A 51,074-nucleotide genomic window follows, 5' to 3' on the forward strand; every position below is an offset into this window, starting at 1 on the left:
CTGCCACGGCCGCGACGGTGACCGCCAGGACGGCGAGTTCGCCGACCAGTCGGCGCCGTCCGCCGACCGCCCGCCGCCGCGACCACAGCAGGGCCGCGCGGACCGGGAAGGCCAGCAGTGCGATCAGGGTGGCGACCAGGGCCGCCAGCACCGCGCGTTCCCACTGGGCGGTGGGCAGCAGCACCAGGGCGAGGGCCGTGCCGAGCACCGCGGCGGGCAGGACGGTGACGGCGCCTTCGCCGAGCAGCCGTCCCAGCACCCCGGTGCGGGAGCCGCCGCGGGCCTGGAGCAGCCGGATCTCGGCGGCGCGCCGGTCGGTGGTGAGCGCGGCGGCCAGGAACAGCACCACGGCGGCGACACCGGCGACGCCGGCCGGGCCGATCGTGCTGAGCGGCAGCGAGGCCTGGTAGCGGTCGTCCGCCCGGGCCAGCAGGTCGGGCAGGCTCGAGACGGTGTGGAGGTCGGCGCGCCTGGTCAGTTCGGCCAGGGCGGTGGCGTCGCGCCCGGTCAGGAAGGAGCTGATGACGCCGCGGGTGTGGTCGAGCCGGTCGGCGTGCAGCGAGGCGGGGTCGACGGGCAGCCGCCAGAAGTTCTCGGCGTTCGAACCCCAGTGGGCCAACGCGGGCAGGCTGCCGCCGTCGACGAATCCGCTGGTCATCCAGTGCTCGTGCTCGGGGTCGGTCCGCAGGCAGGCGCGGGCCGGGCAGCCGAGGTCGTCCCAGAACGGGTCCAGGGGGTCGTTGACCTGGTAGAGGCCGACCACCACGGTGGTCCGCTTGGCGCCCGAGCCCTCGACGCCGTTGTCGATGGTGTCACCGAGCTTGATGTGGATGGTCTCGGCGGCCTTCTTGCTGATCACGATCGGCAGCGGACCGCCGACCGTGCCGGGGGTCGGCCAGGTGCCGTCGGTGAGGGTGGCCCGGGCGGCCAGGTCGTGCAGGTAGAGCAGACCGAGGGCCGGGTCGGTGTGCTTCTCCGCGAACCGGTCGTACTCCGGATTGCCCATGCCGCGCTCGACCAGGGCGCGGGCGCCGTGGGCCTGGCCCGGCTGGGTCAGCGTCAGCTGCCGGCCGACCGTCTCGGCGACCTGCCGCTGCACCCGGTCGAGTTCGACGGCGTTGTCGCCCTCCAGGGTCCTGGAGGTGGTCTGCAGACTGGCCGCGTTGAGGCCCGCCTGGTTGACGAAGTCCCGGAGCGCCGTGTCCGCGCCCCGGTCCGTGATGCGGGGGAAGGCCGCCGCCAGGAAGACGGTGATGAAGGCGAGGGCCGCCATCAGCAGCGCGGCCGGCGGGTTCGCCCGCAGTCTGGTGCGGACCCAGCGCGCGGGGCGATGGGCGGTCTCGGGGGTGGGCACGCGGGTGCCGGCCGGGGTGGTCACATCTCCTCCACGTGGCGCAGCCGGCTGGCCACGTCTCGACGGCGGCGTCCGATGAGGAAGGCCGACAGCAGCGGGGCGACCGCGATCGCGGCCGCGAACAGCAGCGCCTGGCCGACGGGCAGCTCGATCAGGGCCTCGGGCATCGGTCGGCGGGCGGCGGGCGTCAGCACGGCGAACGGGACGATCAGGTGGACGAGCAGGGCGCCGAGGGCGAGCCCGACCACCCCGCCGAGTCCGACCAGCAGGGCCTGTTCGGCCGCGACGGTGCGGGTGACCTGCTTGCGCGGCGCGCCCAGGGCGAGCAGCAGCGCGGAGTCCCGGGCGCGCTCGTGGGCGGAGCCGGCCACGGCGGCGACGAAGCCGATCGCGGCGAGCACGGCGGTGACCAGCGCGATGGCCAGCAGCGCGTTCTGCGGCGCGGCGCCCACCGGGTCGCTGAGCATTCCTTCGGAGACCTCGTCGTAGAGCTGGACGTCCTGGGAGCCGGGGGCGGCCCGCAGGGCGGCGGCGGCCTGGGCCGGGACGCGGTCGCCCGGCCCGGAGGCGGGCAGCCACCACTCGGCGTGGCTGGGCAGGCCCCGGCCCTCGGCGGCCAGCAGCCGCGCGGTGGTGGCCAGGTCGATGACCAGTGCGTTGGGGCCGGTCGCCGGCACGGCCTGGACCACTCCGGTGATCTTGACCTGGAGGATCGTCGCGGCGAACGGCACCCGGAGGACGTCGCCGACGCGGGCGCCGACGAGCTGCAGGTAGTCCTGGGTGGCGACGCCGTTCAGGACGCTCGGAGTGTCCGTTCCCGCGATGTGGAGCAGGGCCCGCAGGGAGGCGCCGGTGTTGTTCCCGGTGCGGTAGTCGACGGTGAACAGCCGCCCGGCGTCGGCCGGTTCGGGCCGTACGGCGGCGGGCGGCGCGGCGCCGGCCTTGAGCGCCGGGCCGTCCAGCACCTCGCTCTGCCAGGAGAGGCCGGCCGGCACCGGGACGTCGGTCGCGGGCCCGTCGGCGCTGTCCGAGACGGCCAGCCGGTGGACGGTCACCTCGCCGCCGGCACGGTCACTGAAGGAGACGCTCGCGCCGACCAGGCTCAGCGGTGCGGCGACGGAGCCCATCGGGGCGTCCACCAGCGTGCTCAGCGGGGCCGAGACACGCTGCTCGCCGCCGGTCGGCAGACCGGTGAACAGGACCTTGTGGACGTAGCCGAAGCGGTCCCGCAGCAGGAGGGTCAGCTCCGGCGCAACGGGGGCCACCGGAGGCAGGCCGGCGATCAGCGGCGTGGTGTTGAACTCCTGCCGGACGGCCAGGTCGGCGTCGATCCGCAGGGGGCGGCCGGGCAGCGGCACACCGGCCTTCACGCCGGTCGGCGCCGGCTGGGCGAGCCCGCCGAACACCTTTGCCCGGTCGGCCCCGCCGAGCAGGTCCTCGCGGAACGGGACGCGGTCGGCGAAGGCGGCGGAGTCCACCGCGAGCACCTGCCCGGTGCCGTTCGGCAGCGCCTGGTCCTCGCGGTCCACCGCGATCAGCCGGTCGCCGCCGGGCAGGGCGCCGTAGCGGCCGCCCTGGCCCATCAGCGCGCTGTGCGAGGCGGAGATCCGCAGGCCGCCGGCCGTGTCGAAGGCGGCCTGGTCGTACTGGGAGGCGGTCCAGGTGGCGTGCTGGCCGAACGCGAGCACCCCGGTGGCGACGGCCATGACCAGCAGCAGCACCGGCCCGGTGGCCCGGGCGGGCTGACGGGCCAGCTGCCAGCCGACCATGGCCGGGCCGAGGCCGCTGCCCCGGGCGGCGACCCGGGCGCCCAGCCGGGCGACCAGCGGCAGCAGCCGCAGCACCACCAGGGTTCCCGCACACAGGGCCAGGGTGGGGGTGGCGACCAGCAGCAGGTCGACGCCGAGGTGGCCGGAGGAGTCGGTGGACAGTCCGCCGCCGTACTGGTCGAGTTGCTGGTAGGCGAGCACGGCCAGGGCGAGCACCGCGAGGTCCCCGCCGTTGCGGGCGATGCCGGAGACCACCGCCTGGCGGCGGCCGGCCCGGCGGCGCAGCGCGGAGCCGGCGCCGCGCAGCAGGCTGGGCACGGTGGCCAGCACGATGCAGCCGAGGGCGCAGAACACGGCCACCGGCCAGAGCGTCCACCGCAGTTGGGTGTCCAGGGCGACCTGGTGGGACCGGCCGAGGCCGGCCAGGACGCGGACCAGGAACGGTGTGAGCAGCGGCGCGAACACCGCGGCCGGGAGGGCGAGCAGCACCGACTCCAGGGCGGTGAAGCCGCCGAGCCGGGCACCGGAGGCGCCGCGGGCGGCGAGCAGCTCGTTCTCCCGCTCCTGGCGGGTCGAGATCAGCCGGACCACCAGCAGCAGGGCCGCCGTGGCGAGCACCGCGAGTTGCAGGGCCCCGATCAGCAGGGTGGACCGGGCGACCAGCAGACTGGCCGACAACTCGCCGACGATGCCGGGGAGTTCGGTGTTGGCGGTGAGACTGGAGGTCTTCCGCAGGTCGTCGGCCAGGCCCTGGGTCCGGTCGCCGATGGCCTCGGCCGTGCTCTGGTCGACGCCCGCGAAGTCGGCGTCGAGCAGCCAGCCGCGGCTGCTCTGCGGCAGACCGCCCGCGGTGAAGGCGCTCTGGTCGACCATCATCGGGCCGTAGGTGGTGAACCCGCCGATCTGGATCTCGTGGCCGCCGACCGGGTCGATGTGCCAGTACGCGGCGAACGGGTCGACGGCCCGGTAGGCGCCGGTGACCCGGACGGTCAGCGGAGTGCCGTCGAGCCGGTCGGCGAGTCGGACGTCCGCGGGCAGCGCCTCGGCGGTGAGGCCGAGCCGGGCCAGCATGGTCTGCGGCACGGCGACCTGTGGTGCGGCGGAGCGGACCGGCCCGGCAACGGCGCCCGGCCAGGCGCCGGCGACCAGGCTCACCCGGGCGCGGTCGAGGTCGGCGAGCACCGTCAAGTCCGCCTTGGCGGAGCTGGACTGACCACTCGCCGGGGCGCCACCCGCCGACGCTCCGGCCGCCGGAGCCCCAGCCGCCGGAGCGTCGCCTCCCGGCAGACCGTAGGAGCGGCTGCGGAGCAGGCTGTCGGTGCGGACGGGCAGATCACCGAAGAGCTTCTGCCGGTAGGAGGCGAGCGCCTCGTCGTCCTTCTGCCGCTGGTCGAGGCCGTGTTCGGCGGTGACCACCACGGTGGTCCGGGCGTGACCCGGCCCCTGGAGCGCCTGCCGCAGGCCGGCCTGGCCGACGCTGCTGTTGAAAGTCACCAGGGCGGTCAGCACCGCCGTGGTGATCAGTACCGTCAGCAGGACGGCAGCAGCCAGCGGCAGTCGCCCGCGCAGCCTGCGCACGACGAAGCCGAGCATCAAGTTCCTCCCCCGGTTGCATCCCCGGTCGCATCCCGGCCCCCCGTCGATCCGATCCGGGCACATCTCGGCCACGGACGAACACCCCACGGGCGCACCGGCGCAGTGATCACCGGCATTCGGTCGCCGGATAGCGGACGATGCTGTCAGATTCGATCCGGGAACGGAAGGGACTTGCGCGAATCAAGTAAGCAATGAGCAAATTCCTTGTATTGGCCACCACCCCACCGGGGACAAGCCATTGAAATGCCATGCACACTTCACAACTCGGGCTTCCGTGCACCCCTTTTGACCAGGGAACTCCTCAACTCACGAATTCTCCGCCCGAAACGCTGAACCGAAGAAGCCACCACATCCGTTGGCCCGGACAACCGGGCCGTCACCGCCCGCAGGGGGACGCCGCATGACACGACACCAGGCCGCCGACACCACCCCGACGACGACCGGCCCGACGGCCACCGGCCCGATGGTGGAGGTGACCGACCTCCGGCGCAGCTTCGGCACCGGCGAGCGGACCGTGCACGCCCTGCGCGGCATCGACTTCTCCGTCGAACGCGGTGAACTCGCCGCGCTCAAGGGCCGTTCCGGCTCCGGCAAGACCACCCTGCTCAACCTGGTCGGCGGCCTGGACGCGCCGACCGGCGGACGCATCTCGCTGGACGGCATCGACCTCGGCGGGCTGGACGAGGACGGCCGGCTCGCCCTGCGCCGGGAGCGGATCGGCTTCGTCTTCCAGTCCTTCGGGCTGATCCCGATGCTCACCGCCGCCGAGAACGTCGGCGTGCCGATGCGGCTGCGCAAGGTCCCGCCGGCCGAGCGTGAGGAGCGCGCCCACACGCTGCTCGCCCTGGTCGGCCTCGCCGACCACGCCGGCCAGCGGCCCGGCGAACTCTCCGGCGGCCAGCAGCAGCGCGTCGCGATCGCCCGCGCACTGGCCAACGAACCCGGCCTGATCATCGCCGACGAGCCCACCGGCCAGCTGGACTCCGAGACCGGCCGCTCGATCATGGAGCTGCTGCGCGCGGTGGTCCGCAGCGAGGGCGTCACCGTCCTGGTCGCCACCCACGACCCGACGCTGATGGGGCTCGCCGACCGGGTGATCGAGCTCCACGACGGCCGGATCGTCGAGGAGGCGGAGCAGGCGGCCTGACGGCTGGCGCCCGCCCGCTCGCGGCGCCCCGGCCCACGGCGTCCCCGGCCCACGGCGGGCCGGGGCGCCGCTTCGTCGGCTCCCGCGTCCGGCTCCCGCGTCCGGCTCCTGCGTTCGGCCGGGTGAATTCACCGGCGAATCGCGGTGACTGACAGGACGCCATCTCCGCTGCCTCGCGACGGGAAAGCCGCCTGTCCGCCCCGGGGCCTGGAGCGGTCTTCCACCGACGACCCAGGACGGCTCCGGCGATTTCCCTCACCGGGAGTGCGGAAGACGTTCGACGACGATCTTCCACCGGAATTCCCCGCGCACTCCCGGCAGTTCTCCGGGACAACACGACCGTGGTGGCCGACGGAATCCGTCGGCCACCACGGTCCCGGCCTCAACGGCCGGTCGTTCCGGAGGAGACCCCTCAGACCGCCGGGAAGATCTCGGCGTCCGGCTTGAGCAGCTGGCCCGGCTTCGGCGCGGTGCCGTCCACCAGGTAGCGGGTCACCAGCGAGTTCAGCGCCGCGCTGCGGCCGACGGCGCAGTGCTCGATGGAGTCGACACTGACCAGCACCGCGTTGCCCAGCTCCTGCTGCATCCGCTGGGCGAACTTGTACTGGGTGGCCGGGTCGTAGAGGTTGCCGATCACCATCACGGTGTTGGAGGTCTTCTTGTTCCAGGGGCCGCTGAACCGCTCGGCGTCCCGGGCCGGCGCCGGCCAGCTCGCGCACGCCGGGGCGTCGAAGGCCTGGTAGCGGCCGAAGGTCGGCGACTCCTTCTCCCACGCCTTGGCGGCGTTGGGGAACACCCGGTCGTTCGACGGGTACGGCTTGTCCTGGCAGTTGACGCCCATGTACGAGTCGTCGGCGGTGTACTCGGAGTCGGCCGGGGCCTCGCGCAGCGCGCGCGGGACGTTCACCGTGAGCTGCTTGGCCTCGTCGTCGGAGACGTTCGCCTTGGGCGCCAGCAGGGCGGCCACGGCCGGCTTCCGCATCACCTGGTAGGTGGCCTGCAGCGACTTCGCCAGCGGAGCCAGCTTGGCCTGCGAGTACAGGGCGCTCGCCACCTCGCTGGTGAAGCTGCTCAGCGTCACCTGGGAGCCGTTCGACAGGGTGATCGGGCTGGTCCGCAGGTGGTCGCGGAGCTCGTCGAACTTGGCGCGGGTGTCGCCGTCGCCGAAGGCGCAGCGCGGGGCGCCGGCGGTCTGGCAGCGCTTCAGGAACTCGTCCAGGGCCAGCTCGAAGCCGCCCGCCCGCTGGCGGTCGTACTCCAGGCCGTTGTGCAGCCGCAGGTCGGGGTCGACGTTGCCGTCGACGATCACCGCACGCACCTTGTTCGGGTACATCGCGGCGTACGTCGAACCGATCAGGGTGCCGTAGGAGAACCCGGCGAAGGTGAGCTGGGAGTCACCGACGGCGCGGCGCATCCGGTCCAGGTCGCGCACCACGTTGATGGTCGACATGTGCTCGATCAGCGGGCCCGCGTTCTTGCTGCAGGCGTCCGTGTAGTCCTGGTCGGCGTCCAGGGTGTCGGCGATCTCCGCCTTGGTGACCGGCACGCCCACCATGCGGTTGTTGACCGCGTCGGCGTCCTCCTGGGTCTTGAAGCACTTCAGCGGGTTGCTCCGGGCCACCCCACGGGGGTCGAAGCCGACCAGGTCGAACTTGGACTGCACCTCGGCACCGAAACGGGTGGTGGTCGCCCACAGGTAGCCGCTGCCGCCGGGGCCGCCCGGGTTGAGGAACAGCGAGCCGATCCGCTTCGACGGGTCGCTCGCCCGCCGCCGCATCATGGCGATGCCGACCTTCTCACCCGACGGGTTGTCGTAGTCGAGCGGCACGGGGTAGACGGCGCAGTCGTAGATGCCCGGGTCCGGCTTGCTCGGATCCGGATTGCAGGGCTTCCAGTCGACGGGGTCGACCTTCGCCTCGGCGGCCGCCGCACCCGGGGCCTGGTCGAACGGCGCGGCCGACGCGGCCACGGCGGTTCCGGTGACAAGGGCGAGCGCGCAGGTGACTGCTCCGGCCAACGTGGATATGCGGGACAAGGAACCTCCTCCGTACTGAAAGGGCGGCCCCAGCCTGTCAGTCGGAGATCTCCGTGTGAAGACCTCATGGCGACGGAATTCTCTTCCTGAGTTCCGTCATTCTCGACCGGAACATTCTGTGAATGAACAGACTTGACGGTTGATTGACCTGAGATGGGCTCAACTATGCCGACCGCCGGACCTGGTCGAAGGCCCGGTCGGCAAGCCCCGGTCGACAGGCCGGGTCGACAGGCCGGGTCGACAGGCCCGGGTCGGCAGGCAGGGTCGACAGGCCCGGGTCGGCAGGCAGGGTCGACGGCGCCGGCTACGCCGCCGAGTCGGGGCTCTCCAGGGGCGCCGAGGCGGTCCGACCGCGCGTCGCGCCGCGCAGGGCCGCCGCCACCAGACCCTGGAGCTCATCGGCCCCGGTCTCACCCCCGCCCACCAGACGGTCGAAGACGAGTCCGTCGACGCAGGCCAGCAAGGTGGCGGTCCGCCCGTCCGGATCGGCGACCCCCCGGTCGGCGAGGAACGCCCGGACGACGGCCCGGCCCGCGTTCTCGCGCGGCACGAGGATCTCCCGCAACTCGGGATCCCGCACGCTCTCCACCGCGCAGGCATACCGTGCCAGCGAGCGCCGGCGGCCCTCGCCGGTCAGCCGATGCCGCATCAACTCCTGGATTCCCCACACCAGTTCATCCGCCGAGCGAATCTCCACCCGCTCCCCGATTCCCTGCAGCTCCGCCTGGTCCAGCTCCACCAGCCGACGCACCAGCGCGGTCAACAGCGCCTGCCTGGTCCGCAGGTACGCCGAGGTGGTGCCGACCGGCAGACCGGCCGCCGCGTCCACCGCCCGATGTGTCAGCCCCCGCACCCCGGCATCCGCCAGCACGCCGATCGCCGCATCCGCGAGCACCGTCCGCCGATCCGGCTTGCCCGCCCCACCCGTGCCACCCTGCTCCTGGTCTCGCCGCATCCCCCCTTTCTACCGGCCTGCGCCCCCACCCACCCAAAGACCGCCCCGCCCGCCGCACCCGCACCCGCCCTCCGGCCTCGCCGCATCCTCCCTGTCGCCGGGCCGCGACCCCGACCGCCCGGAACGTCGGCGGGGCGAAGCCCGACCGGGCCGGGAGCCCGGTCGCCGCGTCCACGGTCCGGCGGGCCCGGCCGCGCCTCCGGCTTCGGCATGCTCCCCCGTTCCACCGAGCTGCGGCCCCGCCCGTCCGGGCCGGCAGGCCCGTAGTACGCTCCTTCTACAGATGTAGAAGGCAGCACGGCGACAGCGGAAGGACCGGGCATGGGCAGCAACAGCGCGGTGGTGGTCGGGGGCGGCATCGGCGGGTTGGCGGCCGCGATCGGGCTCCGGTTGGCGGGGTGGGAGGTGACGGTGGTCGAGCGGGCGGCCGTGCTGGACGACGCCGGGGCCGGGATCTCGCTGGCCGCCAACGGGATGCGGGCGCTCGCGACGCTCGGGGTGGCCGAGCCGATCGAGGCGGCCTCGCGGCGGCAGTACAGCGGCGGGACCCGCACCCCGGACGGCCGTCGGCTGGCGCTGATGGACGGCGAGGCGCTGGAGCGCGAACTGGGGGCGCCGATCGTCGGAATCCCCCGGGCCGACCTGCACCGCATCCTGCGGGAGGCGCTGCCCGCCGAGTCCCTGGTGATCGGCGCGGAGGTGACCGACCTCGACACCACCGACCCCGCCAGGGTCCGGGTGCGCCACGGCGACACCACCCTGGAGGCCGATCTGGTGGTGGCGGCCGACGGCATCCACAGCCGGATCCGGCGCCGCCTCCTCCCCGCCCACCCCGGCCCGGCGTACAGCGGTTCGACGGTGCTGCGAGCGATCACCGGGCGCCCGGTCGAGGGACTGACCTCCGATTTCGAGCTGACGTGGGGCCACGGCGCCGAGTTCGGCCACATCGCCTTCCCGGACGGCCGGGCCGAGTGGCACGCGGTGCTCAACGCCCCGGCCGGGGTGCGCTACCGGGATCCACTGGCCGAGGTCCGCCGCCGCTTCGCGCGCTGGCACGACCCGATCCCGGCGCTGCTCGCGGCGACCGACCCGGCGGCGGTGCTGCACCATGACGTCAACGAGCTGGCCGCGCCGCTGCCCTCGTACGTCTCGGGCCGGATCGCCCTGCTCGGCGACGCGGCGCACGCCATGACGCCCCACCTGGGCCAGGGCGCCTGCCAGGCCCTGGAGGACGCGGTGACCCTCGCGGCGGCGGTCGCCGGGAGCCCGACGGTGGAGGGTGCGCTCGCCCGGTACGACGCCGTCCGCCGGCCGCGCAGTCAGACGGTGGCCCGCGACGCCCACCGGGCGGGCCGACTGGGGCAGCAGCTCGCCAACCCGCTCGCGGTCGCCCTGCGCAACGCGGCGATCCGGCTCACCCCGCCGGGCGCGATGATGCGGACCGTCCTGAAGCACGCCGACTGGACGCCGCCCCGGATCAGCCCCCGCGCCGCCTGAGGTGTCCGCCGCTGCGGCAGGATCCGACGGCCCGACTTGACCGGCCATCTGATAAGGCGCCATATTACATCCATGACGCAGCGCCCCGAGGCCGATCCAGCCGCCCCCAGCCTCGATCAGGCCCGCCGCCAGATCGCCCGCTACGGCCTCACGGCCGACCCGCAGGCGATCCTGGTCGCAGCCCGGTTGATGACGGCGGGCGCCCGGCTCGGCCAGGCCGGGGAGGTGCACTTCGGCCGCTTCGGCCTCTCCACCGGCCGCTACCGCCTGCTGGCCGACCTGGAGGACCACGGCGGCGAGAAGTCGCCCTCCCGGCTCGCGACCACCCTCGGGGTCTCCCGGGCGACGGTGACCGGCCTGGTCGACGGCCTGGAGCGGGAGGGCCTGGTGGCCCGCCGGCCGTCCACCGAGGACGGCCGGGGCAACGTGGTGATCCTCACCGCGCGCGGCGCCGACAAGCTGCGCGAACTCGCTCCCGAGCACTTCGCCCGGATGCAGTCGCTGGTGCGCGGGCTCTCCGTCGAGGAACGCGCGACCTTCCTGGACCTGCTGGCCCGGGTGGTCGCGGGCCTCGACGCCCTCACCGCAGACTAGACCCCCCGAAGTACCGAGCCCGACGGCGGGCCGCCGAGCGGTCCGCCGTGCTTTCCACCTCAATAGTTAGCCACCTAAGCACTAATGCTTAGGTACCTCACCAGATCCATCGAGGAGCAGCCCATGAGCAAGAAGGCCCCCGGCGCACCGCCCCCGCCCTTCGTCCTGTGGCGGGAGGCCCTGACCGCCTACGCGATGCCCGCCGTCAGCGCCGCCCTCGGCGGGGTCGTCACCCGGCAGCCGCAGCTGATCGTCGCCGCGCTCACCACCATCGGCGGCACCTCCGCCGTGGTTGCCGCCGCGCTCGGCGCCCTACTCCGCCGCCGCCCGCCCCGCTCCAGGCCGCCCCGGACGCCCAAAGGCCTCGCGGCCGCCGCCTGCGGAGTGTTCGCCGCCGCACTCGGCCTCGCCGTCGGCCTGGCCGCCGCGCACTGGCTCCCCCAGCTCCCGGCGCTGGCCGACAGCCCGTGGCCGGGCCGGCTGCCGGTCGACCTGCCGCTCTCCTCGGCGATCGCCGCCACCATCACCACCTGGCGCTGGCGCGGCAGCAGGCCGGCCATTGAACCGCAGCACCGACTCCCGGCCACGACCCGACCCGAAAGGCAGACGTCATGATCGTCATCATGGGCGCCGGTGGCGCCACCGGCAGCGCCACCCTGCGCAGCCTCGCCGCCCTCGGCGCACCGACCCGCGCCCTCAGCCGCAACCCCGCCCGGTTGTCCGCCGTACTGGACGACCACACCCTCGCGCGCACGACGACCCTCGCGGCCGACGCCGCCGACCCGGAGTCCCTGCACCGGGCGTTCCGGGGCTCCCACCAGCTGTTCCTCACCATGGCCAACGGCCCGCACCAGGTGCGGCACGAGCTGAACGCGATCGAGGCGGCCGTCGCCTGCGGCGTGGAGCACATCGTCAAGGTGTCCGCGCCCGCCGCCGAGCCGGACTCCCCGGTCGCCGTCTCGCGCGGCCACCACCTGATCGAGGAGCGCCTGCGCGCCCTGGGCGTCACCACCACCGTGCTGCGCCCCTACGCCTTCATGCAGAAGCTGCTGCTCCAGGCGCCGGGCATCGCCGGCCCCGGCCTGGTGCACGGCGCGCTGGGGCAGGCCCGGTGCAACTACGTGGACGTCCGGGACATCGGCGACGCCGCGGCGGACATCCTCACCCGCCCGGAGCTGGCCGGCGGCGGCTACCCGCTCACCGGCGGGCGGGCGTACAGCCACCCGGAGCTCACCGCGCTGCTGACCGAGCTGCTCGGCCGTCCGGTGCGCTACGTCGACCTGCCGCCGGCCGAGCTGCACGCCCACCTGGTCCACCGGGCCGGGATGCCGCACTGGCTGGCCACCCACGTGGTGGAGATCCAGCAGCTCGCGGTGGTCCGCAAGGAGGTGCCGGACGACACCTTCACCCGGCTGACCGGGCGCCCCCCACGTACCCTGGAAGCCTTCCTCGGCGAACAGCTGCACCGCTTCCGCTGAGCGGCCCGTCGGCGTGGCGGGCCGGCGCGAGGCCGAAACGCCGAGCCCGCCACCCGAAGGGAGCAGCGTCCGCTGTGGCATGGATCACTGTCCGGAACTCCATCTGACGATCCGTCAACTCGACTGACGGTCCGTCACATCGGGGATACGCAACATCAGTTGTCACCTGATGCAGCGTCAGATTCGGCCACTGCGGCCCCAGTTGGGCCGAGTTCCCGCTCCTGCCGGGCTCCGATCCCGGGGCTACCATCGATCGGGTTGTCCGCTCCGGCCCCGGAGTGGGGGCGCCCGGTCAGGCGGTGCTCCCACCGCCCCAGGGGCCGGGCGTCGGTAGGAGCGGGGCGAGGACGAGGAGCGCACGGCCGACATGACCACTGAACCGATCCACGCGGAGCAGGACACCGAGCCGTCGTCGGCGGAGCCGACGTTCGCCCTGTTCCCCGGCCGCCCCGCCGCCGCCCCGCGCACCCTGGTCGACGTGCTGGACGCCACCGTGCGCGCCCACCCCGACGAGCCGGCCCTGGACGACGGGCGCACCGTGCTCAGCTACCGCGCCCTGGCCGTCGAGGTCGAGCAGGTGCGCCGCCGGCTGACCGCCGCCGGGATCGGCCCCGGCGACCGGGTCGGCGTCCGGGTGCCGTCCGGCACCAACGACCTGTACGTCTCGATCCTCGCCGTGCTCGCCGCCGGCGCCGCCTACGTCCCGGTGGACGCCGAGGACCCGGACGAGCGCGCCCAGCTGGTCTTCGGCGAGGCCGCCGTGGCCGCCGTGCTCGGCGCCGGGCGCGCCCTGAGCACCACCGCCGAGCGGGCGCCCGCCCCGGAGCGCCGCCCCGGCCCGGCCGACGACGCCTGGATCATCTTCACCTCCGGCTCGACCGGCAAGCCCAAGGGCGTCGCCGTCACCCACCGCAACGCCGCCGCCTTCGTCGACGCCGAGGCCGCGCTCTTCCTCCAGGAGGAGCCGATCGGCCCCGGGGACCGGGTGATGGCCGGGCTGTCGGTCGCCTTCGACGCCTCCTGCGAGGAGATGTGGCTGGCCTGGCGGCACGGCGCCTGCCTGGTGCCCGTCCCCCGTTCCCAGGTGCGCAGCGGCGCCGACCTCGGCCCCTGGCTGGCCGAGCAGGAGATCACCGTGGTCTCCACCGTCCCGACCCTGGCCGCGCTGTGGCCGGCCGAGGCGCTCAACGAGGTCCGGCTGCTGATCTTCGGCGGCGAGGCCTGCCCGCCCGAGCTGGTGCAGCGCCTGGTCACCGAGGGCCGCGAGCTGTGGAACACCTACGGCCCGACCGAGGCCACCGTGGTCGCCTGCGCCGCCCTGCTCACCGGCGAGGGCCCGGTCCGGATCGGCCTGCCGCTGGACGGCTGGGACCTCGCCGTGGTGGACGAGGCCGGGCAGCCGGTCGCCCCCGGCGGCACCGGCCAGCTGGTGATCGGCGGGGTCGGCCTGGCCCGCTACCTCGATCCGGAGAAGGACGCCGAGAAGTACGCCCCGCTGCCCTCGCTGGGCTGGGAGCGCGCCTACCGAAGCGGCGACCTGGTCCAGGCCGACCCGGCCGGCCTGCTGTTCCTCGGCCGCACCGACGAGCAGATCAAGCTCGGCGGGCGCCGGATCGAACTCGGCGAGGTGGACGCCGCCCTCCAGGCCCTGCCCGCCGTGGCCGGCGCGGCCGCGGCCGTACGGACCGCGCGCGGCGGCAACCAGCTGCTGGTCGGCTACCTGGTCGTCCAGGACGGCTTCGACCGCGAACAGGCCGTCGAACGGCTGCGCGCCGAGCTGCCCGCCGCCCTGGTGCCGCTGCTCGCCCCGGTCGACACCCTGCCCACCCGCACCTCCGGCAAGGTCGACCGGGGCGCCCTGCCCTGGCCGCTGCCCGAGCTGGAGGCCGCCGGGCCGAGCGAGCAGCTGTACGGCACCGAGGCGTGGCTGGCCGAGCAGTGGGCCGAGATCCTCGGCGTGCAGGTCGGCGGCACGCGCGACGACTTCTTCGCGATCGGCGGCGGCAGCCTGGCCGCCGCCCGGCTGACCACCCTGCTGCGCACCCGCTACCCGAGCGCCGCCGTGCTGGACATCTACCAGCACCCGACGCTGCGCAAGCTCGCCCGCCACCTGGAGCGCACCGCCGGCCAGGGCGGCGAGGCCCGTACCGTCACCCCGGTGCCGACCCGGGCCCAGCTGCTCCAGCTGCTGCTGCTGATCCCGCTGTTCACCGTGGTCGGCCTGCGCTGGACGGTCGCCCTGCTGGCCGCCGGGAACCTGCTCTCCCACCTCGGCCACTACCCGTGGGCGCCCACCGCCTCCTGGTGGGCGGTCGGCGCGGGCGCGCTCGTGCTGTTCAGCGCGCCGGGCCGGCTCGCGATCGGGGCCGGCGGCGCCCGGCTGCTGCTGCGCGGCCTGCGCCCCGGCAGCTACCCGCGCGGCGGCTCCATGCACCTGCGGCTGTGGGCGGCCGAGCGGCTCACCGAGCTGAGCGGCGCGACCGGGCTGTCCGGCGCCTGGCTGGTCCCCTACGCCCGGGCGCTGGGCGCCAAGGTCGCACCGGAGGTGGACCTCCACTCGCTGCCGCCGGTCACCGGGCTGCTCAAGCTGGGCCGGGGCTGCGCTGTCGAGGCCGAGGTCGACCTGTCCGGCTACTGGCTGGACGGCGACCGGCTGGAGGTCGGCCAGGTCAAGGTCGGCGCCGGCGCGGTGGTCGGCACCCGCTCGACGCTGCTGCCCGGCGCCCGGGTCGGCAAGAACGCCCAGGTGCTGCCCGGCTCCAGCGTCACCGGCCAGGTGCCGACCGGTCAGCGCTGGGGCGGCGCTCCCGCCGTCAAGCTGGGCCGGGCCGAGTGGTCCTGGCCCAAGGCGGTCCCGGTCCGCCGGCCCCTCTGGGCCGCGGTGTACGGCGCCGGTGACGCCCTGCTCGGCCTGCTCCCGGTGCTGCCCGCCGCGGCCGCCCTCGCCGTGCTCTCCCGCTTCGTCGACCAGGGCGCGGACCTCGGCCCGGCCCTGGGCGGCGCGCTGCTCGGCCTGCTGCCCGCGACCCTGGCGTACGGCGCGCTGTACGCGGCGCAGCTGGTGGTGCTGGTCCGGCTGCTCAGCCTCGGGCTGGTGCCCGGGGTGCACCCGCTGCACGGCCGGGTCAGCTGGCAGGCGTGGACGGTCAGCCAGCTGATGGACCGGGCCCGCGAGGTGCTGTTCCCGCTGTACGCCGGGCTGGTCACCCCGCTGTGGCTGCGGGCGCTGGGGATGCGGGTCGGCCGGGGCGCCGAGGTGTCCACGGTGCTGGCACTGCCCAGCCTGACCACCGTCGGTGACGGCGCGTTCCTGGCCGACGACACCCTGATCGCGCCGTACGAGCTCGGCGGCGGCTGGATGCGCCTGGGCGAGGCGAAGATCGGCGAGCGGGCCTTCCTCGGCAACTCGGGGATGACCGCGCCGGGCCGTTCGGTGCCCAAGCGGGGCCTGGTCGGTGTGCTCTCGGCGACGCCGAAGAAGGCGAAGAAGGGCACCTCGTACCTGGGCATGCCGCCGATGCGGCTGCCGCGCGCGGCGGACCAGGCGGACCAGAGCCTGACGTACGAGCCGCCGGCCCGGCTGCGGTGGGCGCGCGGACTGGTCGAGCTGGCCCGGCTGCTGCCCGTACTGGCCTCGGGGGCACTGGGCCTGCTGACGGTGGCGGCGCTGTGCCGGCTGGCGGACGGCGCCCCGCTGCTGGCGGCGCTGCTCTCCGGTCTGGTCCTGCTGGCGGCGGGCGGCCTGGCCTGCCTGGTCGCGGTGGCCGCGAAGTGGCTGCTGGTCGGCCGGTTCCGGGCGGTGGAGCACCCGCTGTGGAGCGGCTTCGTGTGGCGCAACGAACTCGCCGACACCTTCGTCGAGGTGCTGGCGGTGCCGTGGCTGGTCGGCGCGGTGCCGGGCACCCCGGTGCTCAACCTGTGGCTGCGGGCGCTCGGTGCCAAGGTCGGGCACGGCGTGTGGTGCGAGAGCTACTGGCTGCCCGAGGCGGACCTGGTCACCCTCGGTGACGGAGTCAGCGTGAACCGGGGCTGCGTGGTGCAGACCCACCTCTTCCACGACCGGATCATGCGGATGGATACTGTGGTCCTCCGCGAGGGTGCCACCCTGGGCCCGGGCGGGATCGTGCTGCCCGGCAGCACGGTGGGCGCGCGCAGCACGCTGGGCCCGGCCTCGCTGGTGATGCGCGCCGAGTCCGTCCCCGCCGACACCCGGTGGCTGGGCAATCCCATCGAGGCGTGGCAGCCCACGTCGTGACCACCCCGCCCCCGTCCGGTACGGCCACCCGTCCCGGCCCGCAGGAAGCGCCCGCCCCCGTGAAGCCCAAGCACGCCCAGCCCGCAGCCCCCGGCCCGGACCCGTACTTCCCGAACAGCGGCGACCACCGCTACCGGGTGCACCGCTACGAACTCGCCCTGGACTACCGGCCCGGGCCCAACCGGCTGGCCGCCTCGGCCCGGCTGAGCGCGGTCGCGGACGCGGCCCTGGCCGAGTTCGCGCTCGACCTGGCCGAGTTCCGGATCGGGCGGGTGCTGGTCGACGGCAAGGCCGCCCGCTACACCCACCGCGGCGGCAAGCTGCGGATCCGCCCGGCGAAGGCCCTCCCGCCGGGCGCGGCCTTCACCGTCGAGGTGCACTACACCGGCAACCCCCGGCCGGTGCGCAGCCCGTGGGGCGGCCTGGGCTGGGAGGAGCTGACCGAGGGCGCGCTGGTGGCCAGCCAGCCGGTCGGCGCGCCGTCCTGGTTCCCGTGCAACGACCGGCCCGCGGACAAGGCGACCTACCAGGTGGCGGTCACCACGCCGTCCCCGTTCACGGTGCTCTCCGGCGGCCGGCTGCTCACCCGGACCACCCGGGCGTCCAGCACCACCTGGGTGTACGAGCAGAGCGCGCCGACCTCGCCGTACCTGGTGACGGTCTCCATCGGGCACTACCGGCCGGTGCCGCTCACCGCCCGGGCACCCCAGGGCGGTGTGCTGCCGCAGACCGGGCACGTGCCGCAGACCGGGTACGTGCCGCAGCGGCTGGCCGAGGACTTCACCCGGGACTTCGCCCGGCAGCCCGAGATGATGGCCCACTTCGCCGAGGTCTTCGGGCCGTACCCCTTCGGCGAGTACGCCGTCGTGGTCGCCGACGAGGAACTGGACGTCCCGGTGGAGGCGCAGGGCGTGGCCACCTTCGGCACCAACCACCTCGGCGGCGGCTGGGAGCGCGAGCGGCTGATCGCGCACGAGCTGGCCCACCAGTGGTTCGGCAACAGCGTCTCGATCGCCGACTGGCGGCACATCTGGCTCAACGAGGGCTTCGCCAAGTACGCGGAGTGGCTCTGGTCCGAGCACGCCGGCGGCCCGGGCGCGGCCGTGCACGCCGCCGCGGCGCACCGGCTGCTGGCCGGGCTGCCGCAGGACCTCACGATCGGCGACCCGGGCCGCCGGCTGATGTTCGACGACCGGCTCTACCAGCGCGGCGGCCTGGTGGTGCACGCGCTGCGGCAGGCGCTCGGCGAGGACCCGTTCTTCGCGATGCTGCGGGACTGGGCCGGCGCCAACCGGCACGGCGTGGTGTCCACCGGCGACCTCCTCACCCACGCCTCCCGGTACACCACGGCTCCGCTCGGCCCGCTGTTCGAGGCGTGGCTGGAGCGGCCGGAGCTGCCGCCGCTGACGGGCTGACCGGCTGACGGGCTCACGGACTGACGGGGAGGCTGCGGGGGTCACGGCGGCTTCGGCCGGCGGGCCCTCGTGGCAGGTCTGTTCCGGCAGGTCTGTTCCGGCAGGTTTATCCGCCTGGTCCGGGACCCGGCTGAGCTACTGTCCGTCCATGTCGAAGAGCTCAGACGATCAGATGACCGACCAGTCCGACCAGTTGCTGCCCACCACCCGCCGCGCCCTGCTGCACCGCGTCGCCGTCGCCCAGGCCGAGGGCCGCACCCCCTCCCTGGTCGCCGGGGTGGTGCGGGACGGCCGGCTGGTGTGGACCGGCGCCCGCAGCATGGTCGACGGGCACGCGCCGGACGCCGACGTCCAGTACCGGATCGGCTCGCTCACCAAGACCTTCGTCGGGGTGCTGGTGCTGCGGCTGCGCGACGAGGGCTTGCTCGACCTGACCGACCCGCTGGGCCGCCACCTGCCCGGCACCCCGGCCGACGGCGTCACCGTCGCCCAGCTGCTCGCCCACTCCGGCGGGATCGCCGCCGAGACGCCCGAGCCCTGGTGGGAGCGGACCGACGGTGCGCTACGGCCCGGACTCGGCGACCTGCTGGACCGGCAGAACCCGCTCAAGCACCCGGCCGGGCAACGCCACCACTACTCCAACCCCGGCTACGCGCTGCTCGGCGCGCTGGTCGAGAAGCTGCGCGGCGAGCCCTGGGGGGAGGTGCTGCGCCGCGAGGTCCTGGCCCCGCTCGGCCTGGACCGCACCACCCTGCTGCCCGAACACCCGCACGCCGGGGGCTTCGCCGTCCACCCGTGGGCCGACGTCATGCTGCCCGAACCCCTCACCGACACCGGCCTGATGGCCCCGGCCGGCCAACTCTGGTCCACCGGCGCCGACCTGGCCCGCTGGGCGGCCTTCCTCGCCGCCGGCGACGACCGGGTGCTCACGGCCGACACCCTCGCCGAGATGCGCCGCCCGGCCGTCGGACCGAACGACGCCGACTGGACCTCCGGCTCCGGCCTCGGCCTCCAACTGCGCCGCCACGAGGGTCGGTTGCTGTACGGCCACACCGGCTCGATGCCCGGCTTCACGGCCGGACTGTGGGTCAGTGCCGAGGACGGCCTGGCCGCGTTCGCCCTCTCCAACGCCACCAGCGGCACCGACACCCCCCTGCTGGCCGCCCAGTTGATCGGCATCACGGCCGCCCACGAGCCCCGACTGCCCGCCCCCTGGCGCCCGCTGTCCGAGGTCGACCAGGAGCTGCTGGCGCTCACCGGCCCCTGGTACTGGGGCGCCGCGCCCAACGTCCTGCGGCTGCGCGCCGACGGCGTCCTGGAGTTGACCCCGCAGGCCGGCGTCCACCGGGGCTCCCGCTTCCGGCCCGAGCCGGACGGCACCTGGCGCGGCCTGGACAATTACCACGCGGGCGAGACCCTTCGGGTGGTCCGGCACGCCGACGGCACCGTCAGCCACCTGGACGTCGGCTCCTTCGTCTACACCCGCGAGCCGTACGGTCGACCGGCCGCCGCCATCCCCGGCGGCGTCGACCCCCAGGGGTGGCGGGCGTTCTGAGCCCACCGGTGATCGCGGCGCCGTGACGCGTTCAGCCGTGACGCGTTCAGCCGTGGAGCCGTGGCCCGGCGCGTGGAGCCGTGACGGCTTGGCGCAGCCGACCGGGAGCGGCGGCGGGGGCGTGCGCAATGCAGCTGCGCGCCCCCGTTGTCCACCCCGGCCGAACGACCGCCCGGTGCCGGGCAGATGACCGGCAGGCCACGGGCCGCCACGGGTGGTCCCATTCAACAGGTGCACATCTGCGCTCCGCCGGGCCGCAACGTGAATTCCAACCGACTTGGAGACACATACGGGGACCGGTCCGCGCCCGACGCCCAACCCCTGCGGGCCGGGACGGCGCCGTGGCGATCCACGGCACCGCCGATCGTGCTGCCCTGGAGGGTCCGCCATGACCACCGTCCCCACGTACGCTCCGTCCGCAGTCGCCCCCACCCACGACACCCCGGCGGTCCCCGCGCCCCACCACCGGCCGGCCCCGGCCCCGGCCGACTACACCGTCTCCCTGGCCCGCGACGAGGACGACGTGCGCGCCGCCCAGCGGCTGCGCCACCAGGTCTTCGCCGCCGAACTCGGCGCCGTCCTGCACAGCCCCGTCACCGGACTCGACGTCGACCCCTTCGACGAGTACTGCGACCACCTGCTGGTCCGCGAGGGCGAGGACGGCGCCGTCGTCGGCACCTACCGGATGCTCCGCCCCGAGGCCGCCCGCCGGGCCGGACGGCTCTACTCCGACGGCGAGTTCGACCTCTCCGCGCTGGCGCCCGTCCGGCCCGGCCTGGTCGAGCTCGGCCGTTCCTGCATCCGACCCGACCACCGGGGCAACGGCGCCGTCATCAACCTGATGTGGGGCGGCATCGCCCGCTACCTCGCCGACACCGGCAACACCTGGGTCGGCGGCTGCTGCTCCATCGACCTGGCCGACGGCGGCGCCACTGCGGCCCGGGTCTGGGACACCGTCAGCGCCAAGTACCTGGCCCCCGAGGAGTACCGGGTCACCCCGCACCGCCGCTGGGACTCCACCGGCGTGCCGCGCGCCGAGCGCGGCGCCCTGCCCGCCCTGCTCCGCGGCTACCTGCGACTCGGCGCCTGGGTCTGCGGCGAGCCCGCGTACGACCCGGACTTCAACTGCGCCGACCTGTACGTGCTGCTGTCGCTGGAGCGCACCGACCCGCGCTACCTGCGGCACTTCCTGTCCGGAACGGCCACCCCGGGCGCCTCGTCATGAGCGTCTGGCTGCCGACCGCGACCTGCCGCCCGGAGACCTGCCTGGGCGAACGCGCGCCGGAGGTCTCCCACCCCCGGCGGGTGCTGCGACTGACCGCCTGTCTGGTGGCGGTGCTGGCCGGGGTGCTGCTCAGCCTCCCGGTGCGACTGCTGCCGTACGGCGCCCGGGACCGGCTGATCCGGCTCTGGGCGCGGGTGCTGCTGCGCACCCTCGGGGTGACCGTCCACCTCGGGACGCCCCGGACGCCCGGCACACCCGGCTCGGCCGGGGCCGCCGGGGCGGCCGGGGCGGCCGGCGGCACGGCGGTGGCCGCCGACGGGGCCCTGGTGGTGGCCAACCACGTGTCCTGGCTGGACATCCCGCTGCTCGCGGCCGGGCGGCCGGGCCGGTCCCTGGCCAAGACCGAGGTCCGGCGGTGGCCGGTGCTCGGGCCACTGGTCGCCTGGGGCGGCACCGTGTTCCTGGACCGCGACCGGCTGCGCACGCTGCCGGACACCGTGGCGACCGTGGCCGAGGTGCTGCGCTCCGGACACCCGGTGATCGTCTTCCCGGAGGGGTCGACCTGGTGCGGGCGGGAGAGCGGCCGGTTCCGACCCGCGCTGTTCCAGGCCGCGGTGGAGGCCGGCGCCTTCGTCCAGCCGGTGACCATCCGCTACCGGCTGGCGGACGGACGGTCCACCAGCGCCCCCGCCTTCATCGGCGACGAGGGACTGCTCACCTCGCTCGCCCGGGTGGTCGCGGTGCGCGGGCTGGTCGCCGACGTCACCTTCCTGCCGCCGATCCCGCCGCCCGGGCCGCAGCCCACCCGGGCGGGCGCCCGACGGGAACTGGCCCGGGCGGCGCAGGCGGCGGTGGAGGGGATCCGCTGAGGCGAGGGCTGTCGCGTTGCCCGCGCCGTTCGTGCCGTCCCGGCCAGGCCCCGGCTCCGCTCAGGCGGAGCGGGCTCCGGCCGGTTCCTCCGGCCGCGTCTCGCCGGGAGCGGCCGGGGCGAGCGGACGGGCCCGGCCGAGCAGTACGGCGACCAGCACGGCCGTGACGGCGAGCAGCACCGAACCGCAGCGCAGCGCGAGGTGGATGCCGTCGACGAAGGCGCCGTCCACCGCCTGCCGCACCGGAGCGGGCAACCCGCCGGCCGCGCCCCCGCCGCCGTGCGCCGCCCCGGTGGGCGCGTCCGCGACCGGGCCGACCGCCTCGACCGGAACGCCCAACCGGTGCAGGGCCGAGGTCAGCTGGTCCGTCATCCGGTTGGTCAGAACGGCGCCGAGCACCGCGATCCCGAGCACCCCGCCGAGTTCGCGCAGGGTGTTGATGGTCGCCGAGGCCATCCCGGTCTGCGCCGGGGCGACCCGCTGGAGCACCGCGATCGAGATCGGGGTGAAGGTCAGCCCCATGCCGAAGCCCAGGGTGAAGAGCGTCCAGAGGTACTCGAGGTAGCGGGCGTGGTCGCCGTACAGCGACAGCCCGCCCAGACCGACCGCGCACAGCGCCAGCCCGAGCACCATCGGCAGCCGGGGCCCGTACCGGGCGGCGAGCCGGCCGGACAGCGGACCCGCGACCACCAGCATCACGGTCATCGGCAGCCCGCCGTAGGCCGCGCCGGACGGCGACCAGCCCAGCACACCCTGCATCAGCAGCGGCAGGAAGAACAGCGCCCCGAACATTCCGAAGCTGACCATGAACCCGCTCAGCAGCGCACCGCTCAGCGCGCCGTCCCGGAACAGCCGCAGCTCCAGCATCGGCTCGGCCACACGCAGTTCGAGCAGCAGGAAGACGACCAGCAGGGCGACCGCGACCGCTCCGCAGCCGAGGACCCGGGGGTCGGTCCAGCCGCGCGAGGGGCCCTCAATCAGGGCGTAGACCAGCAGGCCGAGGCCCGCCGCCGAGAGCACGAACCCGCCGAAGTCGATCCGCCGGGCGCGCGGCGGGATCCCCGGGAGGACCTTGGCGGCGAGCACCACCCCGGCCACCCCGATCGGCACATTGATCCAGAACACGCTGGCCCAGCCGAGGTGTTCGACCATCGGACCGCCGATCACCGGGCCGATCGACAGGCCCAGCGCGGACACCCCGGACCACACGCCGATCGCCTTGGTGCGCTCGCCCTCCTCGGTGAACACGTGGCCCAGCAGGGTCAGACTGCCCGGGGTGAGCAGCGCGGCCCCCACGCCCTGGACCATCCGGCCGCCGACCAGCACCCCGATCGTCCCGGCGAGCGCGGCCACCGCGGAGCCGAGGGTGAACAGGCTCAGGCCCAGGACGAACATCCGGGTCCGGCCGTAACGGTCGCCGAGCGCACCGCCGGTCAGGACGAGGCCCGCGTAGACCAGGCTGTAGCCCTCGGCGACCCACTGGAGGCCGCTGATCCCCGAGTCCAGGTCCTGCCCGATGCGGGGCAGGGCGACATTGACGACGACGTTGTCCAACATGGCCATGAACATGGCTACGCAGAGCGTCAGCAGCGCCAACCGCTGTCTGCGGCGCGTGCTCGACTCCCCCATGGAGTTCCCTCCGATCCCATCCCTAACAGCGTTAGGGTCCGATGCGACACGCACAGACTGCCCCTAACGCTGTTAGTTGGCAAGTCATATCCCCGACCTGCGAAACCACCGGCCGAGCAGCCGTGGCACTGTTGACCCGCCACACCGAACCGATCCGCCCGACCCGACCGATCTGCCAGGTCTGCCAGGTCTGCCAGATCCGACCGACCCGACCGACCCGACCGACCCGACCGACCGCTGGAGGCGTCCGCACAGCCATGCCGGAGAACGACGACGCGACCCCCGCCCTCACCCGCGAAGCCCTCACCCAGGCCGCGCTGCGCGTACTGGAGCGGGACGGCCTGGACGGACTCTCGATGCGCAAGGTCGCCGCCGAAGTCGGCGTCAAGGCGGCCTCGCTGTACTGGCACGTCCGCAACAAGCAGGAACTCCTCGACCTGCTCAGCGACGCGATCCTCGCCTCGGCCGAACCCCCGCCACGCCAGGACGACTGGCGCACCGAGCTGTACGAGTACTGCGCCACCTACCGCCGGCTGCTGCTCGGCAACCGCGACGCCGCCAAGGTGGTGGCCGGCCGCCTCGCTCCCGGGCCGTGCCTGCTCAACCTGATGGAGGACCAGCTCGACCGGCTCCGCTCCGCCGGCTTCTCCGACGCCGACACGGCCATGGCCAGCTACCTGCTGGGCGCCTTCGTCCAGGGCTTCGTGCTCCAGGAGCAGTCGCCGCTCTCGGCCGCCGAAGTCCTCGGCACCAGCCGCCGGGACATCGCCGAAGACGCCGGGAACCTCTTCCGCAGCCTGCCCCCGGAGCAGTACCCCAACCTCACGGACCTCGCCGACCACATCACCGGCCCCAACATGGACGCCCGCTTCGACTTCTGCGTCCACCGCGTCCTCGACGGGCTCGCCGCCCTGCTGCCGCCCGACCGGCGCTGACCGGCGGCGGCTGCGGCTGGCGGCTGCGGGCTGCGGGCTGCGGGCTGCGGGCCGGCTATCGGCGTCCAGCGGCGGCGTCGACCGAAGGAGCGGCGCAGTCGGCTCGGACGGATCGCGGCCGGCCTGACGGCCGCGCTGGGCCGCTGGCTGATCCTCCGCGTCGGCCACCCCTCCTTCGGCACCGCCGTCGGGCTGGACATCGGGCCCTGCCGGACCCGATCAGCGCTCCGCCGGACGCCCCTCCGCCGGACGTCCCTCCGCCGCATGCCCCTCCGCCGCATGCCCCGCGAAGCCGTACGCCCCTGGGGTGCCCGGTCATTCGCACAGATGATCTACACGTCCCCTCCCCCTACGATACGAACCATGCTCGCCTACGCCCCCGCGGCCCTGTTCTTCCTGCTGTTCGGAGTCGGGGTACTACGCGACCGCCGCCAGTTCAGCAACGCCGTCCTGCTCGGCATCGCTGTGTCACTCCTCTCCCTCGCACTGCTCGCCGAACTCCGCAAGGCACCCACGCTGGTGGCGGAGCTGGCGGCGGTGGCGATCGTCCTGCTGCCGACGGTCGGAACCGTGGCCCTGGTCTGGTTCCTGCTCGCCAACGGCGTAACCATGATCCGCAAGGAAGGCACCCGGCCGGCCAACCTGCTGCCCCTGCTCGCCGGTCTGGGCATCATCGCCGTCTTCGCCCTGCTGTTCGCCGCCATCGCCACCCACTCACCCCGGCTCGGCATCCTCGCGGGCACCGCCGTCCTGGTCGTCGGGTACATCTCCTTCCTGTTCGTCTGCTTCGTCGGCTACGCCTTCCTGTACGGTCGCCACCGGCCGCGCCGGGACGTGGACTTCGTGGTCGTCCTCGGATCCGGACTGATCGGCGGCGAGCGCGTCCCGCCCCTGCTCGCCAGTCGGCTCAACCGGGGCCGCGAGGTGTACGAGGCCCAGGCCGCGCGCGGCAACCCTCCGGTGCTGATCACCTCGGGCGGCCAGGGGCCGGACGAGAAGCTGCCGGAGTCGCACGCGATGGCCGACTACCTGGTCGAACACGGCTTCCCCGCCGAGCACATCGAGCGGGAGGACCGCTCACGCACCACCGAGGAGAACCTGCTCTTCAGCCGGGCCATCATGGAACAGGCCAAGCCCGACTACCGCTGCGTCGTGGTGACCAACAACTTCCACGCCTTCCGCGCCGCGCTGACCGCCCGCAAGACCGGCGTCAACGGGCACGTCTTCGGCTCGCCCACCGCCCGGTACTACTGGCCGAGCGCGACCATCCGCGAGTTCGCGGCGGTCTTCCTCGCACACAAACTGGTCAACTTCGGGATCTGCGGCCTCCTCGCACTCTGCGGGGTCCTGGCTGCGCTCTGAGCGCCTCCCGGCGCACCGTTCCCCGCGTGGGGTCCGGCTGTTCACTCCTGCAGCGACTGCGCCTACTACGGCGCCGGCCGTCACCACGCACGCACCACGGAGATCACAGCCCATGTCACAGCCGATGTCACAGCAGTGGTCACGGGGGTGACCACGGGGACGTACGGTCAGGGCGGACCGGGCGTCCAGCTGCGGGTGCGGGCACACGGCTCCTGACCGTCCGGAAGCCGCTGCTCGGTGGGGACAGGCTGAGAAACCGTCATGAGGTCAACATGCCCTCTTCGAACGCCCGACTCAAGCCCTTCCCAGCCCAACTCCCCTCCGGCCAAATCCCCTCCGGCCATGGCCCCCTCCGACGCGGGCCATCGGCAACCAGCCCGGTGACGAGTCACTCCTCACTCATCCCGCCACCTCCCCCACGACCTCGCCGGCCCGCAGCCCCTCGAACAGGTCGGTCTCGACGCCTCCAGCGCAATCCGAGCCGTCCGAGCCGTCGGCACTCGACACGAAGCTGCGCGCCAGGTGGTAGTCCTCGGTGGGCCAGACCTCCCGCTCGACGGCCCGTGGGTGGGCCATGAAGGCAACGCCCGGCTGCACCTGGGTGGCATGCGCCAGCATCGCCGCGTCCCGTACGGCGAACTGCTCGGCGCACGCGATCCGGGTGGTGGTCGCGAGGGTGGGCGGAGTGTCCGGCCATTCGGCGAGTAACTCACCCATCGCCGAGGGGATTCCGCGCTCCGTCATGGCGTCGTGCAGCGCCTGGAACCAGGGCCGGGAAAGCGCCAGGTGGTAGTAGAGCTTTGGCGCCTGCCAGGGTTCGCCGGCCTCCGGGTAACGCTTCGGGTCGGCAGCAGCCTCGAAGGCCTCGACCGTGACCTTGTGAGTCATCACGTGGTCCGGGTGCGGGTACCCGCCCGTCTCGTCATAGGTGATCACGACGTGTGGACGGAACTCCCGGATCAGCGCGACCAGCGGTGCCGCCGCGGCCTCCATCGGCTGGGCGGCGAAGCAGTCGTCCGGCAGCGCTTCGTCCGGGCCCGGCATCCCGGAGTCGACGAAGCCCAGGAACTGCTGCCGCACACCGAGGATGTCACGCGCGGCTGCCATCTCCTCGCGCCGGATTCGGGTGAGGTCGGCGCGGACCTCGGGGCGGTCCAGTGCCGGGTTGAGCACCGAACCGCGCTCGCCACCGGTGCAGGTCGCGACCAGGACGTCCACACCGTCCGCCGCGTACCGGGCGAGGGTGGCCGCCCCCTTGCTGGATTCGTCGTCGGGGTGGGCATGCACGGTGAGCAGCCGCAGGCCGTCGGCATGCTTGCCATCGGGGCGCTTGGTGAACAAGGGGACCTCCACAGTCGTAGCGAGTCGGATTGATGTGAATCGATTTGACTCGAGTCGGCTTGAGTCGGCTTGAGTCGGCTTGAGCCGGATTGGGTCAGACTGAGCCACAGGGGAACTGGCGAATGATCAGGACGCGGCGGCCGATCAGCCTGCCTTGCGGGCGGCGCCCGGGTAGAGCAGAGCCGGTGCGATCGAGAGTGCCGACAGGGCCAGCACCCACCAGAAGGTCGCGCCGAAGGCCGCACCGGGCTGACCCGGGTGCCCCACCTGCGCCTGCTGGAGGACCACGGTCAACACCGCCGTACCGAGAGCCCCGCCGAGCCGGTTGAGCACATTGACCGCGCCGGCCGCGGCCGGCACCTGGGCCCTCTCGACGCTTCCGTACACCGCCGCCATTCCGGGGATCACGATGATCCCCATGCCCACCCCGCGCAGCGCCAGCGAGCCGACGACCAGCCAGTCGGCCGGGCCGGAGCCGCGGCCCAGCTGGGTGAAGACCACGGTACCGAGCAACGAGCAGCCGATGCCGAGCAGGATCAGCGGACGCGGTGCGAAGCGGTGGGTTATTCGGCCGGCCAGCAGCGAGGTGACCGCAGTGCCGAGCGCCTGCGGTGCCAGCAACAGCCCGGCCGCCACCGCTCCGGCATGCTCCACCTGCTGGTAGTAGAGCGGCACCAGGAACATCGAGCTGTACAGCACGGCTCCCTGGAGGAAGCTGTTCGCCGTCGCCACCGCGAAGCCCCGACGGGCGAACAGCCGCAGGTCGAGCAACGGCGCCCGGCCGTCCCGGCGCCGCCCGATCCGCAGCGCGTGCCACCCGTAGGCCGCCAGCAGCACCGCCCCCGCCGCGACCGCCACCGGGCCGGCCGTGCCACCGCCGCCGATGGTGGAGAGCCCGTAGACCAGCGCGGTCAGGCCGGGTGACAGCAGCACCAGACCCGTCACGTCCAGCCTGGCCCGCGGGAGTTCGGAGCGGTCCTCGGCCGGGAGCCAGCGGGCCGCCAGCAGCACCGTCAGCAGCCCCACCGGCACGTTCAGCAGGAACATCCAGCGCCAGTCGAGGTGCTCCAGCACCAGGCCGCCGAGGATCGGCCCCAGGACCGGAGCCAGGCTGATCGGGAGCAGCAGGGTGCCCATCACCCGGCCGATCCGGGACGGCCCGGCCGCCTGCACCATGATCGACTGCCCGAGCGGCTGGATCATGCCGCCGCCGATGCCCTGCAGCACCCGGAAGGCGATCAGGCTGCCCGTCGACCAGGCCAAACCGCACAGCGCGGATCCGAGCACGAACAGGACGACCGAGGCCAGCCAGGCCCGCCGGGCCCCGAACCGGCCGGCGGCCCAGCCCGAGAGCGGCATGGTCAGCGATATCGCCAGCAGGTACCCCGTGGCCACCCACTGCACCGACGCCATCGAGCTGTGCAGATCGCGGCCGACGGAATCGATGCCGACATTGACGATCGTGGTGTCCAGCAGAGCCAGGATCGGACCCAGCGCGAGCACCACCGCCATCTTCCACAGGCCCGGCGGCAACGGCTCCGGCCTCACCGACCGGCCCGCCTCCGAGACCTTCCCCGGCCTGCCCTCTCCGGTGACCGACATGGTCATGCGTCCTCCCCTGGGTCGTCCCTCCGGCGGCCGCTCCGACTGCCTGGAGAAAACTTAGGACGGACCCATTGATTAGGTCAAGCCTAATTTCTGTGCCCGACCCAGCGAACTGCGCTAGGCTCGCCACCATGACCGACACCGGCAGCACTCCGACCCTTCGCGAGACCCCGAACCTGCGCGCACTCAACAAGCGCCGCACCCGCGAGGCGATCTCGCACGCCGCGACGAGGCTCTTCATCGAGCGCGGCTTCGACCGCACGACCATCGCCGAGGTCGCCGCCGCCGCCGGGGTCGCCAAGATGACCGTCACCAACCACTTCCCGCGCAAGGAGGACCTCTTCTTCGACCTGCACGAGGAGCTCGTCGACCGGCTCGCCCGCGCCGTCGCCGGGCGCGCCCCCGGCGAGTCCGCCCTCGCCGCGCTGCGCCGCGACTGCCTGGCCGGGCTGGACCGGCACGATCCACGACTGGGCTTCTCCGGCCCCGACTTCGCCCGCACCATCGCCGAGAGCCCCGCCCTCGGCGCCCGGCTGCGCGAACTGCACGAACAGAGCGAGGCCGCACTCGCCGAAGCCCTGGCCGAGGCCGTCCACGCGGCACCCGTCGACTTCGAGAGCCGGGTCGCCGCCGCCCTGCTCGCCGCCGTCGACCGCGCCATACTCGCCGAGGTCTTCCGCCGCACCCTGGCCGGCCAGGACCACCCCACCATCGCCGCCGCCGTCCGCCCCGCCGCCGTCCACGCCTTCGACCGGCTCCAGAGCGCCCTCGGCAGCTACGCCGTCCGCGACAGTTAGGCCGCCCCCCACACACCCGGCGGTCCAGCCCACGCACCTCGGCGGCCAGGCCCGCCCTGCCGCCCGGGCGGTCCAGCAGCGGGCCGGGCGGGGCGGCGAGCCGTGGAGTCCGTCACGACCTGACCCCGCACCGCCCCGAACACCGCCGCGCCGCCCGTTCCTTGGGCGGCATGGCAGCACCGTTCCAGCCCGTTCGCGCGTCGGCCGAACGCCCACGGACGCGGAACTGCGCGTTCTTACAAGACGCGGCGGCGCCCGGTGCCCCACCTTCGTTGCAGGAGCGGCCGACAGGTCGAGGCCGCCAGGCCACAGGGAGATCTCCATGAAGCGTTGGCAGGCGGCCCTGGCGGGCACCGTGGTCAGCCTTGGCATCACGTTGACGAGCGCGCAGACGGCGGACGCGGTCAGCGTCCGGCAGCCCGATTTCGTGCAGGCATGGCACGGTTCCGCGTCCTATCGCGCCAGCAAGGACTTCGTCCCGCAGTCGAACCTCATCCAGATCAGCACGCTCAGCTGTGCGGGGAAGGCGCCCGTCCGGAGCAAGACGCAGCTCGTGCGGACCCGGGACAAGAAGGTGATCTACAGCGGCAACTACTACAACGCCACCGGCTCGTGGGTCACCAACCCCGACTGGATCCAGGTGAACCCCGGCGAGGCGTACTACCTGCGCTGGTACTCCCAGTTCGGTCCGTTGGTCACGTCCCGCTGCCAGGGCGTGCTCGCGACCGGGTGACCGCCGGCGAGGGCCCACCCGGCGGCGATCCCGCACCACCCGGCGGCGACCGAGGTGGCAGAAACCGAGGAACGGCGCCTTGCCGCACCGAGAGACCCAGCAGGTCAAGTCCCCATCAGGAGGCCGATCATGCCCATCCCCCCTCACGTGCTGCTCTCGAACTGCGATCACCAGTGGGTCATGAATCCCAGCGGTGACGCTCGGATGATCTGCTGCAAGTGCGGAGCCCTGCAGTAGGACAGGCACAGCCCTTCCATCTCCGCACGCTCCCGCCCGGCCACCGTCCCGAGCGGGGGCGGGCGTCACGCGCGAGCGGCACCGTCGTGGGACGGTCGTACCAGGCCGCTAGGCTGCTCGGATGATCAACCCGCCGCCCGCGCCGCTGACCCTCGAAGCCGCCAGGGACCTCCAGCGGCTCCTCCGCACCGAGATCGGGCCGGGCCTCAGTGAGCGGGAACTCGACGACGTCGAGGCCGGGTTCGGGTTCCGGTTCGCGCCTGATCACCGGGTCTTCCTGTCCGCTGGCCTCCCCCGCGGGAACCGGAACTGGCCGGACTGGCGGAACGGCGATCCCGAAGAGCTGCGGGGGCGGCTGTCCTGGCCGGTCGAAGGTGTGCTGTTCGACGTCGAGCACAACGGCTTCTGGGACTCGGCCTGGGGCTCGAAGCCGGACGCGGCGACGGACGCGCTGCGGGTCGCGCGGGCCGAACTGGCCGCCGTTCCCCAGCTGGTGCCGGTCTACAGCCACCGCTACCTGCCGGGCCCGGAGGGCGGAGCCGGGCATCCGGTGCTGTCGGTGTACCAGACCGACATCATCTACTACGGGAACGACCTCGCCGACTACATCCATCGCGAGTTCACCGGCCGGCCGACCGACCTGTCCCGGGCGCGTACGACCGTCGCCTTCTGGGCGGGCTTCGTCGACGTCGCCCCGGGCCCCGGGACCCCCCGGAACGGGTGACGGAACTCCCGGACCTCGGCGCGCAGTCGGCCCGGCTGACGGAACACCGCGGGCTGGGCGTCGACGACCTGCCCCGCCTGTCGGCCCGTCCCCGCGGCCGAACTGCGGGCCGTGCTCGACGGCGCGCCGCCCACCGGGGCACTGCTCCGACGACTCGCCCCCGTCTTCCGACTGCACACCGGGACCTGTTCGTCATCGCCTCCACGAGCGGACGGCATGGGAAGCCGACAGGTGACATATCGCCATGCTCCGGGACCAAAGGCCGAGTTGGAGATCCACGAGCCGGCGCCGTGTCAACCACCCCGCACCCGACCGATTGTCACAGTCCGATCCCTGTCATGTCCTGACGATTGTGACGCCCCGGATGGCACCGAACGCCGCCCACCTGCCGTCCTCTGGTGTGTCCAAGCAGTCAGCAGGAACACCTCATCGGGGAGCCACCATGTCCGTCCGCAACCGTCGCCCGCTGCTCGCCTCCGTCGTCCTCGTCGGGGCGGGGCTCGCACTGACCGCCTGCGGGCCCGACAACACCGACACGGCCACCGGCACCGCGACGGTCGGCGCGACCGCCACGGTGGCCGCCAAGCCGACGGCCGGCGGCCCGGCCACCGCCGCTCCCACGAAGGGCGCGGGGGCGGCGACCTCGCATCCCGTCGCCCACACCCCGCCCGCCGGGGGCTCCGACTCCGCCGGCGGCCCGTGTGACATCCAGAACCTCACCATCCACGTGACGCCGCGCAGTGGGTCGGCCAGCCAGTACGTGATCGACGTGCGCAACACCGGTTCGAGCGCCTGCAGCCTGGACGCCGTCCCGAGCGTCGACCTGGGGGACTCCGCCGCCCGTGACCAGAGCAAGAACGTCAAGCCGGCGCTCACCAGCGGCACGATGCGGTTCACGGTTGCGGCGAGCCGGAGCGCGTACGCGGTGATCGACCTCGACCCGAGCGGCGCCACCACCGGCACCCTCCCCGGCATCAACCAGCTCAATGTGCTGGCCGACCAGGAGAACATGCCGCTCGCGAACACCCAGAACTTCCCGCTCAAGAGCGACGTGCGGGTCCTGGACCCGCGGATGAGCGTCTACCGGGGCTCCGAGGCGGAGGCGCTGGCGTCCCTGGCGAGCTTCGGCAAGTAGTACCGCCGGGCCGTCCAACTGCCGAGGACCCCACTTCGCCCCCGTGGCGGAGGTGGGGTCCTCGTCTGCTCCCACGCCCCTCCCCCGCCCACAAGAGCGCACGCCAAAGGCCCGGTCGGCGCGGCCGGACCGGGGTTGACGCCCGCTCGGACTTCCACCACCCTTCCACTAATCGAATAGTGAAAGGGTACTTTGCCGATGCCGGTCGCCCTCCCCCCGACCAACCCGTCCAACCCGTCCAACCCGACCAGCCGTGCCGACCCGGACACCCCGACCACCCCCGCCGACACCCACCCGCACCCCGCAGACGACCGCCCCCGCACGAACCGACCCCGCCACCCCGCCACCCTCGCCTGGGGTCTGGCCGCCGCCTTCGCCGCGCTCTACACCTGCGTCGCCGTCAACCGGCACCGACGCGGCCTCACCAAGGCCTACGACCTGGGCATCTTCGAGCAGGCCATCCGGGCGTACGCCCACGGCCGGGCCCCGATCGTGCCGCTCAAGGCGCCCGGCTACGACCTGCTCGGCGACCACTTCCACCCGCTGATCGCCGTCCTCGCCCCCGCCTACCGGGCCTTCCCGAGCCCGCTCACCCTCATGGTCGCCCAGGCGCTGCTGATGGCACTGGCCATCGTCCCGATCACCACCTGGGCGCACCAGGTGGCCGGGCCGCGAGCGGCCCTGCTCCTCGGCTGCGCCACCGGGGCCTCCTGGGGGATCGTCCGGGCCGCGGCCGACGACTTCCACGAGATCGCCTTCGCCGTCCCACTGCTGGCCTTCGCCGCCACCGCGCTCGGCCGGCGCCGCCCGCTCGCCGCCGCGCTCTGGTCGCTGCCGCTGCTGCTGGTCAAGGAGGACCTGGGGCTGACGGTGGCCGCCGTCGGCCTGCTGATCGCCTGGCAGGCCCGCCGGGACCGGCGCACTCCGCTGCCCGGACTCGCCCTCGCCGCCGTCGGGGTCGCCGCGACCGCGTTCATCCTGCTCGTCGTCCTGCCCGCGCTCAACCCCCATGGCAGCTTCGACTACTGGCAGCAGCTGGACGGCGCCGACGGGCACTCCCCGGCCTGGGCCGTGCCCCTGCGGCTCGGGTGGCCGCCACTCAAGTGGCTGCTGCTGTTCCTGCTCGCCGCCACGGGCGGCTTCCTCTGCCTGCGCTCGCCGCTGCTCCTGCTCTGCGCACCCACCCTGCTCTGGCGGCTGCTGTCCACCAACCCGCACCACTGGGGCGTCAGTTACCACTACAGCGCGGTCCTGATGCCGATCGTGTTCGCCGCCCTGGTCGATGCCGTATGCCGCACCAGCACCGAGCGGAACGCCCGCACCGCGCCCGCCCCCACCGCCTCCCACCCCGTCCGACGCGCGCTCGCCGTGACCGCCCTGGTGACGGTTGTGTCGCTGCCGCTCTATCCGCTGCACGAGGCGGTGATGCCCGAGGCGTGGAGCACCTCCCCCCGGCTCACCGAGACCCGGGCGATGCTCCGCCTGATACCCGACGACACCACCGTCGCCGCCTCCAACCGGCTGGCCGCCCAGCTCACCGGCCGGGCGGACGTCACCCTGGTGTGCCAGGACGCGGTCGGCCCCGGTCCGGAGTGGGTGGCCGTCGACCTGCGCGATCCGAGCGTGTGGTCCCCGTGCGCCACCGCCGCCACCGCCCGCATGCTGGCGGCCTACCAGGAGTACGGCTATTACCGGATGGTCGACCGGGACGGCCTGCTCCTCCTCAAACGCCCCTGACCGACCGCCGCCTCCCCTGGCCGCCTCCCCCCGACCGCTTCCACCCCTCCTTCCCGCCCCCGGCCCGGCTTGACCCGCGCGCCACAGTGGGCCACTATTCCACTATTGAACTAGTGAAAGGCCGCAACGGGTGTGATCGAATACCGCATCGATCGGCGCAGCGGCGTCTCCACGTACCAGCAGATCGTGCAGCAGACCAAACAGGCCCTGCGACTCGGACTGCTGCAGCCCGGCGACAAGCTGCCGACCGCCCGCGAGGTGGTCGAACTGACTGCGATCAACCCCAACACCGTGCTGAAGGCCTACCGCGAACTCGAACGCGAGGGACTGGTCGAGCCCCGCCCGGGTCTCGGCACCTTCGTCCGGCGCTCGCTCGCCCGGCCCGAGGCTGCGGCCGACGGGCCGTTGCGCGCCGAGCTGGTCGGCTGGGTGGACCGGGCCCGGGATGCCGGACTGGAACGTGAGGACATCGCCGCCCTGATGACTTCCGCACTGGAGCAGCGCTTCGACAACGGGGTGCCCCCGGCGCCACCGGACTGACGGCACCCCGGGGCACCCCCGGAGGCTCCCCGTCGCCACCGGCCAAGGAGCCACCGGCCGAGGCGCAATCGACCCGGGCGCCACCGACCCAGGCGCCACCCGGGTCCGCACTACCGATCCGAAGCACGCCGGGTCTCCCGGCAGCACCGAACACAGAACCGAGAACAGTGGGGGGACCGGGTGAACGACCCGACAACCGTGGCTCCGGCCCTGGAGGCCGCCGGGCTCGGCAGGCGGTACCGGAGCGACGACTGGGCCCTGCGCGGCTGCGACTTCACCGTCCCGACCGGACGGATCTGCGGCGTGGTGGGCCCCAACGGCGCCGGCAAGAGCACCCTGCTCTCCCTTGCCGCCCGGCAACTCAGCCCCACCGAGGGCGAGTTGCGCGTCTTCGGCGAACCATCCGACACTCCGGAGGAGCGCGCCCGGGTCGCCTACGTGGCCCAGGACAAGCCGCTCTACCCGGGCCTCACCGTCGCCGAGACCCTGCGGCTGGGCCGCGAGCTCAATCCGATCTGGGACGATGATCTGGCCCACGAGATCGTCGACCAGGGCGAGTTGCGCCCCAGGGCGCGGATCGGCTCGCTCTCCGGCGGCCAGCGTACCCGGGTCTCGCTGGCCCTCGCCCTCGGCAAACTCCCCGAACTGCTACTGCTGGACGAGCCGATGGCCGACCTCGACCCGCTCGCCCGGCACCAGCTCATGGGCACCCTGATGTCGGCCGCCGCCGAACGCGGCACGACCATCGTGGTCTCCTCGCACATCCTCCCCGAACTGGAGGGCGTCATCGACCACTTGCTGCTCGTCCAGGGCGGACGGATCCGGCTGGCCGGCGACCTGGAGGAGATCCTGGACGGGCACCAGTTGCTCACCGGCCCCGCCGGAAGCGCCACACTCCCGCCCGAGCTGGTGGTCGAGCAGCGGATCGGCGGACGCCAGGCGACCGCACTGGTACGCACCGGGGAACCGCTGGACGGCGCTTGGGAGAGCGAACGGCCCAGCCTGGACGAGCTGTTGCTCGGCTACCTCCGCGCGCCCGCCGACGTCGCCACCGCCACCGCCCCCGCCACCGCCACCGCCACCGCCACTCCGGCGAACGACGAGAAGGCAGCATGAGCACGAACGTCCTGACCACCGACCCCACGAAGCCCGCCCCTGCCGCCCGGGAGCGCGCCGACACCCCCCGCATGCGCGGACTTCTCTGGCTGACGCTCCGTCAAAGTCGTTTCAAGCTCTGGACGCTGACCGCGCTGCTCGTCCTCCTGGCGGCCGACCTCCTCTGGATCCACATCATCTGCAACCACACCGTGGGCGTGCTGCGCCGGACGGGCTGCTACAGCCCCGAGAGCTGGGACAGCGCCCAGTGCTGGGCCCTCCTCTCGCCGATCAACCGGCCGAACTTCTGGTTCGAATCCGTGCTCCAGCCCCTGGTCACGGCCGTCCCGCTGCTGATCGGCGCGTTCATCGGCGCGCCGCTACTGGCCCAGGAGCACGAGCGCGGCACGATCCGGCTGATCCGCGCCCAGTCCGTCAGCCCGGTGCGCTGGCTGGCCGCCCGCCTCGCGGTGCCCGGTCTCGCCGTCCTGGCCGCCACCGGCGTACTCGCCGCGCTGATGAGCTGGGTGTGGTGGACGGACATCGTGCACGGGCCGGTCTCCTTCGACCCGCCGTTCCAGTTCTTCACCTACCCGGCCCTCGGGCTCGCGCCGGTCGCCTGGTCCCTGTTCGCCCTGGCCCTGGGCGTCCTGGTCGGCCAGCTGCTGCGCCGGACCCTGCCCGCGATGTTCCTGACCGGCGCACTGGTCGCGATCACCCACGGCCTGATCCGCTGGGCGCGCCCGTCGTTCCACCCCACCGTCGACGCGGTGGTTCCCCTCCACGCCATGCAGCCCACCAACGCATGGCTGGTCGACTCCAAGACCGTCCTCGCCGACGGCACCCGGGTCAGCAGCGAGGTGTGCATGGGAAGGAACCGGTGCGACGGGGCCACCGGCACCTGGCTGAGCTACCACCCCTCCGGCGACCTCGTACCGATCCAACTCGTCGAGACCGGCATCCTGTTGGTGCTCACCGTCCTCGCCCTCACGGCCGCCTTCCGCCTCGTCCGCCGGTAGGGCGGCAGAGCGCTCCGGCCCGCGCGGCACTTGACGAAAGGTTGACCTGTTCACGGCAGATCGTTGACGACCGGCGCCCCTATGGTCGGCCCATGCCCTCACAGCCCATCAGGCCCACCGCCCTGCCGGTCCTGCCGTACCGCAAGCCCACTCGCGGCCGGGACTACTGGGTCCTGGACAACGTCCTGCCCGACCCGGACGCCGTCCGCGAACGCGTCCTGGCCCGTGGCGACTGGACCGAGGGCTACCCGCACCGCCCCGAGACCTGGCCCGGCCTGCGCACCATGCCCGGCCTGGAGCCCGACGAGCTGGCACGGGTCGAAGCCCAGGTCCGCAAGGCCACCGGCGCCTCCCGGCTCTGGGTGCAGAGCACCCCGGGCGGCGGCACCCTCAACCACAACTGCGTCCAGGTGGTCGGCGCCGGGGAGTCGGAGTCCCGCCCGCACACCGACTCCCGCGCGCTCTGCCGCTACGCCGCCGTGCTCTACCTCAGCCCGGGCGCCCCCAAGGACGCCGGCACCAGCTTCTACCGCCAGCAGTTCCCCGGCGGCCGCCTCGGCGGCAACCTGGTCAACGCCCCGCACAACAACCTGGTCGAGGCACTCGGCACCCGCCACGTCCCCGCCGACCACTTCACCGAGGATGTCCGCGTCCCCAACCGCTACAACCAACTGCTCCTCTACCACGCCAACCTGATCCACAGCGCCACCGACTACTACGGCGCCGAACTGGCGGACCGCCGGATGACGGCCGTGTTCTTCTGGATGGCCTGACGGACGGCCCGTCGGACACCCCGACGGACCCGAGGGACGGCCGGACGGACCCGACGGACAACCCGACGGACAACCCGACGGACAACCCGTCGGACACCCCGACGGCCCACCGGCCCGTTCACGACCGTTCCGGTTCGGGCGGCCCGCCTCCGGGGACGCTCGTCGCATGAACCCCGACGCCGTACCCCCCACCGAGACCGTCCGCCCCGACTGGGCCGACATCGACCGGCTGCCCACCGCCGACCTGCTCCACCTGATGAACGCCGAGGACCACACCGTCCCCGCCGCCGTCGCCGGGGAGCTGGCGCGGATCGCCGCCGTGGTCGACGCCGTGGCCGCCCGGATGGCGCGCGGCGGGCGGCTGGTCTACGCCGGCGCGGGTACGGCCGGACGGCTCGGGGTGCTGGACGCCGCCGAGTGCCCGCCGACCTTCGGCACCGATCCCGCCCTGGTACTGGGCCTGATCGCGGGCGGCCGGAGCGCCGTGACGGAGGCCGCCGAGGGCGCCGAGGACCGCACCGACCTCGCCGAGGCCGACGTCGCGGCGCTCGGCCTCACCCCGGCCGACACCCTGGTGGGCGTCTCCGCCTCGGGCCGCACCCCGTACCCGCTGGCCGCGGTCCGTACCGCCCGGGCGGCTGGGGCGCTCACCGTCGGGCTGGCCTGCAACCGGGGCTCGGCGCTGGTGGCGGCGGCGGAACTGGGCATCGAGGTGGAGGTCGGCCCGGAGGTGCTGGCCGGCTCCACCCGGCTGAAGGCGGGCACCGCGCAGAAGCTGGTGCTCAACATGCTGTCCACGGCCGTGATGGTCCGTCTCGGCCGGACGTACGGAAATCTGATGGTCGATCTGCGGGCCACCAACGCCAAGCTCCGCGAACGCGCCCGCCGGATCGTCGCCGAGGCCACCGGCGCCGACGGCGAAACGGTCGACCGCGCCCTCACCGCCACCGACGGCCGGACCAAGCACGCGATCCTGCTCCTGCTCGCCGACGTGGACGCACCCACCGCCGCCCGCCTCCTCACCTCCGCGGACGGACGGCTGCGAGATGCCCTGGAACTCGCCCGGCGCTAGCGCCCCGTCCCGGCCGTCACCCCAGCCGCAGGTCCGCCGCCGCCACGACCTCCCCCAGCCGCGGGAAGTCCAGCTCCACCGAGGCCTTGTGCTCGGCCTCCGTCAGCCCGGTCATCGCGTCCTCGACGAACACCAGCCGGTAGCCGTGGTCGCCCGCCGCGCGGGCGCTCGACTCCACCCCGAGGTTGGTGGCGATCCCGGTGAACACCAGCGTCTCCACGCCGCGGGCCTGGAGCAGCTCGTGCAGTCCGGTGCCCTGGAAGGCGCCGATGGTGCGCTTCACCACGACCTCGTCGGCCGCCGCCGCGACCTCGGCCACCAGTTCGCTGCCGGGCGGCTGCTCGGCGACGCCCGGCCGCTCGACCCGCACCGCGATGACGGGGGCGCCGGCGGCACGGAAGTCCTCGGCGAGGCGCAGCGAGGCGGTCACGACGTCCGGGCCGGTGTGCGGAGCGAGTTGGTGCGCCACGATCCGGTCCATCAGGTCGATCAGGACCAGGGCCGTGGTGCGAGGATCAAGAGTGGTCATGGCGCTCACGCTAGCCCATCCCCGCCCAGCCCCCCGGCGCTCAGCCCAGCCCCCGCCCGGCCCCCGGCGCTCAGACCGGCCCCGCCCGGCCCCGCCCTTCCCGGACGAGGCGCCGGCGACACCTTCCCGCAGCGCCATCCGGAACCGGTCCGTTCCGGACGAACTCCACGGCCGTACCGCAGACGGCCTGGAGCTGCTGATCGGCTCCGCCGGGCCTGCTCCCGGCAACCTCCGGGCGGGTGGCCTGGCCATCCGCCGGGGCGTCCGGGCCGCGCTCGGCGCCGGTGGTCTGCTCCGCCTGGGCACCAGCCCCGTCCTGGCCGCCGCCCTCCCCCGCTCCAGCGCCACGACCAGCACACGCGGCACCCCCGGCCGACCGCCGCTCCCGCCCCCGCGCCGCCCGTCCCATTGACGTGATGACGTCGCTCCCCGCGGACCGGCGTTGACCACCCACCCCACCCGGCGGTTGGCTCACCCTGAGCCGGCCGCCGGGGAGTTCGACGCCACCACCGCCCCAACACCACAGCACCCCCGGCGCCACCAGGCGCCACCGTCGAGGCGGCCCGGCCGTTCCCAGGGGAGGGACCAGATGACCAGCCCGTACACCACCACCCGCCGGCTGCTGCGCGCCGCCTGCGCGCTCGGCGCGGCCGCAGCCCTCGCGCTGACCACCGTCCAGGCGGCCCAGGCCGACCCCGATCGCAGGCCCGGCACCGAACGGGTCTCCGTCGGGCTCACCGGGGCGCAGCCCGACGGCGCCTCCCGGGCGGCCGGTCTGAGTGCCGACGGCCGCTACGCCGTGTTCACCTCGGACGCCACCAACCTGGTGCCCGGCGACACCAACGGCAAGAGCGACGTCTTCGTCCGCGACCTGCGCACCGGCGGCACCGAGCGGGTCGACACCGGCCCGGACGGCGTCCAGTCGGACGGCGGCGGCTTCGAGGCCGCCATCAGCGGCAACGGCCGCTACGTGGCCTTCAGTTCCTCCGCCACCAACCTGGCGCCCGGCGCCAACCTCGGCTTCGACGACGTCTACGTGCACGACCGCTGGACCGGCGAGACCACCCTGGTCTCCGTCGGCGAGGAGCCGGGCCGGCCGCAGCAGGGCAAGTCCTCCGGGCACCCGACGATCAGCCGGGACGGCCGCTACGTCGCCTTCCAGTCCAACCGCACCGACCTCGCCCCGGGCACGGTCACCTGGCAGGGCGCCAACATCTACGTCCACGACCTGCGGACCGGCGAGAACCGCCTGGTCAGCATCGGCGCGGACGGCAAGGAGGCGAACGGCTCCTCCGCCTCCCCGGTGATCAGCGCCGACGGCGGCAGCGTCGCCTTCATCTCCAAGGCGAGCAACATCATCGGCGCCGACAAGCCCGGCGCGCTCTCCCCGGAGGCCGCCAGGCGGCTGACCGCCGAATCCGGCCAGGATTCCGACGAGCAGTTCGTCCACGCCTCCGCCGCCCCCGCCGAGACCCTGGCCGTCGGCGACCGCCCGCAGCTGCTCAAGCCGCACCTCTACCCGCTGTACGTCCGCGACCTGCGTGCCGAGGAGACCACCCTGGCCAGCCCGGACGGCGCGGGCGGCTGGCGCGGCGCGGACTACCCCTCGCTCAGCCCGGACGGCCGCTTCGCGGTCTACTCGACCTGGGTGCAGCACGGCGACGGCTGGGCGGACCGGCACTTCGAGGTGTACGTCCGGGACTTGACGAAGGGCACCGACACCCTGGTCAGTGTCGGCCTGCCGGGAACCAAGACCACCGGCGACTCCCTCAACGGCCGGATGACGGCCGACGGCCGCTGGGTGTACTTCGACTCCACGGCCGCCAACCTGGTGCCCGGCGACACCGACAACACCTCCGACGTCTTCCGGCGCGACCTCCGGACCGGCCGCACCGAGCGGGTCAGCCTGGCGTCGGACGGCTCGCAGTCCGCCGGCGCCTCCTACGACCCCTACGTCGACGCCCACGGCACCACGGTGGTGTTCACCTCGGAGGACGGCACCCTCGTCCAGGGCGACACCAACAAGGCCGCCGACGTCTTCCTCCGCCACCTGCCCAAGCACTGACCCGCGAGCAGCACACCGACAACAACGCACCCGCGAGCAGCACACCCGACAGCAGCACCCGACGCCGGCAGACCTACCCGGGCGCCGGCAGCGCGTACCCCAACTGGGATATCACCGGCCATAGTTGGTCCGCCAGCCTCGCCGCCGCGGCGACCGCCCCGACGAACAGTTCGGGCGCGCTCGCCGCGGCGGCCAGTCCGCCCTTGGCCACCACCCCCAGCCCCGCCACCACCCCCGTGCCCACCGCCGCCCACACCCCGAGGGCCAGCAGCCCGGCCGCGCCCAGCCCGGCCAGGAACAGCTCGCCCTCGGGGGTGAACAGCCGCCGGTCACGATCGATCGTCAGCGCCAACTCGGGTACCAGCGTGGGCCCGAGCGGCCCCGGTCGCTGCCGGGCCCGGATCAGGTTGAGCATCGCCTCCCGGATCCTGTCGGGCAGTTGCACCGCCCGCAGCGGCACCCGGTGGATGTGGTACAGCACCAACCCGTCATACCCCGGGCGGCCGTCGGCCGGCCTCGGGTGGTCGCGGAACTCGGCCCGGTCGGTGGGCCAGTAGCAGATCCAGTCGACGTACGTCTCCCCGTTCTGCTCGGTGACGTTGACCGGCATCGGCAGGATCTTCAGCCCGGCCCCGAGCCGCCAGTCGGTGCCGGTCGCGACCACCGTGTACGGCAGTTGCTGGACGGCGGTGCGCTGCATGACGATCAGCCGGTTCTCGATCATCCGGCCGCACGGGTCCCGCAACACCGCAATCTTGCCCTGGAGTTCGCGGTGGGTGTCCAGGGCGCCGCCCTCGGTGCCGACCTCCAGCGCCTCCATCCGCAGCTCGGGCACGTGGTTCTGGAGGCCGAGCAGGTCGGGCTTGAGCGCGCCGCCCGGGGTGAGCTCACGGACCGCCTTGACCAGTTTGACCGCCGGGGTGCTCCTGTCCTTCAGCATCCGCTTGATCGCGTCGACCTTGGCCGTCGGAAAGGTGTTGTGCAGGTCCTCCGAGAGCACCTGGAGCACCATCCGCAGCACCGGGTCCTGCGGCTGGGCGGTGAGCCGACCGTACGGCAGTGCCTCCTCCGGGCCGAGCCGGTCCCGGCGCGGGGTGCCCCACCACTCGGAGATCCGGTCGAGCTGGAAGGTCACCCAGGTCGCGCCGGGCCGGGCGTCGAAGTCCACCCCGAAGTGGTGGCGCACCCACAGCTCGGCGGCCAGGTACTCGAAGACCGTCGGCGGTTCCTCGCGCGCCTTGCCCAGCAGCAGGCAGGTGTCCTGGTCCCGGAGGAAGCTCATGCGCCCGCCTCTCCCCCAGCCTCCGGCCGGGGGTACCCCCACTGCTCGGCAGGGGCGTTCGCCCACTTGCGCCGTGCAGCGGTCCGATCGCTTCGCTCAGTCACGCGATGTCCTTCAACGGGCTGCTCACCGCGATGTCCGTCCCCGACGTCGGCGTGTACTCGTTCCACTCCGCGATCAGCGTGCCCCGCTGGCCGGGGCGGCGGACCGGGAACGGCGTCAGGGTGCCGTCGTGCCGGTGGGTGAGCCCGCTCAGCAACAGGTGGGTGTCGTCCGGCACCCGCACCACCCGGGCGGTCTCCTGGATCCGCCGGTCGTCGTACTCGTCCACGACGACCGCGGTGCCCGGGTCGAAGCCCGCGCTGGAGGCCACCGGCACCAGCACCGGCGCTCCCCCCGCGGCAGGTTCGACCACGGCCGCGCAGGTGGTGACCACCTCGTCCTCCAGCAGCAGCGAGCTGCTGCCCGGGTTGGCCGGCGGGATGCCCGGATAGTTGCGGTCGTCGTAGGCGGCGATCTCCCGGGCGATGGTCAGGTACGGGTGGTCGGCGGGCAGCGACGCGCCGTGGAAGCCGCCCTCGGCGAACCGCACCCAGGCCTCCTCCCAGCCCTTGCGCACGGTGAGCACCACCCGGGCGCTGCCCGCCCGCAGGAAGGCCTGCCGGTTGGCGTCGGGGTGCTGGATCCGGCTGACGAAGGGCCAGGCGGCGGGTACGTCCCAGAAGTAGGAGTAGAGGAAGGTGACCACGTTCTCCCACTCGATGGCCTGGTTGACGAAGGCCACCTCCGCCTCGTGCCCGAGCACCGCCGCCCAGGCCGCGGCGCTCACCCCGAGCCCGCCGGTGTCGTCGCCGGGGAAGCCGGCGCCGTGGCGCAGCCGGTCCGGGTCGGCGGCGACCGAGGCCTTGAAGGCGTCCACCACCTCCGAGGGCACCAGGTGGTAGTCGACGCCGAGCAGGAAGCGCAGCACGCCCTTCATGATCTCGTCGCTCTCCTCGCGCCGCAGGGTGAGGGTGTCCACGCCGTTGAGGCGTTCGCGCAGCGCGGCGGCGCGGGCGGCGAGGTCCTGCTGCTCGGCGTAGTACTTGGTCTGGGCGGCGTTGAACAGGGCCGCCCAGACGTCGTTCTGCCACTGCCGGCGGGCCTCGTCGGTGGGTTCGACGACGGCGGTGAGGCTGAGCCAGGTCTGCCGGTTGTTGACCAGGTGGAAGCTGACCACGCACGGCCCGCCGGCGTGTGCCAGCAGGGCGCCGTTGGCCGGGTCGGCGAGGTCGACCGGTCCGTGGGTGCCGTAGGGCTCGTTCCACTCGGGGATGCTGCTGCCGAGCACCTTGAGGTTGTAGTGGTAGTCGCCGGTGCGGCTCTCCGAGGTGAACTGGAACTGCAGGTTCTTGATCCAGTACCGGTCCGGGACGTTGAGCGGCGGCGCGTCGAAGATGCCGGCGCCGTCGTTGTTCGGGGCGGTGACGTTGACGTGGATGTCCGGGTGCGCGCCGGGGGCGAGCGGCACCGCGGCGCCGTACCTCTCGGCGAGCACCAGGTAGTGCGCCTGGTTCTCCCCGGGGCGGACCTCCTCGGTGATGTCGGAGTGCGGGACGCCGAACTGGAACGGCCCCAACTGCGCCTCGATCGCGGCGAGTTCGGCGTACGACTGGCGCAGCGCACCGGCCGGCTCGGGGATCGCCAGGTCGTAGGTGAGGCGCAGCCCCGAGCGGTAGAGCCGCACCCGCCACTTGCGCATCATGCTGAAGTAGTCGATCCGGACGGGATCGGTGGGGCTGGCGTTCTTCAGGGTGCGGGTGGTGGTCTCCGAGGAGCCGGTCACCGTGGTGGTGGTGATGGTGGTCTTGTGCTCCTGCTTGGTGCGCGCGGAGGCCTTCTGGGTGACGGTGGTCGCGTGTTTGCGGCTGTCGGTGGCGGACTGCGAGTCGCTGCTCTGGCTGGTCATGCCGGAGCTGGCGGAGCCGGAGATCAGCGGGATGCCGCCGGAGACGGTGCCGGTGACGTTGAACTGGTTGCTGTGCTGGAGCTGGCTGGCGGTGGACTGGGCCAGCTCGGTGTTGTCGGTGACGCCGGTCTCGCTGACGTTCTCCAGCGAGTCGGTGACGATCGAGCTGAACTCCTTGGAGGTGACGGACCATTCCTTCTGGGTGACGGCGGTCTCCTCCAGCGGCGCGAGCGGGACGGTGGCGACGAGTTCGCCGCGCTCGATCCCGGCCGGGGCCATCTCCAGGCGCTCCAGGTTCATCAGGCCGATCGGGTCGACGGCCGCGTTGTGGTCGTAGGCGGCGTTGGCGGCGGCGGCGCGCGCGGCCCGGGCCACGCCCTCGACGGTGCCGTCCGCCCGGCGCAGGTGCTCCAGCGCGCCGCCGAGTCCGCGCAGCGCGGGCCCGTCCACAGCGGCCAGCAGGGCGGCCCGCAGCGGGCGGTCGCCGGGGTCGGCGGCGGAGGCGGCGAGCAGCTCCCAGGGAAGCTCGGCCGTCGACTCCGCGCGCAGCGCGGGCACTTCCTCCGGCCGCAGGTCGAGCCGGCGCAGGTAGGCGTGCGCCACCAGGCCGGGGCCGCGCTGCGGACCGTCCACCTTCAGCGGGACGAGGGTGGCCTTCGCGATGCTGCGGGCCGCGTGCCCGAGCACCGGCGGCGGCTGTCCGCCGCCGGGCCAGGGCGGTACGGGTGGCTGCACGGGTTCACCCTGCACGGGTTCACTCTGTCCGGATTCACCCTGCACGGGTTCACCGGGAAGTCGGTCCGGCATGGCGGTCCCCCCGTCCGTCTGCTGCCCGCCACCTACCCGGGGCGGCGAGGGGGACGCGCCGCACCCGAACGGCTCGCGGAGCGCACGGCGTTGCGCGGAGGTGCGCACCGGCGGGCGCGCCCGACACACTCCCCACGCCCGGCCCGCACGCCCCCTGTCCGGATCGCGTCAAGCGAACTCTTGCCCCGACCGTGTCGACCGACGTTTCGTCAATCGTTCACCGCCCCCTGTCTACCCGCATAGATCCACCACTGGTGACATGGACACACACCGCCCGGCGTCCCGTGCCGGGCCCGTGACAGGGAGCTCCCCCATGCTTCGCACCCACCGCCTCGCCCCCGCCGTCGCCACCGTGGTGCTCGCCGCGGCCGCCCTCGCGACCGCCGGCACCGCCCACGCGGCCCCGGCCCGCACCAGCACCGCCCACACCGGCGCCACCCTCGACGTCAGCTGCTCGCAGGCCTACCTCCCGCTGCCCGACTCCGCCTGCACCCCGGGTGCCACCAACCCCGACGTCACCCAGGACACCATCGACTCCACCATCTGCGTCCCGGGCTACAGCACCTCGATCCGCCCCTCCACCTCGTACACCAACCGCCTGAAGGTCCAGCAGATCGCCCAGTACGGCTACGCCGACACCAACACGGCGGACTACGAGGAGGACCACTTCATCCCGCTCTCCCTCGGCGGCAACCCCACCGACCCCAACAACCTCTGGCCCGAGCCGCGTTACTCCGCCGACTCCAGCGGCCTGACCTCCACCGACAAGGACACCGTGGAGTACAAGCTCTACCGCGCCGTCTGCAACCACCAGGTCTCCCTGGTCCCCGCCCAGCAGGCCGTCGCCACCAACTGGACCACCGCGCTGTCGGTCCTCGGCCTCGGCTGAGAAGCGGCGACGGAGCGGGTCCTCAGAGCGTGAGGGCCCGCGACGTCGCCCGTATCGGCGCCGGGAGATCGGTCCGCCCGCGCAGGTGGCGGTCCACCGCCGCGGCCGCCGCCCGGCCCTCGGCGATCGCCCAGACGATCAGCGACTGGCCGCGCCCGGCGTCCCCCGTGACGAACACCCCGTCGGCGGCGGTGCCGAAGCCCTCGTCCCGCTCCAACGTGCCCTCCGGGCCGATGCCCAGGCCGAGTTGGGCGTACAGCGGCTGGTCCGGTTCCGGCCCGGTGAAGCCCAGCGCGAGCAGCGCCAGCTCCGCCGGGAGCACCCGCTCGGTGCCCGTCCGGGGGCTGCGGTCGTCCGGCGCGGCCTCGGCGAAGCGGACGGCCGCCAGCCGCCCCTCCGGGCCCGGCTCGAACCCGACCGTGACCGCCGCGAACACCCGCCCGCCGCCCGCCGACGTCCGCTCCCCGCTCGCCAGCTCCTCGTGCGAGGTGGTCTCCCGGTACACCTTCGGGTGGACCGGCCAGGGCTGCCCCGCCGCCCGCCGCTCCGGCGGGCACGGGTTGATGTCCAGCTGGGTGACCGAGACCGCGCCCTGGCGCAGCGCCGTCCCCAGGCAGTCGGCCGCGGTGTCCCCGCCGCCGACGATCACCACCCGCAGCCCGCGCGCGGACAGCGGCGAGGCGGCGACGTCCCCCTCGTCCACCCGGTTCGCCCAGGTCAGGTACTCCATCGCGGGGTGCACCCCGGCCAGCCCGCGCCCGGGCGCCCCCGGCTCCCGCAGGGCGCCGGCACCCACCGCGACCACCACCGCGTCGTACTCCGCCCGCAGCCGCTCGCCCGTGACGTCCCGCCCGGCCCACACCCCGGTGCGGAACTCGGTGCCCTCGGCCCGCAGCTGGTCGAGCCGCAGCTCCAGCCGGTGCTTCTCCAGCCGGAACGGCGGGATCCCGTAGCGCAGCAGCCCGCCCGCGCGGTCCGCCCGTTCGTACACCACCACCGCGTGCCCGGCCCGGGTCAGCTGCTGGGCGGCGGCCAGCCCGGCCGGGCCCGAGCCGATCACCGCCACCCGACCGCCCGGCTCCGGCCGCTCGGGCGGCTGCGGCCGGTCCCAGCCCTCGGCCCGGGCCCGGTCGGCGATCGCCAGCTCGACGTTCCTGATCGTGACGGCGGCCCCGTCGATCGCCAGCACGCAGGCGCTCTCGCAGGGCGCCGGGCAGAGCCGCCCGGTGAACTCCGGGAAGTTGTCGGTGGCCAGCAGCCGGGCGGCCGCGGCCCGCCAGTCCCCGTCCGCCGCCAGCCGGTTCCACTCCGGCACCAGGTTCCCCAGCGGGCAGGCCGCGTGGCAGAACGGCAGCCCGCAGTCCATGCAGCGGGCCGCCTGCCCGCTGACCAGCGGCAGCGGTGTCCCCGGCCGGTACACCTCCTGCCAGTCCCCCAGCCGCTCCTCGGCGTCCCGCCGCGCCCGCTCGGCGCGTGGCGTGGTGAGGAAGGCCATCCGCCTTGCCATCGGATCTGCCATCTCGGCCTCCGGCGGTGCGCACCGACTCGGACCGGCGGCCCACCGCACCGGGCCCGCCCACCGGCGCGCCACCGTGTGGCCACCGTACGCCCACGAAGCGGCGCGCGAAACCCGCGGCCATCCGGAACCCTGCCCCCGGCCCTCCACTGCCGTGAGCACGCCAGGGAGAATCTCCCCCATGACCCATACCGTGCTGATCGCCGAGGACGACCGCGCCATCCGCGACTCGCTCACCCGCGCCCTGACGCTGGAGGGCTACCGGGTGCGGATAGCCGCGGACGGCATCCAGACCCTGGCCGTCCTCGCCGAGCAGCGCCCGGACGTCCTGGTGCTCGACGTGATGATGCCCGCACCGGACGGCCTGGAGGTCTGCCGTCGGCTGCGCGCCGCCGGGGACCGCATCCCGGTGCTGATGCTCACCGCCCGGGTCGAGGTCCCGGACCGGATCGCCGGGCTGGACGCCGGCGCCGACGACTACCTGGTCAAGCCCTTCGACGTGGACGAGCTGTTCGCCCGCCTGCGCGCCCTGCTGCGCCGCAACCCGCCCGCCGAGTCCACCCAGGACGTGCTGACCGTCGCCGACCTGCGGCTCGAGCCGCCGGCCCGCCGGGCCTGGCGCGGCGGCCGGGAACTGGAGCTGTCCCGCACCGAGTTCGACCTGCTGGAGCTGCTCACCCGCAACGCCGGCGCCGTCCTGGACCAGACCACCCTGTACGAGCGGATCTGGGGCTACGACTTCGGCCCCGGCTCGAAGAACCTCGCGGTGTTCATCGGCTACCTCCGCCGCAAGCTCGACCGCCCCGGCCTCTCCCCACTGATCCACACCGTCCGCGGCGTCGGCTACACGCTGCGCGAGCCGTGACCGGCCCCGCGGGCCGCCCGCCCCGCCTGCCGCGCCCGGGCCTGCGCACCATCCTCTCGCTCGCCTTCTCCGCGATGGCGGCCCTGGTCGCGGTGGTGATCGGCACACTCGGCTACCACGCCGCCGCCGCCCTGATCCGGGACGACGAGTCGGACGACTTCAACTCGGCCGTCCACGCCGTCAGCGGCCAGGTCGACCGCGAGAAGCTCTACCCGGGGGACTTCAACGGCCCCGGCGGGCTGAGCGAGCAGCTGCTGCACCCGATCCGGGTCACCGCCCAAGCCCTGGACGCCACCGGGACGATCCTCCCCGGCACCGCCCGGCTCGACCTGCCGACCACGGCGGACGACCGCGAGCTGGCCGGCGCCGACGCCCCGGCCCGGACGGTGACGGACGTGCGCCACCTCGGCGGCGTCACCTGCCGGGTGGGCGTGGTGTCCCTCGGCGGCGGCCGGGGCGCGGTCCAGATCGTCCAGCAACTCGACGACATCGAGGAGCTGTTGGAGGTGCTGCGGCACCAGATGGTGGCCGTGGTGGCGGCCGTCGTGCTGGTCGCGGGCGGCGCCGGATGGCTGGTCGCCGGGCGGATCACCGGCCGGCTGGTCCGGCTCACCGACGCCGCCGAACGGGTCGCCGCCAGCGGCCGGCTGGACGTCCCGGTGCCCGCCTCCGGAACGGACGAGGTGGGCCGCCTCGGCCGCGCCTTCGACCGGATGCTGGTCCGGCTCGCCACCGCGAAGGAGAACCAGCGCCGTCTGGTCCAGGACGCCGGCCACGAGCTGCGCACCCCGCTGACCAGCCTGCGCACCAACCTCTCGGTCCTGCCCAGCATCGACCGGCTGCCGCCCGCCGAGCGCACCGCACTGCTCGCCGACCTGGCCGAGGAGGCCCGGGAGCTGACCCAGCTGGTGGAGGAGCTGGTGGCGCTGGCGGCGGACCGCAAGGCGGACGAGGACCCGGTCGAGGTGCTGCTGGCCGAGGTGGTCCGGGAGGCCGCCGCCCAGGCCCGCCGGCGCAGCGACCGGGAGATCACCGTGCTCGCGGACGCCACCGTCGTCATCGCCCGCCCGGACGCGCTGGCCCGCGCGGTCGGCAACCTGCTGGACAACGCGGCCAAGTTCGACCCGGCCGGGACGTCCCCGATCGAGGTGGTGGCGCGCGGCCCGCGCGTCGAGGTCCGCGACCGCGGCCCGGGCATCGACGAGGCCGACCTCCACCGGGTCTTCGACCGCTTCTACCGGGCCACCGCCGCCCGCAGCCTCCCCGGATCCGGCCTGGGGCTGGCCATCGTCGCCGAAGTCGCCCGCTCACACGGCGGCACCGCCTTCGCCGCCAACCGCGACGGCGGCGGCGCGGTGATCGGCTTCACCCTCGGCGGCTGAGGCACCCGAGACGGCTGAGGCGGCCGACGCGGCTCAGCCGCCTCAGGCGGCCGGACACGACGAACGGGCCCGGCGCGCGGGAGCGCACCGGGCCCGTTCGGGGGTCACGTTCAGACGGCGGCCAGCAGCCCCCGCCCGAGCCAGTCGGCGGTGTCCTTCACGCCCGGCAGGACGAAGAAGTACCCGCCGCCGGTCGGCGAGATGTAGTCCACCAGCGGCTCGTCGATCAGCCGGGTCTGGGTGGCCTCGAACTGCCGCACCACGTCCTGCTGGTAGCAGCAGAACACCAGGCCCATGTCCAGGTTGCCCGCCTTGTCGACGCCCCGGTCGTAGTTGAAGCCGCGGCGCAGGATGCGCGAGGTGTCGGTGTCGGCGGTGCGCGGGTTGGCCAGCCGGATGTGGGCGTTGAGCGGGATCGCCTTGCCGTCCGGGTCCTTGCCGTAGTCCGGCGCGTCGTTCTCCTGGTGCCCGTCCAGCGGCGCGCCGGTGTCGCGGCGGCGGCCGAACATCTTCTCCTGCTCGCTGAGCTTGACCCGGTCCCAGAACTCGATCAGCATCCGGATGATCCGGATCACCTGGTAGCTGCCGCCGGTGGCCCAGGCGGGCTCGCCCATCCCGTCGGTGACCCAGACCAGCTTGTCCATCTCGCGGGCGGACTTGGTGTCCGGGTTGACGATGCCGTCCTTGAAGCCGAGCAGGTTGCGCTGGGCGCCGTCCGGGCGGGACTGGTTCTGGAAGCCGTCGATCCGCCAGAGGATCTGCATCGCGCCGCGGGTGTGCCGGGTGATGTCGCGCAGCGCGTGCAGCACGGTGTCCTGCTGGTCGGCGCAGATCTGCAGCGAGAGGTCGCCGTGCAGTTCGCCGGGCTGCAGGTTGTCGTTGGGGAAGGTCTTCATCGGCGTCAGCTTGACCGGCTTGGCCTTGGCCAACCCGTAGCGGTCGTCGAACAGCGAGGCGCCGACGCCGACGGTGACGGTGAGGTTGTCGGTGGGCACGGTGGGGCCGAGGGTGCCGCTGTCCGAGGGCGGGGCGCCGACGCCGAGGTCGGGCGGGGTGCCGCCGGCGGTGAGGAAGCGGATCCGCTCGGTGAGGGTCCGGAACAGGTCCTCCAGGCCCTTGCGGTCCTGGGCGATCACCTGGCAGGAGAGGAAGGCCGCGTAGCCGGGGGCCTGGGTGGTGATGCCGGCCTGGTGGTCGCCGTGGAACGGGACGGCCCCGGTCTTGGACTGGTGGCTGTCGCCGGCCACGGCCGGTTCGGCGCCGAGGCTGAACGCCCCGCCGGCCAGCACGGCGGCCCCGGCGCCCGCGCCGAG

At 73.8% G+C, this 51,074-nt stretch carries 38 protein-coding genes; 26 read left to right on the forward strand and 12 right to left on the reverse strand.

All coding sequences use genetic code 11. The features are described 5' to 3' along the window. Together BG452_RS28010 and BG452_RS28015 are read right to left on the reverse strand one after the other, a co-directional pair. A partial coding sequence (locus BG452_RS28010) for an ABC transporter permease (RefSeq protein ID WP_188307140.1) occupies positions 1–1,378 on the reverse strand: 1,378 nt, incomplete at its 3' end. Then, positions 1,375–4,716, reverse strand: a complete 3,342-nt coding sequence (locus BG452_RS28015) for an FtsX-like permease family protein (protein WP_188307141.1) — start codon at positions 4,714–4,716, stop codon at positions 1,375–1,377. The genes BG452_RS28015 and BG452_RS28010, both read right to left, overlap by 4 nt. A 403-nt stretch (positions 4,717–5,119) precedes the next feature. Between BG452_RS28015 and BG452_RS28020 the strand changes: the two genes are divergently transcribed. Further along, positions 5,120–5,866: an ABC transporter ATP-binding protein gene (locus BG452_RS28020; protein ID WP_188307142.1), complete on the forward strand. Its 747-nt coding sequence runs from the start codon at positions 5,120–5,122 to the stop codon at positions 5,864–5,866. Between the two features lie 412 nt (positions 5,867–6,278). Here the strand turns inward: BG452_RS28020 and BG452_RS28025 are convergent, their stop codons facing one another. Continuing rightward, a complete protein-coding gene (locus BG452_RS28025; protein ID WP_223242834.1) occupies positions 6,279–7,901 on the reverse strand; it encodes an alpha/beta hydrolase in 1,623 nt (540 codons plus the stop codon). A 304-nt stretch (positions 7,902–8,205) separates the two neighbouring features. Continuing rightward, positions 8,206–8,856 (reverse strand): TetR/AcrR family transcriptional regulator, encoded by a 651-nt coding sequence (locus BG452_RS28030; protein ID WP_188307143.1) that lies wholly within the window; start codon positions 8,854–8,856, stop codon positions 8,206–8,208. Between the two features lie 321 nt (positions 8,857–9,177). On the opposite strand from BG452_RS28030, the gene BG452_RS28035 reads away from it, so the two are divergent. The 9 genes from BG452_RS28035 (at position 9,178) to BG452_RS28075 (ending at position 21,744) form a co-directional block, all read left to right on the forward strand. Next, the gene (locus BG452_RS28035) at positions 9,178–10,353 is read left to right on the forward strand and encodes an FAD-dependent monooxygenase (protein ID WP_188307144.1); all 1,176 of its coding nucleotides are present in this window, start codon (positions 9,178–9,180) and stop codon (positions 10,351–10,353) included. 72 nt (positions 10,354–10,425) lie between these two features. Beyond that, a complete protein-coding gene (locus BG452_RS28040; RefSeq protein ID WP_188307145.1) occupies positions 10,426–10,947 on the forward strand; it encodes a MarR family winged helix-turn-helix transcriptional regulator in 522 nt (173 codons plus the stop codon). 123 nt (positions 10,948–11,070) lie between these two features. Further along, entirely contained in the window at positions 11,071–11,562 is a 492-nt protein-coding gene (locus BG452_RS28045) for a hypothetical protein (RefSeq protein ID WP_188307146.1), read from the forward strand. After that, a complete protein-coding gene (locus tag BG452_RS28050; RefSeq protein WP_188307147.1) occupies positions 11,559–12,425 on the forward strand; it encodes an NmrA family NAD(P)-binding protein in 867 nt (288 codons plus the stop codon). The genes BG452_RS28045 and BG452_RS28050 overlap by 4 nt, the downstream gene beginning before the upstream one ends. Positions 12,426–12,792: 367 nt before the next feature. Continuing rightward, positions 12,793–16,680, forward strand: a complete 3,888-nt coding sequence (locus BG452_RS28055) for a Pls/PosA family non-ribosomal peptide synthetase (RefSeq protein WP_188307148.1) — start codon at positions 12,793–12,795, stop codon at positions 16,678–16,680. A 59-nt stretch (positions 16,681–16,739) separates the two neighbouring features. Then, on the forward strand, positions 16,740–18,095 hold the full coding sequence (locus BG452_RS28060) for a M1 family metallopeptidase (protein WP_188307172.1): 1,356 nt from the start codon (positions 16,740–16,742) through the stop codon (positions 18,093–18,095). A 172-nt stretch (positions 18,096–18,267) separates the two neighbouring features. Continuing rightward, entirely contained in the window at positions 18,268–19,650 is a 1,383-nt protein-coding gene (locus BG452_RS28065; protein WP_188307173.1) for a serine hydrolase domain-containing protein, read from the forward strand. Positions 19,651–20,038: 388 nt separating this feature from the next. After that, positions 20,039–20,875 carry a GNAT family N-acetyltransferase gene (locus BG452_RS28070; protein ID WP_188307149.1) on the forward strand — a complete coding sequence of 279 codons (837 nt, stop codon included), beginning with the start codon at positions 20,039–20,041 and terminating at the stop codon, positions 20,873–20,875. After that, positions 20,872–21,744 (forward strand): lysophospholipid acyltransferase family protein, encoded by an 873-nt coding sequence (locus BG452_RS28075; protein ID WP_188307150.1) that lies wholly within the window; start codon positions 20,872–20,874, stop codon positions 21,742–21,744. Before BG452_RS28070 ends, BG452_RS28075 begins: the two co-directional genes overlap by 4 nt. Before the next feature lie 60 nt (positions 21,745–21,804). On the opposite strand, the gene BG452_RS28080 is transcribed toward BG452_RS28075, so the two are convergent. Then, positions 21,805–23,373 carry an MFS transporter gene (locus BG452_RS28080; protein WP_188307151.1) on the reverse strand — a complete coding sequence of 523 codons (1,569 nt, stop codon included), beginning with the start codon at positions 23,371–23,373 and terminating at the stop codon, positions 21,805–21,807. Between the two features lie 257 nt (positions 23,374–23,630). Here BG452_RS28080 and BG452_RS28085 point away from each other — a divergent pair, with 257 nt between their 5' ends. Together BG452_RS28085 and BG452_RS28090 are read left to right on the forward strand one after the other, a co-directional pair. Continuing rightward, positions 23,631–24,308: a TetR/AcrR family transcriptional regulator C-terminal domain-containing protein gene (locus tag BG452_RS28085; RefSeq protein ID WP_188307152.1), complete on the forward strand. Its 678-nt coding sequence runs from the start codon at positions 23,631–23,633 to the stop codon at positions 24,306–24,308. Positions 24,309–24,671: 363 nt separating this feature from the next. After that, entirely contained in the window at positions 24,672–25,670 is a 999-nt protein-coding gene (locus BG452_RS28090; RefSeq protein WP_188307153.1) for a YdcF family protein, read from the forward strand. Between the two features lie 399 nt (positions 25,671–26,069). On the opposite strand, the gene mca is transcribed toward BG452_RS28090, so the two are convergent. Beyond that, a complete protein-coding gene (gene mca / locus BG452_RS28095; RefSeq protein WP_188307154.1) occupies positions 26,070–27,011 on the reverse strand; it encodes a mycothiol conjugate amidase Mca in 942 nt (313 codons plus the stop codon). 144 nt (positions 27,012–27,155) lie between these two features. Beyond that, positions 27,156–28,619 (reverse strand): MDR family MFS transporter, encoded by a 1,464-nt coding sequence (locus BG452_RS28100; RefSeq protein ID WP_223242835.1) that lies wholly within the window; start codon positions 28,617–28,619, stop codon positions 27,156–27,158. A 128-nt stretch (positions 28,620–28,747) separates the two neighbouring features. Here BG452_RS28100 and BG452_RS28105 point away from each other — a divergent pair, with 128 nt between their 5' ends. The 10 genes from BG452_RS28105 (at position 28,748) to murQ (ending at position 38,478) form a co-directional block, all read left to right on the forward strand. Continuing rightward, positions 28,748–29,413: a TetR/AcrR family transcriptional regulator gene (locus BG452_RS28105; protein ID WP_188307155.1), complete on the forward strand. Its 666-nt coding sequence runs from the start codon at positions 28,748–28,750 to the stop codon at positions 29,411–29,413. 322 nt (positions 29,414–29,735) lie between these two features. Continuing rightward, positions 29,736–30,146 carry a hypothetical protein gene (locus tag BG452_RS28110; protein WP_188307156.1) on the forward strand — a complete coding sequence of 137 codons (411 nt, stop codon included), beginning with the start codon at positions 29,736–29,738 and terminating at the stop codon, positions 30,144–30,146. 358 nt (positions 30,147–30,504) lie between these two features. Beyond that, on the forward strand, positions 30,505–31,107 hold the full coding sequence (locus tag BG452_RS28115) for a hypothetical protein (protein WP_223242836.1): 603 nt from the start codon (positions 30,505–30,507) through the stop codon (positions 31,105–31,107). A gap of 442 nt (positions 31,108–31,549) precedes the next feature. Next, entirely contained in the window at positions 31,550–32,242 is a 693-nt protein-coding gene (locus tag BG452_RS28120) for a DUF4232 domain-containing protein (protein WP_188307157.1), read from the forward strand. A 198-nt stretch (positions 32,243–32,440) separates the two neighbouring features. Next, a complete protein-coding gene (locus BG452_RS28125) occupies positions 32,441–33,979 on the forward strand; it encodes a DUF2079 domain-containing protein (protein WP_188307158.1) in 1,539 nt (512 codons plus the stop codon). Between the two features lie 132 nt (positions 33,980–34,111). Beyond that, complete coding sequence (locus BG452_RS28130) at positions 34,112–34,519, forward strand: GntR family transcriptional regulator (RefSeq protein ID WP_188307159.1); 408 nt, start codon at positions 34,112–34,114, stop codon at positions 34,517–34,519. A 180-nt stretch (positions 34,520–34,699) separates the two neighbouring features. Continuing rightward, positions 34,700–35,635, forward strand: coding sequence for an ATP-binding cassette domain-containing protein (locus BG452_RS28135; protein ID WP_188307160.1), 936 nt, complete (start codon positions 34,700–34,702; stop codon positions 35,633–35,635). Beyond that, the gene (locus BG452_RS28140; protein ID WP_188307161.1) at positions 35,632–36,633 is read left to right on the forward strand and encodes an ABC transporter permease; all 1,002 of its coding nucleotides are present in this window, start codon (positions 35,632–35,634) and stop codon (positions 36,631–36,633) included. The genes BG452_RS28135 and BG452_RS28140 overlap by 4 nt, the downstream gene beginning before the upstream one ends. Positions 36,634–36,725: 92 nt before the next feature. Then, positions 36,726–37,406 carry a DUF6445 family protein gene (locus BG452_RS28145; RefSeq protein ID WP_188307162.1) on the forward strand — a complete coding sequence of 227 codons (681 nt, stop codon included), beginning with the start codon at positions 36,726–36,728 and terminating at the stop codon, positions 37,404–37,406. 166 nt (positions 37,407–37,572) lie between these two features. Further along, complete coding sequence (murQ, locus tag BG452_RS28150; protein WP_188307163.1) at positions 37,573–38,478, forward strand: N-acetylmuramic acid 6-phosphate etherase; 906 nt, start codon at positions 37,573–37,575, stop codon at positions 38,476–38,478. A gap of 16 nt (positions 38,479–38,494) precedes the next feature. Here the strand turns inward: murQ and BG452_RS28155 are convergent, their stop codons facing one another. Continuing rightward, complete coding sequence (locus BG452_RS28155) at positions 38,495–39,007, reverse strand: isochorismatase family protein (RefSeq protein WP_188307164.1); 513 nt, start codon at positions 39,005–39,007, stop codon at positions 38,495–38,497. A gap of 589 nt (positions 39,008–39,596) precedes the next feature. Here BG452_RS28155 and BG452_RS28160 point away from each other — a divergent pair. Further along, positions 39,597–41,072: a TolB family protein gene (locus BG452_RS28160; RefSeq protein ID WP_188307165.1), complete on the forward strand. Its 1,476-nt coding sequence runs from the start codon at positions 39,597–39,599 to the stop codon at positions 41,070–41,072. Between the two features lie 73 nt (positions 41,073–41,145). On the opposite strand, the gene BG452_RS28165 is transcribed toward BG452_RS28160, so the two are convergent. After that, positions 41,146–42,354 carry a hypothetical protein gene (locus BG452_RS28165; protein WP_188307166.1) on the reverse strand — a complete coding sequence of 403 codons (1,209 nt, stop codon included), beginning with the start codon at positions 42,352–42,354 and terminating at the stop codon, positions 41,146–41,148. Between the two features lie 100 nt (positions 42,355–42,454). Next, on the reverse strand, positions 42,455–45,052 hold the full coding sequence (locus BG452_RS28170; protein WP_223242837.1) for a hypothetical protein: 2,598 nt from the start codon (positions 45,050–45,052) through the stop codon (positions 42,455–42,457). 370 nt (positions 45,053–45,422) lie between these two features. Here BG452_RS28170 and BG452_RS28175 point away from each other — a divergent pair, with 370 nt between their 5' ends. Further along, complete coding sequence (locus BG452_RS28175) at positions 45,423–45,998, forward strand: hypothetical protein (RefSeq protein WP_188307167.1); 576 nt, start codon at positions 45,423–45,425, stop codon at positions 45,996–45,998. A 22-nt stretch (positions 45,999–46,020) separates the two neighbouring features. Here the strand turns inward: BG452_RS28175 and BG452_RS28180 are convergent, their stop codons facing one another. Then, a complete protein-coding gene (locus BG452_RS28180) occupies positions 46,021–47,505 on the reverse strand; it encodes a glutamate synthase subunit beta (protein ID WP_411293035.1) in 1,485 nt (494 codons plus the stop codon). Positions 47,506–47,695: 190 nt separating this feature from the next. Between BG452_RS28180 and BG452_RS28185 the strand changes: the two genes are divergently transcribed. Both BG452_RS28185 and BG452_RS28190 read left to right on the forward strand, forming a co-directional pair. After that, positions 47,696–48,379 (forward strand): response regulator transcription factor, encoded by a 684-nt coding sequence (locus BG452_RS28185; protein WP_188307169.1) that lies wholly within the window; start codon positions 47,696–47,698, stop codon positions 48,377–48,379. Further along, positions 48,376–49,761: an ATP-binding protein gene (locus BG452_RS28190; RefSeq protein ID WP_317621260.1), complete on the forward strand. Its 1,386-nt coding sequence runs from the start codon at positions 48,376–48,378 to the stop codon at positions 49,759–49,761. Before BG452_RS28185 ends, BG452_RS28190 begins: the two co-directional genes overlap by 4 nt. A 110-nt stretch (positions 49,762–49,871) precedes the next feature. On the opposite strand, the gene efeB is transcribed toward BG452_RS28190, so the two are convergent. Further along, positions 49,872–51,074, reverse strand: a 1,203-nt coding sequence (efeB, locus tag BG452_RS28195) for an iron uptake transporter deferrochelatase/peroxidase subunit (protein WP_188307170.1), incomplete at its 5' end; no start/stop codon positions are given.

It is taken from the genome of Streptomyces sp. CBMA123 (assembly GCF_014596465.1).
GTDB lineage: Bacteria > Actinomycetota > Actinomycetes > Streptomycetales > Streptomycetaceae > Kitasatospora.

Coding starts and splice junctions, on each gene's coding strand:
- BG452_RS28035 (WP_188307144.1), top strand. CDS start 9,178: ATGGGCAGCAACAGCGCGGTGGTGGTCGGGGGCGGCATCGGCGGGTTG.
- BG452_RS28160 (WP_188307165.1), top strand. CDS start 39,597: ATGACCAGCCCGTACACCACCACCCGCCGGCTGCTGCGCGCCGCCTGC.
- BG452_RS28175 (WP_188307167.1), top strand. CDS start 45,423: ATGCTTCGCACCCACCGCCTCGCCCCCGCCGTCGCCACCGTGGTGCTC.
- BG452_RS28070 (WP_188307149.1), top strand. CDS start 20,039: ATGACCACCGTCCCCACGTACGCTCCGTCCGCAGTCGCCCCCACCCAC.
- BG452_RS28045 (WP_188307146.1), top strand. CDS start 11,071: ATGAGCAAGAAGGCCCCCGGCGCACCGCCCCCGCCCTTCGTCCTGTGG.
- murQ (WP_188307163.1), top strand. CDS start 37,573: ATGAACCCCGACGCCGTACCCCCCACCGAGACCGTCCGCCCCGACTGG.
- BG452_RS28075 (WP_188307150.1), top strand. CDS start 20,872: ATGAGCGTCTGGCTGCCGACCGCGACCTGCCGCCCGGAGACCTGCCTG.
- BG452_RS28140 (WP_188307161.1), top strand. CDS start 35,632: ATGAGCACGAACGTCCTGACCACCGACCCCACGAAGCCCGCCCCTGCC.
- BG452_RS28105 (WP_188307155.1), top strand. CDS start 28,748: ATGACCGACACCGGCAGCACTCCGACCCTTCGCGAGACCCCGAACCTG.
- BG452_RS28040 (WP_188307145.1), top strand. CDS start 10,426: ATGACGCAGCGCCCCGAGGCCGATCCAGCCGCCCCCAGCCTCGATCAG.
- BG452_RS28155 (WP_188307164.1), bottom strand. CDS start 39,007: ATGACCACTCTTGATCCTCGCACCACGGCCCTGGTCCTGATCGACCTG.
- BG452_RS28020 (WP_188307142.1), top strand. CDS start 5,120: ATGACACGACACCAGGCCGCCGACACCACCCCGACGACGACCGGCCCG.
- BG452_RS28015 (WP_188307141.1), bottom strand. CDS start 4,716: ATGCTCGGCTTCGTCGTGCGCAGGCTGCGCGGGCGACTGCCGCTGGCT.
- BG452_RS28185 (WP_188307169.1), top strand. CDS start 47,696: ATGACCCATACCGTGCTGATCGCCGAGGACGACCGCGCCATCCGCGAC.
- BG452_RS28055 (WP_188307148.1), top strand. CDS start 12,793: ATGACCACTGAACCGATCCACGCGGAGCAGGACACCGAGCCGTCGTCG.
- BG452_RS28050 (WP_188307147.1), top strand. CDS start 11,559: ATGATCGTCATCATGGGCGCCGGTGGCGCCACCGGCAGCGCCACCCTG.
- BG452_RS28080 (WP_188307151.1), bottom strand. CDS start 23,373: ATGGGGGAGTCGAGCACGCGCCGCAGACAGCGGTTGGCGCTGCTGACG.
- BG452_RS28125 (WP_188307158.1), top strand. CDS start 32,441: ATGCCGGTCGCCCTCCCCCCGACCAACCCGTCCAACCCGTCCAACCCG.
- BG452_RS28145 (WP_188307162.1), top strand. CDS start 36,726: ATGCCCTCACAGCCCATCAGGCCCACCGCCCTGCCGGTCCTGCCGTAC.
- BG452_RS28065 (WP_188307173.1), top strand. CDS start 18,268: ATGACCGACCAGTCCGACCAGTTGCTGCCCACCACCCGCCGCGCCCTG.
- BG452_RS28165 (WP_188307166.1), bottom strand. CDS start 42,354: ATGAGCTTCCTCCGGGACCAGGACACCTGCCTGCTGCTGGGCAAGGCG.
- BG452_RS28030 (WP_188307143.1), bottom strand. CDS start 8,856: ATGCGGCGAGACCAGGAGCAGGGTGGCACGGGTGGGGCGGGCAAGCCG.
- BG452_RS28120 (WP_188307157.1), top strand. CDS start 31,550: ATGTCCGTCCGCAACCGTCGCCCGCTGCTCGCCTCCGTCGTCCTCGTC.
- BG452_RS28180 (WP_411293035.1), bottom strand. CDS start 47,505: ATGGCAAGGCGGATGGCCTTCCTCACCACGCCACGCGCCGAGCGGGCG.
- BG452_RS28085 (WP_188307152.1), top strand. CDS start 23,631: ATGCCGGAGAACGACGACGCGACCCCCGCCCTCACCCGCGAAGCCCTC.
- BG452_RS28115 (WP_223242836.1), top strand. CDS start 30,505: ATGATCAACCCGCCGCCCGCGCCGCTGACCCTCGAAGCCGCCAGGGAC.
- BG452_RS28100 (WP_223242835.1), bottom strand. CDS start 28,619: ATGACCATGTCGGTCACCGGAGAGGGCAGGCCGGGGAAGGTCTCGGAG.
- BG452_RS28110 (WP_188307156.1), top strand. CDS start 29,736: ATGAAGCGTTGGCAGGCGGCCCTGGCGGGCACCGTGGTCAGCCTTGGC.
- BG452_RS28090 (WP_188307153.1), top strand. CDS start 24,672: ATGCTCGCCTACGCCCCCGCGGCCCTGTTCTTCCTGCTGTTCGGAGTC.